At 36.2% G+C, this 57,671-nt stretch carries 52 protein-coding genes and 1 pseudogene (1 of these 53 cut by a window edge); 24 read left to right on the top strand and 29 right to left on the bottom strand.

The genetic code is table 11. The features are described 5' to 3' along the window. The 5 genes from CVD27_RS17680 to CVD27_RS17700 all read left to right on the top strand — a co-directional run. Nucleotides 1-503 carry the final stretch of a YheC/YheD family endospore coat-associated protein gene (locus tag CVD27_RS17680; RefSeq protein ID WP_101649212.1) on the top strand. It extends 862 nt beyond the left edge of the window, so 503 of the gene's 1,365 nt are visible here — the last part of the coding sequence; its start codon lies off the left edge, out of view; it ends in the stop codon at nt 501-503. Then, nucleotides 500-1,564 (top strand): YheC/YheD family endospore coat-associated protein, encoded by a 1,065-nt coding sequence (locus CVD27_RS17685; protein WP_101649213.1) that lies wholly within the window; start codon nt 500-502, stop codon nt 1,562-1,564. Before CVD27_RS17680 ends, CVD27_RS17685 begins: the two co-directional genes overlap by 4 nt. A gap of 89 nt (nt 1,565-1,653) precedes the next feature. Continuing rightward, nucleotides 1,654-1,839, top strand: coding sequence for a hypothetical protein (locus CVD27_RS17690; RefSeq protein WP_257984409.1), 186 nt, complete (start codon nt 1,654-1,656; stop codon nt 1,837-1,839). Between the two features lie 115 nt (nt 1,840-1,954). After that, nucleotides 1,955-2,857: a PucR family transcriptional regulator gene (locus tag CVD27_RS17695; RefSeq protein WP_101649214.1), complete on the top strand. Its 903-nt coding sequence runs from the start codon at nt 1,955-1,957 to the stop codon at nt 2,855-2,857. A gap of 107 nt (nt 2,858-2,964) precedes the next feature. Then, nucleotides 2,965-4,077, top strand: coding sequence for an ABC transporter ATP-binding protein (locus tag CVD27_RS17700; protein WP_101649215.1), 1,113 nt, complete (start codon nt 2,965-2,967; stop codon nt 4,075-4,077). Between the two features lie 40 nt (nt 4,078-4,117). Here the strand turns inward: CVD27_RS17700 and CVD27_RS17705 are convergent, their stop codons facing one another. Next, nucleotides 4,118-4,360, bottom strand: a complete 243-nt coding sequence (locus CVD27_RS17705) for a hypothetical protein (protein ID WP_101649216.1) — start codon at nt 4,358-4,360, stop codon at nt 4,118-4,120. Nucleotides 4,361-4,689: 329 nt separating this feature from the next. Here CVD27_RS17705 and CVD27_RS17710 point away from each other — a divergent pair, with 329 nt between their 5' ends. Continuing rightward, entirely contained in the window at nt 4,690-4,896 is a 207-nt protein-coding gene (locus CVD27_RS17710; RefSeq protein ID WP_098529737.1) for an alpha/beta-type small acid-soluble spore protein, read from the top strand. An 81-nt stretch (nt 4,897-4,977) separates the two neighbouring features. On the opposite strand, the gene fumC is transcribed toward CVD27_RS17710, so the two are convergent. From fumC to CVD27_RS17750, 8 genes are all read right to left on the bottom strand, one after another. Beyond that, on the bottom strand, nt 4,978-6,357 hold the full coding sequence (gene fumC / locus CVD27_RS17715; RefSeq protein WP_101649217.1) for a class II fumarate hydratase: 1,380 nt from the start codon (nt 6,355-6,357) through the stop codon (nt 4,978-4,980). Nucleotides 6,358-6,648: 291 nt separating this feature from the next. After that, a complete protein-coding gene (locus CVD27_RS17720) occupies nt 6,649-8,664 on the bottom strand; it encodes an ABC transporter ATP-binding protein (RefSeq protein ID WP_101649218.1) in 2,016 nt (671 codons plus the stop codon). Continuing rightward, nucleotides 8,661-10,418, bottom strand: a complete 1,758-nt coding sequence (locus CVD27_RS17725) for an ABC transporter ATP-binding protein (RefSeq protein ID WP_101649219.1) — start codon at nt 10,416-10,418, stop codon at nt 8,661-8,663. The genes CVD27_RS17720 and CVD27_RS17725 overlap by 4 nt, the downstream gene beginning before the upstream one ends. Nucleotides 10,419-10,872: 454 nt before the next feature. Next, nucleotides 10,873-12,933 (bottom strand): transglycosylase domain-containing protein, encoded by a 2,061-nt coding sequence (locus tag CVD27_RS17730; protein ID WP_101649220.1) that lies wholly within the window; start codon nt 12,931-12,933, stop codon nt 10,873-10,875. A gap of 105 nt (nt 12,934-13,038) precedes the next feature. Further along, nucleotides 13,039-13,494 carry a helix-turn-helix transcriptional regulator gene (locus CVD27_RS17735; protein WP_101649221.1) on the bottom strand — a complete coding sequence of 152 codons (456 nt, stop codon included), beginning with the start codon at nt 13,492-13,494 and terminating at the stop codon, nt 13,039-13,041. Between the two features lie 144 nt (nt 13,495-13,638). Beyond that, nucleotides 13,639-13,794, bottom strand: coding sequence for a FeoB-associated Cys-rich membrane protein (locus CVD27_RS17740; RefSeq protein WP_101649274.1), 156 nt, complete (start codon nt 13,792-13,794; stop codon nt 13,639-13,641). Between the two features lie 22 nt (nt 13,795-13,816). Further along, nucleotides 13,817-15,820 carry a ferrous iron transport protein B gene (gene feoB, locus CVD27_RS17745; protein ID WP_101649222.1) on the bottom strand — a complete coding sequence of 668 codons (2,004 nt, stop codon included), beginning with the start codon at nt 15,818-15,820 and terminating at the stop codon, nt 13,817-13,819. Continuing rightward, nucleotides 15,820-16,044 (bottom strand): FeoA family protein, encoded by a 225-nt coding sequence (locus CVD27_RS17750; RefSeq protein WP_024030721.1) that lies wholly within the window; start codon nt 16,042-16,044, stop codon nt 15,820-15,822. The genes feoB and CVD27_RS17750 overlap by 1 nt, the downstream gene beginning before the upstream one ends. Nucleotides 16,045-16,275: 231 nt before the next feature. Here CVD27_RS17750 and CVD27_RS17755 point away from each other — a divergent pair, with 231 nt between their 5' ends. The 5 genes from CVD27_RS17755 to CVD27_RS17775 all read left to right on the top strand — a co-directional run bounded on the left by CVD27_RS17755 (nt 16,276) and on the right by CVD27_RS17775 (nt 21,606). Continuing rightward, a complete protein-coding gene (locus CVD27_RS17755) occupies nt 16,276-17,430 on the top strand; it encodes a histidine kinase N-terminal domain-containing protein (protein ID WP_101649223.1) in 1,155 nt (384 codons plus the stop codon). A gap of 117 nt (nt 17,431-17,547) precedes the next feature. Further along, entirely contained in the window at nt 17,548-18,099 is a 552-nt protein-coding gene (locus CVD27_RS17760) for a GNAT family N-acetyltransferase (RefSeq protein ID WP_101649224.1), read from the top strand. 191 nt (nt 18,100-18,290) lie between these two features. Beyond that, nucleotides 18,291-19,601 (top strand): hemolysin family protein, encoded by a 1,311-nt coding sequence (locus CVD27_RS17765; RefSeq protein WP_101649225.1) that lies wholly within the window; start codon nt 18,291-18,293, stop codon nt 19,599-19,601. A gap of 188 nt (nt 19,602-19,789) precedes the next feature. Further along, nucleotides 19,790-20,191 carry a MerR family transcriptional regulator gene (locus CVD27_RS17770; RefSeq protein WP_257984414.1) on the top strand — a complete coding sequence of 134 codons (402 nt, stop codon included), beginning with the start codon at nt 19,790-19,792 and terminating at the stop codon, nt 20,189-20,191. A gap of 62 nt (nt 20,192-20,253) precedes the next feature. Then, nucleotides 20,254-21,606 carry a hemolysin family protein gene (locus tag CVD27_RS17775; RefSeq protein ID WP_101649227.1) on the top strand — a complete coding sequence of 451 codons (1,353 nt, stop codon included), beginning with the start codon at nt 20,254-20,256 and terminating at the stop codon, nt 21,604-21,606. Between the two features lie 84 nt (nt 21,607-21,690). On the opposite strand, the gene CVD27_RS17780 is transcribed toward CVD27_RS17775, so the two are convergent. Beyond that, entirely contained in the window at nt 21,691-21,987 is a 297-nt protein-coding gene (locus tag CVD27_RS17780) for a hypothetical protein (protein WP_101649228.1), read from the bottom strand. A gap of 289 nt (nt 21,988-22,276) precedes the next feature. Here CVD27_RS17780 and CVD27_RS17785 point away from each other — a divergent pair, with 289 nt between their 5' ends. After that, nucleotides 22,277-22,582, top strand: a complete 306-nt coding sequence (locus CVD27_RS17785; RefSeq protein WP_101649229.1) for a HesB/YadR/YfhF family protein — start codon at nt 22,277-22,279, stop codon at nt 22,580-22,582. Nucleotides 22,583-22,630: 48 nt separating this feature from the next. On the opposite strand, the gene CVD27_RS17790 is transcribed toward CVD27_RS17785, so the two are convergent. Continuing rightward, the gene (locus CVD27_RS17790) at nt 22,631-23,164 is read right to left on the bottom strand and encodes a hypothetical protein (protein ID WP_101649230.1); all 534 of its coding nucleotides are present in this window, start codon (nt 23,162-23,164) and stop codon (nt 22,631-22,633) included. 229 nt (nt 23,165-23,393) lie between these two features. Here CVD27_RS17790 and CVD27_RS17795 point away from each other — a divergent pair, with 229 nt between their 5' ends. The 3 genes from CVD27_RS17795 to CVD27_RS17805 all read left to right on the top strand — a co-directional run bounded on the left by CVD27_RS17795 (nt 23,394) and on the right by CVD27_RS17805 (nt 25,935). Further along, nucleotides 23,394-24,077, top strand: coding sequence for a DUF3939 domain-containing protein (locus CVD27_RS17795; protein WP_257984415.1), 684 nt, complete (start codon nt 23,394-23,396; stop codon nt 24,075-24,077). 104 nt (nt 24,078-24,181) lie between these two features. Then, entirely contained in the window at nt 24,182-25,438 is a 1,257-nt protein-coding gene (locus CVD27_RS17800) for a DUF445 domain-containing protein (RefSeq protein ID WP_101649232.1), read from the top strand. 131 nt (nt 25,439-25,569) lie between these two features. Further along, nucleotides 25,570-25,935 carry a cytochrome-c oxidase gene (locus tag CVD27_RS17805; protein ID WP_101649233.1) on the top strand — a complete coding sequence of 122 codons (366 nt, stop codon included), beginning with the start codon at nt 25,570-25,572 and terminating at the stop codon, nt 25,933-25,935. 137 nt (nt 25,936-26,072) lie between these two features. Here the strand turns inward: CVD27_RS17805 and CVD27_RS17810 are convergent, their stop codons facing one another. Beyond that, nucleotides 26,073-27,335 carry an MFS transporter gene (locus CVD27_RS17810; protein ID WP_101649234.1) on the bottom strand — a complete coding sequence of 421 codons (1,263 nt, stop codon included), beginning with the start codon at nt 27,333-27,335 and terminating at the stop codon, nt 26,073-26,075. 226 nt (nt 27,336-27,561) lie between these two features. After that, nucleotides 27,562-28,587 carry an ureidoglycolate dehydrogenase gene (gene allD / locus CVD27_RS17815; RefSeq protein WP_101649235.1) on the bottom strand — a complete coding sequence of 342 codons (1,026 nt, stop codon included), beginning with the start codon at nt 28,585-28,587 and terminating at the stop codon, nt 27,562-27,564. Nucleotides 28,588-28,880: 293 nt separating this feature from the next. Here allD and CVD27_RS17820 point away from each other — a divergent pair, with 293 nt between their 5' ends. Then, the gene (locus tag CVD27_RS17820) at nt 28,881-29,555 is read left to right on the top strand and encodes a GntR family transcriptional regulator (protein WP_101649275.1); all 675 of its coding nucleotides are present in this window, start codon (nt 28,881-28,883) and stop codon (nt 29,553-29,555) included. A 181-nt stretch (nt 29,556-29,736) separates the two neighbouring features. Here CVD27_RS17820 and CVD27_RS17825 read toward each other — a convergent pair whose 3' ends face one another. Further along, complete coding sequence (locus tag CVD27_RS17825) at nt 29,737-30,555, bottom strand: 5'-nucleotidase, lipoprotein e(P4) family (RefSeq protein ID WP_101649236.1); 819 nt, start codon at nt 30,553-30,555, stop codon at nt 29,737-29,739. Between the two features lie 143 nt (nt 30,556-30,698). Further along, nucleotides 30,699-32,099 carry an alanine permease AlaP gene (gene alaP, locus CVD27_RS17830; RefSeq protein ID WP_101649237.1) on the bottom strand — a complete coding sequence of 467 codons (1,401 nt, stop codon included), beginning with the start codon at nt 32,097-32,099 and terminating at the stop codon, nt 30,699-30,701. A gap of 306 nt (nt 32,100-32,405) precedes the next feature. Here alaP and CVD27_RS17835 point away from each other — a divergent pair, with 306 nt between their 5' ends. Both CVD27_RS17835 and ald read left to right on the top strand, forming a co-directional pair. Beyond that, nucleotides 32,406-33,638, top strand: a complete 1,233-nt coding sequence (locus CVD27_RS17835) for a PucR family transcriptional regulator (protein ID WP_101649238.1) — start codon at nt 32,406-32,408, stop codon at nt 33,636-33,638. A 135-nt stretch (nt 33,639-33,773) separates the two neighbouring features. Next, complete coding sequence (ald, locus tag CVD27_RS17840; protein ID WP_101649239.1) at nt 33,774-34,907, top strand: alanine dehydrogenase; 1,134 nt, start codon at nt 33,774-33,776, stop codon at nt 34,905-34,907. A gap of 257 nt (nt 34,908-35,164) precedes the next feature. On the opposite strand, the gene CVD27_RS17845 is transcribed toward ald, so the two are convergent. From CVD27_RS17845 to CVD27_RS17855, 3 genes are all read right to left on the bottom strand, one after another. Then, a complete protein-coding gene (locus CVD27_RS17845; protein WP_101649240.1) occupies nt 35,165-36,577 on the bottom strand; it encodes a SpoVR family protein in 1,413 nt (470 codons plus the stop codon). An 87-nt stretch (nt 36,578-36,664) separates the two neighbouring features. Next, nucleotides 36,665-36,982 carry a DUF3889 domain-containing protein gene (locus CVD27_RS17850; RefSeq protein WP_101649241.1) on the bottom strand — a complete coding sequence of 106 codons (318 nt, stop codon included), beginning with the start codon at nt 36,980-36,982 and terminating at the stop codon, nt 36,665-36,667. A gap of 61 nt (nt 36,983-37,043) precedes the next feature. After that, the gene (locus CVD27_RS17855; protein WP_101649242.1) at nt 37,044-38,027 is read right to left on the bottom strand and encodes a M14 family metallopeptidase; all 984 of its coding nucleotides are present in this window, start codon (nt 38,025-38,027) and stop codon (nt 37,044-37,046) included. Nucleotides 38,028-38,176: 149 nt separating this feature from the next. Between CVD27_RS17855 and CVD27_RS17860 the strand changes: the two genes are divergently transcribed. Beyond that, on the top strand, nt 38,177-38,431 hold the full coding sequence (locus CVD27_RS17860; protein ID WP_101649243.1) for a YhdB family protein: 255 nt from the start codon (nt 38,177-38,179) through the stop codon (nt 38,429-38,431). Between the two features lie 115 nt (nt 38,432-38,546). Here the strand turns inward: CVD27_RS17860 and CVD27_RS17865 are convergent, their stop codons facing one another. After that, nucleotides 38,547-40,289 (bottom strand): phospho-sugar mutase, encoded by a 1,743-nt coding sequence (locus CVD27_RS17865; RefSeq protein WP_101649244.1) that lies wholly within the window; start codon nt 40,287-40,289, stop codon nt 38,547-38,549. 186 nt (nt 40,290-40,475) lie between these two features. Beyond that, entirely contained in the window at nt 40,476-40,862 is a 387-nt protein-coding gene (locus CVD27_RS17870) for a YhcU family protein (RefSeq protein WP_101649245.1), read from the bottom strand. 121 nt (nt 40,863-40,983) lie between these two features. Between CVD27_RS17870 and CVD27_RS17875 the strand changes: the two genes are divergently transcribed. Then, nucleotides 40,984-41,907: an RluA family pseudouridine synthase gene (locus CVD27_RS17875; protein WP_180960336.1), complete on the top strand. Its 924-nt coding sequence runs from the start codon at nt 40,984-40,986 to the stop codon at nt 41,905-41,907. 49 nt (nt 41,908-41,956) lie between these two features. On the opposite strand, the gene CVD27_RS17880 is transcribed toward CVD27_RS17875, so the two are convergent. Then, nucleotides 41,957-42,211: a GlsB/YeaQ/YmgE family stress response membrane protein gene (locus tag CVD27_RS17880; RefSeq protein ID WP_101649246.1), complete on the bottom strand. Its 255-nt coding sequence runs from the start codon at nt 42,209-42,211 to the stop codon at nt 41,957-41,959. Between the two features lie 362 nt (nt 42,212-42,573). On the opposite strand from CVD27_RS17880, the gene CVD27_RS17885 reads away from it, so the two are divergent. The 3 genes from CVD27_RS17885 to CVD27_RS17895 all read left to right on the top strand — a co-directional run bounded on the left by CVD27_RS17885 (nt 42,574) and on the right by CVD27_RS17895 (nt 44,889). Next, nucleotides 42,574-43,188, top strand: a complete 615-nt coding sequence (locus CVD27_RS17885; RefSeq protein ID WP_101649247.1) for a DUF47 domain-containing protein — start codon at nt 42,574-42,576, stop codon at nt 43,186-43,188. 11 nt (nt 43,189-43,199) lie between these two features. Continuing rightward, on the top strand, nt 43,200-44,201 hold the full coding sequence (locus tag CVD27_RS17890; RefSeq protein WP_101649248.1) for an inorganic phosphate transporter: 1,002 nt from the start codon (nt 43,200-43,202) through the stop codon (nt 44,199-44,201). A gap of 112 nt (nt 44,202-44,313) precedes the next feature. Continuing rightward, nucleotides 44,314-44,889 carry a YitT family protein gene (locus CVD27_RS17895; protein ID WP_101649249.1) on the top strand — a complete coding sequence of 192 codons (576 nt, stop codon included), beginning with the start codon at nt 44,314-44,316 and terminating at the stop codon, nt 44,887-44,889. Nucleotides 44,890-44,929: 40 nt separating this feature from the next. Here CVD27_RS17895 and CVD27_RS17900 read toward each other — a convergent pair whose 3' ends face one another. The 8 genes and pseudogenes from CVD27_RS17900 to CVD27_RS17930 form a co-directional block, all read right to left on the bottom strand. After that, a complete protein-coding gene (locus CVD27_RS17900; RefSeq protein WP_101649250.1) occupies nt 44,930-48,166 on the bottom strand; it encodes a hypothetical protein in 3,237 nt (1,078 codons plus the stop codon). Further along, entirely contained in the window at nt 48,163-49,515 is a 1,353-nt protein-coding gene (locus CVD27_RS17905; RefSeq protein ID WP_101649277.1) for a glycosyltransferase family 2 protein, read from the bottom strand. The genes CVD27_RS17900 and CVD27_RS17905 overlap by 4 nt, the downstream gene beginning before the upstream one ends. 64 nt (nt 49,516-49,579) lie before the next feature. Beyond that, nucleotides 49,580-50,620 carry a HEAT repeat domain-containing protein gene (locus CVD27_RS17910; protein WP_101649251.1) on the bottom strand — a complete coding sequence of 347 codons (1,041 nt, stop codon included), beginning with the start codon at nt 50,618-50,620 and terminating at the stop codon, nt 49,580-49,582. Between the two features lies 1 nt (nt 50,621). After that, the gene (locus tag CVD27_RS29105; RefSeq protein ID WP_374703083.1) at nt 50,622-51,542 is read right to left on the bottom strand and encodes a GGDEF domain-containing response regulator; all 921 of its coding nucleotides are present in this window, start codon (nt 51,540-51,542) and stop codon (nt 50,622-50,624) included. An 87-nt stretch (nt 51,543-51,629) separates the two neighbouring features. Next, nucleotides 51,630-52,241, bottom strand: a pseudogene (locus CVD27_RS29110) (response regulator); the annotation flags it as partial. 226 nt (nt 52,242-52,467) lie between these two features. Next, nucleotides 52,468-53,271 carry a pyrroline-5-carboxylate reductase gene (gene proC, locus CVD27_RS17920; protein WP_101649253.1) on the bottom strand — a complete coding sequence of 268 codons (804 nt, stop codon included), beginning with the start codon at nt 53,269-53,271 and terminating at the stop codon, nt 52,468-52,470. A gap of 196 nt (nt 53,272-53,467) precedes the next feature. After that, on the bottom strand, nt 53,468-54,142 hold the full coding sequence (gene deoC / locus CVD27_RS17925) for a deoxyribose-phosphate aldolase (RefSeq protein ID WP_101649254.1): 675 nt from the start codon (nt 54,140-54,142) through the stop codon (nt 53,468-53,470). 135 nt (nt 54,143-54,277) lie between these two features. After that, complete coding sequence (locus CVD27_RS17930; RefSeq protein WP_180960337.1) at nt 54,278-55,216, bottom strand: sugar-binding transcriptional regulator; 939 nt, start codon at nt 55,214-55,216, stop codon at nt 54,278-54,280. 219 nt (nt 55,217-55,435) lie between these two features. Here CVD27_RS17930 and CVD27_RS17935 point away from each other — a divergent pair, with 219 nt between their 5' ends. Then, nucleotides 55,436-57,619: an MMPL family transporter gene (locus tag CVD27_RS17935; protein WP_257984410.1), complete on the top strand. Its 2,184-nt coding sequence runs from the start codon at nt 55,436-55,438 to the stop codon at nt 57,617-57,619. Nucleotides 57,620-57,671 lie beyond the last annotated feature (52 nt).

Genomic DNA, 57,671 nt, shown 5'->3' on the forward strand with positions numbered 1-57,671 from the left:
TTTCCTCCCTTTCACTAGACAGAATGCTGGTCCAGCAGGGTATTCATTTACTTAGAAAGGATCAGCGTTCGGTGGATTTCCGAGTTCATACCAACAAAGACGATTCCGGTCAGTGGCGTGTTACAGCGATTGCCGGAAAAATTGCCGGTCAAGGCAGTGTAACCACCCATGCTAGAAGCGGTGGTGATATTAAAACCATCAACGAAATTTTCTCAGAAGATGAAGCAAAAATTTACACCGAAAAATTAAGTCATGCTGTTCTTTTATTAAGTAAAGCACTTGATAAAAATATTGAAGGAATAATTGGTGAGATTGGTTTTGATTTAGGCATTGATCGAAACGGAGACGTCTGGCTTTTTGAAGCTAATTCAAAACCTGGCAGATCTATCTTTAGTCATCCGGAGCTAAAAGAATTTGATTTATTAACACGAAAATTATCCATAGCATTTGCCGTCTTTTTAACAGAGCAGTCGCTATTACATCCAGAGGAATTATTTAAATGAAAAACAATGTTATACCGTTGATTGGTATTGTAACTTCAAGCAAAACAGATGGATCCATCGCCGGAAATGGACCACTTTTTATAGAAATACAAAAAAGGCTTATTTCCCTCAATGGAATAAGCTTTGTCTTTCTACCGGAAGAAGTAAAAGAAGATTATATAAATGGGTATATCTTTTCACCAGAGGAAAATCGCTGGAAAAAAGGATGTTTCCCTTTCCCTCATCTTGTTTATAATCGAATCCCTTTCAGAAAAGCGGAGAAGGATGAAAAAAGTCAGAAGTTATTTTCAAAATTGAAGGAAAAAAAAATCCCCTTTTTTAACCCTTGCTTTATCGATAAATATGACCTTTACCAATTATTAAAAAACGATAGCATTCTTCAACATTATTTGCCTGAAACAATCCCAGTAGCGGAACCAGAGAATTTGTTACCCTTTCTAAAAAAGTTTGGAGGTATTTATCTAAAACCCACCCAATCTTCAAAGGGAAAAGGAATCGTTCGTATTAGAATAACCGATTCTTCTGAAATCCAATTAGAGGGTATTAAAATCCATGAAAACTTCCATTCCTTTGATCATTTTTGGAAGGAATGGAAGGAAGAATTACTTAAAAAATCATATTTAGCACAGGAGGAAATACGCCCGGCAAAATATAATGGCAGCCGTTTTGATTTTCGAATTTTAGCCCATGCGAATCGCGGGGAATATACTCTAACTGGAGTTGGAATTAGACTTTCCGAGGATCAGGATGTCACAACACATATCCCAGCAGGAGGGAAGTTTCTTCCCTATCAGCTCTTTCAATCAAACGAGCATGATGAATTTTTCCAAAAGATTATTTCTAATGTCGGAAATGCTCTCTCAAGTCGTTTCGGCTTCTTTGGTGAATTTACGATTGATGCAGGATTAAGTGAAACAGGTCGTTATTATATATACGAGGTGAATTCGAAACCAATGAGTTTTGATGAAGTTGATATCGAGGGGAAAAAAATCGAAAATCTGTGCCTTTTATTTCTTCAACATATAGAGATGAATGAAAACCCTCCCTTTCCCGCAAACTAGAGCAATAGCCTGTTTCCTTTTATCTCAAGGAATCTTCAGCGTGCTTGAATACCAACATGCTAACTTTTTGTGCAGAAAGGGTGAATGTTTTGAGTAAAGAAAATTTAACAAATAAAGAATCTGCATATGAAGGCAGAGATAAAGCCTATGTAGATGTAGACCGTATGATAAATGAAGGCTTGTCCGGTGGTTCGGTCCATTCCCGCCACGATGCCGCCAATATTGAAGAAGCACATGATCTTCCTAAAGAACAACCACCTGCTGAAATTGAATAAATGTTAAGTGGCTGTACGGTAAAAAGCTCGTACAGCCATTTCTCTTTTGTGCACAGCCACACAATTGGTATAATAATGGATAAAGCCTGAAAATTTTAATAACGGGGAAATCAACATGATAAAAAAATTATTGTCGTTCTATCAAAATTCCATCTTTTTTCCAAGCAAACCAAAAAGCCCATCAGAGCGTTTCTTCTATTTTTGCGATGAATCAGAGGATGCATGGGTAGCTATACCTAAAACCGAGCTTAATGAACGAGAAATAAACCTCCTTAAAACACTTTATACTTTGGTGGAATTTCCTAATTCAAATCTTCATCCGACTATAAAGGCATGGCATGATTTTTTATATTCAGGTGGTCCATTACCAAGCTACTCAACTGGAAATACATTAAGGATTATCCAGCTGAATTTTAACGGAGTTGAGGTAAATCAACCTGAGATAGAATCGGCCTTAAAAGGTTTTTTCTCTGAAGATGTGATTATTCTTTGGGAAGGTCGAACCAGGGGGATTGTGGTAGAGGAGAAGGATTCCATGTCCCTTTCAGAGGAAGAGATCGTTTCGATGTCAGAAACACTTGAAAGTGATTTTTATGTGAAAATTTCTTTTTATATTGGAAAACCATGCGTATTTTCACCGGAATTACCTAGCAAGTTCCATCAGGAAAAAGAATATTTTTCTTTTGCCCTCTCCCAAATGCACCAATCTAATACATTTACTTTTGAACGGGTGTTCCCAGCTTATTTAGCTTATTCCTTGCCGCAAGAATTAATTGCAATGGTCAGTCAAGAAATAATTGATCTTTTTAAAGAAGAACCTGAAATGTTTTCAACCATCAAAGTGTTTCTTGAAAACAATTTAAATGCTAGTATGACAGCTAAGAAATTATATATCCATCGAAATACATTACAGTATCGGATTGATAAATTTATTGAAAAAACCGGCATTGGCCTTAAAGATTTTTATGGAGCCTTCACTGTTTTTTTAGCTTGTCTGCTCTTTGAACAACAAAAATGACAAAATGCCCAAAAAAGCGTTTTCATTTTTTGTGCAACCTGTCCATATGTAAATGTTTTCATTCCCTGTAAACTAAAGATACAACTTATTCAGGGAGGAAGAGACAAATGGCTGAATTAAAATTAGATCATATTTATAAAATTTACGACAATAAAGTAACTGCGGTACAGGACTTCAACTTGCATATTGAAGATAAGGAATTTATCGTGTTTGTTGGACCATCTGGCTGTGGAAAGTCTACTACTCTACGAATGATTGCCGGACTTGAAGATATCTCAAAAGGTGACTTTTTCATCGATGGAAAAAGAGTTAACGATGTAGCTCCAAAAGATCGTGATATTGCGATGGTATTCCAAAACTACGCTCTTTATCCTCACATGACTGTATATGATAATATGGCATTTGGATTGAAATTACGTAAGTTTCCAAAAGATGAAATTGAACGCCGTGTAAAAGAAGCAGCAAAAATCCTTGGCTTAGAAGCCTACCTAACTCGTAAACCAAAAGCACTTTCAGGTGGTCAACGTCAGCGTGTTGCACTAGGCCGTGCGATTGTTCGTGACGCAAAGGTATTCTTAATGGACGAGCCATTATCAAACCTTGATGCTAAACTTCGTGTAGCGATGCGTGCAGAGATTGCAAAGCTTCACCGTCGTTTAGATACTACTACAATTTATGTTACTCACGACCAGACAGAAGCTATGACAATGGCAACACGTCTAGTTGTTATGAAAGATGGTGTAATTCAGCAAGTAGGTTCACCAAAAGAAGTATATGAAAAGCCAGAGAACGTCTTTGTTGGCGGCTTTATTGGTTCTCCTGCAATGAACTTCTTTAATGGAAAACTTCAAGATGGAAAATTCGTGATCGGTAATACATCGATTGCAGTTCCTGAAGGAAAAATGAAATTCTTACGTGAACAAGGTTATGTTGGAAAAGAAATAATCCTTGGTGTACGTCCAGAGGATATCCACGATGAGCCTGTATTTATTGAAGCATCTGCTGGAACAAAAATTAAAGCCAATATTGATGTTGCCGAGTTAACTGGTGCTGAATTAATGGTTTATTCTAGTCTCGGTGGTCAGGACTTCGTTGCTCGCCTAGATTCACGTGCGGATGTTCACCCTGGTGACACAGTAGACCTTGCTTTCGACCTAAATAAAGCTCATTTCTTTGATACAGATACTGAATCACGTATCAGAACTGTAAATGAAAGATAAATTTTTATAGAAGCATCGCCCCGTTATCTTAATAACGGGGTTATTCTTTTATAAAAATGACTTCGTCACTGTGACAAGCAGGACATCTGTATAGGTGTGGACATTTTTGCCCTGAATGGGTATCTGGATACCCATCCTCAAGTTTCATTAAATCAATTTCCATGTACGGACTATAATCATCATAAAAATCAATGAGCCGACCGCTTTCTAACATAGGTTCCCCACATTTCGTACACATTAAATAAACTTCCCTTAATCCATTACATACTGGGCATATGGCCAATAGAGTTCACCCTTTTATTAAGAAGATAATATTAGTTTGTGTTAAGTTAAAGTTCATATGTAATGGAAAAAACTAACATTAAAACTTTTTGAATAGAACTTTAAAAATTAATCATAATAAAGATTACAAAGCAACAATTACACCGATGGATGAAGCCAATCACAAGGGTAATATCCGGTGCAACTCCGGATCATCCAACCAAAATGAATCATCTCCAATTACTAATATTCTTTATCATAACCATGGATAATATGGGTTAGGCCAGGTGGCAATATTATGGTTCAATTCCATACTGACCCCAAAATTAATAAGAGGAGTGTTATTCAACTATGGCAAGTAACAACAACTCTAATCAACTTTTAGTACCAGGCGTCGAGCAAGCACTTAACCAAATGAAGTATGAAATCGCTCAAGAATTTGGCGTAAATCTTGGTGCTGATACTACTTCACGTGCAAACGGTTCTGTCGGAGGAGAAATTACAAAGCGTCTTGTAGCAATGGCAGAATCTCAACTTGGCGGCGGATTCCAACGCTAATTTTTAACCAACTTTTCTGTACAAATTAATAATATGGCCTAAGCCCCCTCCTATTAACGGTGGGGGCTTTCACTGTTGTAATTAAACCATTTTTTCAGGATTAATCCACTCTGAGAACTGTTCTTCCGTAAGGTAACCCGTTTTAAGTGCTGCTTCTTTTAGGGTACTATTTTCCTTAAAAGCAAGCTTTGCAATTTCCGCTGCTTTTTCATACCCGATATGCGGATTAAGTGCCGTTACTAACATTAATGAACGTTCTACGTTATTTGATATTTTTTCAACATTTGCCTCTATACCGATTGCACAGTTCTTATTAAAAGAATCAATCCCATCTGCAAGAAGCCTTATAGATTGAATTAGGTTATAAATGATGACTGGTTTAAAGACATTCAACTCGAAATTCCCTTGGCTGGCAGCAAAACCAATTGAGGCATCATTTCCAAAAATCTGACAAGCCACCATCGTCAAAGCTTCACTTTGTGTTGGATTGACTTTTCCCGGCATAATGGAACTTCCCGGTTCGTTTGCCGGGATACTAATCTCTCCTATTCCACTGCGAGGACCACTTGCAAGCCAGCGAATATCATTGGCAATTTTCATTAAATCAGCGGCTAATGCTTTTAATGCCCCATGGACATGAACAATTTCAGCATGACTTGTTAAGGCATGAAATTTATTATCTGAAGATTTAAAGGAAAAACCTGTTAAATTCTTAAGTTCCGCTGCTATCAGTTGACCGAATTGCGGATGAGCATTTATTCCTGTCCCTACCGCAGTTCCTCCTGCTGCTAAAATCAATAAATGCTCACTAGCTTCTTTAATTATTTGTTCATCTTTCTCAAGCATCGCCCTCCAGCCGCTAATTTCCTGGCCAAGAGTTAGAGGTGTTGCATCCTGTAAATGAGTTCTGCCGATCTTGACAATGCCAGCAAAAGCCTTCTCCTTTTCTTGTAGAGTATTTTTCAGTTCAAAAATTACTGGGATTAAACTTTTAGTAATTTTAATATAGGCCGCCATATGCATGGCTGTTGGGAAAGTATCATTCGAACTTTGAGACATATTTACATCATCATTTGGATGTATTCTTTCTGAGCTTCCCAAATCGATAAGTATTTGGTTTGCCCGATTTGCGATCACTTCATTGACATTCATATTGGATTGGGTACCGCTGCCGGTTTGCCAGACTAGTAATGGAAAATGATGATCGTAATCCCCATTATGTATCTCATTACATACATCTACGATTGTTCTCATTTTAACTTCATTAAGCTTTCCTAATTTGTAATTAACCATTGCAGCAGCTTTTTTAATAAACACCAAGCTATAGATAACTTCAATCGGCATCTTTTCCTCACCAATTTTAAAATTTTCTCTGCTCCTCTGTGTTTGAGCTCCCCAATATTTATCTGCAGGTACTCGAATCTCACCAAGAGTATCCTTCTCGACTCTAAATTTCTCCATAACTTTCCACCTCACATTTTCTACTACTTCAATATATATATCCATTGTTAACTAATATTAACATCCCATTGATTTGTTTTGAAAAAATAAAAAGACTGCAGACACCATGTCCGCAGTCTATGATTTAATGAGTGTATATCCGATAAAATAAGAAAGAATTAAAAAGCTGCCAATCGCTAATACAACCGAATATTCAGACATATACATCCCACCCTTTATTTTTGTCTTTAAAATAGCACAAAGGGTAAGTACAGTAAGTGATAAAAATTACACTTATGTGAAGTTGTTCGTCTATCCAGCCTGGTTGGTTCCTCCCTGCTGAAGTTGGTACATTTGATAGTATTTTCCTTTAGAACTCATCAATTCATCATGTGTGCCTTTTTCAACAATGACTCCTCGGTCCAATACAAGAATTTGGTCAGCATTTCGTATCGTTGATAATCGGTGAGCAATTATAAAAGTGGTTCTCCCATTTTTAAGGACATGCATTGCCTCTTGAATAATTGCTTCTGTTTCCGTATCAATACTCGAGGTGGCTTCATCAAGAATGAGAATAGCAGGATTAAAGGCAAGGGCGCGTGCAAAAGAGATTAATTGCCTTTGGCCACTGGAAAGAGTGCTTCCCTTTTCAATCACCGGCTCATCAAATCCCTCCTCAAGATTCTTAAACACTTTTTCAGCCCCGACATCCTTTAGCGCTTTCTCTACTCTTTCTCTCGTTATGGTTGGATCATTAAGGCTAACATTGGAGGCAATAGTGCCAGTGAACAAGTAAGGGTCCTGCAAAACAATCCCCATGTGGTTTCGCAGCGTTTGCCTTGGGATAGTTTTAATATCCTTACCATCAATCAAAATTTTCCCTTTCTGACAATCATAAAAACGGAAAAGTAAATTCATCACTGAACTTTTACCGGAACCCGTATGTCCAACTAACGCAATGGTTTGACCTTGTTCTGCTTCAAAATCAATATTTTTTAAGACGTATTCATCATCTTTATAACCAAAAGAGACATGCTCAAAAATGACATTTCCCTTAAAACGAGGTATCTGCTCTTTGCTGACATTTACTCCAGGCTCATCAAGTAATTTAAATACCCTCTCACCCGCTACAAGTGCCTGCTCCAAATTAGCCAATTGATTGACAATCCCTTGAACAGGCTGGAAAAGACGATTAATATAATCCACAAATGCATAGAGCATTCCAAGAGAAATCATATTGGCAGGGTTCAACGCTTGAACTCCAAAATACCAAATAAACGCTGTAAACGTGAGATTTCTTAAAATCCCAACTAAATTATGCGATGTTAGGGAATTTAAACTTAACAATTTATTTTGATAAGTAAAATGTTCATGGTTTAACTTTTCAAACTCTTTTTTTGTTGCGCCTTCTTGATTAAATGCCTGAATAATACTCATCCCTTGAATAGACTCATTCAACACCGCATTTATATCACTATTTCTTGACCTGATCATACGGTTATATTTAGATGCGTATTTTCGGTATATCAGTGTCCATACATAAAGGATTGGCAGCAATAATAAACAAATCGCTGCAAGTTTTACGTTTAAAATAAACAGTGCTGCATAAATTCCTGTTATATAAATAGTACTTGTAAAAAAAGTAGCCAGGACCGTTACATATAATTCTCGAATGGCCTCCGTATCATTAGTAATCCTTGCAACTACTTTCCCTGCAGGAAGGTTATCAAAATATTTAATGGGCAGGCATTGAATCTGCCGAAAAACCTCCTCTCGCATACTTTGAATGATGCGATTGGCTGATTTTTGCAGAAAAAACCTTTCCCCATATTGAAAAAATGCCGAAATTAGCAACAGCCCAAAATAAAGCAATAATAGTTTAAAGATGATTGGAATTTCCGGTTGATAAAAAGCTAATAATTGTGAACCAGATAGGACCTTTACCGGATACCCCTCCGTCCGTTTATCCTTTCGAATGTATAACTTACCTTCTTTTACCTTACGTTTTCCATCAAATTGAATCTCTTGGTTTATGAATACGAACCTCGCCCCCACTTGGAGAATTCTAATTGGTTTTCCCTTTTTTTCACTCTGCGAGATATATTTTTCTCTTTTATAAAACTTACCTTCATATTCAACGGCCCTTGAACTATTGTTTGTTTCATACCAGGTACCTTCGATTCCTAATATATGTTGATCAATGATATTTTTGGCAATAAATGGTCCAGCAAGATCCGTTACGACCGAAATCGTTAACATTAATAAGGCCGTAATAATGATTTTTTTATAAGTTAGTGCGTACTTTGTTAGTCTTTTTCCTGTAGTCATGGAGACACCCCTTCCCCTACTTGAGCTTCAAGCTGCTGGCGGACAAACTGTTCTTTATACCAACCCGCTCGGTTGAGCAGCTCTTCATGTGTCCCTTCCTCTATGATTTTTCCATCATCTAATACAATAATATGTTCGGCATGCTGTACGGCTGACATCCGGTGCGTGGTAATAATCGTAGTCTTATCCTTTCTGATGTCACGAATATTGTCTATGATTCTTTTTTCTGTTTTTGCGTCAACAGCAGATAAGGAATCGTCCAGAATTAGAAGTTCCGGATTTTTTATTAGTGCACGCGCGATTGATATACGCTGTTTTTGACCTCCTGACAAAGCAACTCCTTTTTCACCCACCAGCGTATTCAGTCCGTCAGGCAGCATGGCCAAATCCTTTCTGAATGCTGCTAGCTCAATCGCTGTCTCTAATTCTTCCACACTCGCATCCTTACTACCAAATAGAATATTTTCCTTTACACTTCTTGAGAAAAGTACATGATCTTGCGGAACATAGCCAATTCGCTCCCTTAGTTGATTGATCGATTGCTGCTCAATCGGAATACCTGATAAAGATACTTCACCCGAACTAATTGGATATTGCCTCAACAATTGTTTAATAAACGTGGTCTTTCCACTACCTGTTTTTCCTACAACCCCCAGCGTCTTTCCTTGCACTAAGGTGACATTGATATTGTGGAGGTTATTGATTTTGGAGGCTGGGTAACGAAAATTAACATTCTGGTAATCAATCCGCTCAAGAGTCGTAATCCCCTTTGGATATTTCGGCTCAGATACTTCTGCCTTGTAGCTAAGGGTCTCATTCACCCTGTCTAACGATGCATTTCCACGCTGCATGACATTGATTAGTTCACCAATGGCAAACATCGGCCAAATCAGCATTCCTAAATAAACATTAAAAGAGACGAGATTGCCTAGGGTGATGGTTTGATGGAAGACTAAGTAGGCACCGTAACCGAGTCCAATTAAATAACTGATTCCCACCAACACCTTTATAGTTGGATCAAATAGGGCATCAATCCTCGCGACCTTAAGATTCTTATGAAAAACATCCTCCGTTAACTCATGAAACCTGTGCATATCAGCTTCCTCCTGAACATAAGCCCGGATGACCCTTACACCTGCAACGGATTCAAGGACACGGTCATTCAGTTCACCAAAGGCATCTTGCGCCTCCAAAAAACGGGTATGAATTCGTTTTCCATAAATTTTCATCAAAATCGCCATCAGGGGCAGTGGAATAACGGATGCCAAGGTAAGTTTCCAGCTGATAAAAAGTCCCATAGTCAAGAGCAGCGTCAGCATCCATACACTTGAATCAACTAGAGTTAAGATACCGAAGCCCGCAGTATTAGAAATAGCTTTTAAATCATTGGTTGCACGTGCCATCAAGTCACCCGTACGATTTTTTTCATAAAAAGCAGGAGTCATTTTTAATAAATGTTTCATAAAACGGGACCTTAGTTTCCTTTCCACAAGGAAGGCTCCCCCAAATAATCGATACATCCAAGCATAGGTGATTCCGTAGGATGAAATCATAATCAAAACTAGGACTCCAAGAAAGATAAGAATTTTCCCTTTATTAATTACTCCGGCATGTATATCATCGATCGCCATTCCAATGACTTTTGGCGGTAATACATCTAAAATACCGACTAATATTAACAGTGTGATAGCGATTACATACCGACGCTGATTCTCTTTAAAAAACCAGCTTAACTTTCGTAATACCTCAAACAATACTTTCTACCCCCTTTGTACTAACCGCCTTCTGTCTCCCCTAATGTTTGTGCAAGTCGTACCTCCAAATTTATTAACATCTTCTGTTCCTCCTTAGTCTTTGAATTATATTAAAAAGAGGCATACCGCTGGTGTGCAGTATGCCTCCGTTTAAAAAAGGGGACAAAAAAACACAGGTTACGCTTTACTAAAGAACGCAACACTGTGTCTGTTTATAAACATTAAAACTGTTAGAGAAAAAGTTTCATAGGACAGGTTACATTCAAATATTTAGTTATAATACTTTGAGCGATATTTAAGTTTTTCATTTTGTAACCCTCCTTTTTTCCTAATATTTCTTCTTTTGTTAGGTTATCACCAGTTTTTCCAAAAGTCAATTCCCATTTTTCAGAATCCTTTAGTGTTTCGTAAAAAGGTACGGGATGTTTTCCTGTACCTCGCCTCGATAGTCTTCTTAATTTTGTCTTTTATTCCTCCACTGTTTATTCCACTTCTCTATTTGTTTATTCCATCTATCTTCCCACTTTTGAACTTCATTATTAAAATGCTCTTTAAATTGATTCTTTTCTTCTGCTTTTTTCCTTTGTTCTATTAATAAATCAATGTGTTTGACATGAAATTTCTGTCTAGCTGAACCTTTTAACGATTCCTTCATAACTTCTCGAAAGACAACAGCAGAGCCCGTCCTATTTGTTGGGATAATATAATGAGTAGCATCTGTTTTATCATAACCGATCCAAATCGCACCTACTAACTGAGGTGTAAATCCGACAAACCATTGATCCTTCAGTCCAGTTATCCCTTTGATGGGTACTTGAGTGGAGCCTGTTTTACCAGCTGTTTCTCTGCCGGGTATTTGCGCTGCTTTTCCCGTTCCTTTTTCCACTACACCTAGAAGCATGGTGGTCATTTGGTCAGTAACAGCTTTTGTGGTTACCATCACCTTTTCTTCTTTCCATTCAGCCACTACTTTTCCCTCTGAATTAACTATTTTTTTAATTACATGACCTTTTATTCTGTATCCTTTATTAGGAAAAACGGAAAATGCTTCAGCCATACTCAAAGGTGAAATTCCCCTATGCAAACCGCCGAGAGCCATGGATAAATTCTTATCTTTTTTGTCTAATGAGATACCAAATCGTTTAACAGAATCGACTCCCTTTTCAATTCCCAGCTCATTTAATAGCCAGACGGCCGAAACATTCTTTGATTCCTTTACCGCCTCATACATCGGCACTTCTCCTGTATACTTATGATCATAATTGCTTGGCTGATAATCCCCAAATTTCATTGGTTCATCCTTTAGCATATCAGTCATTTTCCAACCTTCTTCTAAGGCTGGTGTATAGACTGCAATTGGCTTAAATGCTGAGCCTGGCTGCGCTTTTAATTGCGACCCACGGTTGTAGCCTCTAAAGGTATGTTTCCCTCTCCCGCCAACAATGGACCTGACTCCGCCTGTTTTGGGATCGAGTAATACACCTCCGCTTTGAACCAGGCCGTTTGTGCCCTTAGGAAAAAGAGAGCTATTTAGATACGTTGTTTCCATTGCGGCTTGCATTTTTGGATCAAGTTCCGTATAAATGTGAAATCCGCCTGTTAATAATTCCTCCTGTGTAAGTCCATATTTCGAAACGGCCTCATCTAATACTTGATCAACATAGTAGGGGTATCTCCCTCGAAATGGATCGCCTCCCTTATCATTTAAAATAACCTTTTCTACTTTTGCCCTGTTATATTCGCTATCAGAAAGATAGCCTTGATTCTTCATTTCAGCCAAGACAAGATTTCTTCTATCCGTGGCCTTTTTCAAATGCTGATAAGGATTAAGGGCTGACGGTGCTTTAATTAACCCGGCTAGCAGGGCTGATTCACTAACTGATAACTCTTGAACCTCTTTAGCAAAATATTTGCTTGCCGCCTGTTTAATTCCATATGCGCCATTGCCAAAGTAAATTTGATTCACATACATTTGGAGAATTTCCTTTTTTGAATACTTGCGTTCAACTGCAATAGCTAAAAACACCTCTTGCATCTTTCTATTGAGGGTCTTTTCAGCTGTTAAGAGTGTATTTTTTGTTAATTGTTGCGTAATCGTACTGCCCCCTTCTACCAACCCGCCTGCCATTAGGTCACGAAATAGTGCCCTAGACGTTCCGATTAAATCGACCCCATTATGCTGATAAAATCGCTTATCTTCAATGGCAATAATAGCATTCTTCAAGGAATCTGGAACTACCTTTATTGGAACACCTTCAGTTTTATTCGCGGAAACCTTACTGGCAATTTTTCCACCCTTATCATAAAAAACGGTTGGCTTCGGCAGTTCATTCTTTAAGCCCGATATATCGGCATCCCTTGAGAAATATAAAAGAAGAGCAAAGAAAGCCAATACTATAACCAATATAAACAGCAGACTAACTTGAAGCACATGCCATTTTTTTAATTGTTTAAAGAATCCAATTGTTTTATCTGTTACTATCACAATGATGACATCCTTTTGCTTTGTTCTCATTATCAAGTATACTTTTTGATAATTTATTAGTTTTTATGACAGTATTTAAATAAAAAGCTTTATACAAAAAAAGATGGGAGCAAGACCCCATCTTTTTTGTTTGGATTATTCACTTTTAGCCAATTCTTTAAAGCGGTGTCTAGATAATTTCTCATCAAAGCTTGAAAAGATACGATAGTTTTGATCATCTAGAATTCGAAAATGCTTACTTAAAATATTTTGCTGCAGGATAAATCCATTCTTTTGAGATATTATCCTCCACCAAACTCTTCCACCAAGGGTTTTTGTTTTACGAAGATCAATTCCGTTTAGGGCAACTGTTTCTAATACCTCAAGGGGTTCATTTCCAAACAAGAATTGGACTGTTTCTGTTTCCCGAAAAAGGGCACAAATGGAGACAACGGTCGACCAGCCAGCTAAGACTCTCCCTTTTTCAATTTGTACAAGGGTTTTCTTCGAGACACCAATAATATCTGCCATCTTATCCTGTGTAAAACCTGCTTCTGTCCGAATCAGACGCAGCTTTTCAGAAACTTGCATAATAATTTCATCCCTGTTCACAGTAAGCCCTTCCTTCAATTTCTTCTAGTGTAATTTTACACAAGTTCAATGGACTATTCAAATTTCAAGAATAAAAAAACTGCTATATTTCACAATAGCAGTTTTGAGTACTTGATATTTGAAGATTGTCTAGCTCCAGGGCGCTTACGCATTTCGTGGTGGAATGTTGCACTGACTGGAACATGAATTTTTCAAATCACAGGCGGCACATTTTCCTTTTTTGGATCTATTAATGAATTTAACTAATGCCCAAGAAGCGTATCCAAAAATAGCCACACCGATTAATATACTCGCAATCATTTGTTCCACCCCTCTCAAGATATTAAACCAATCCAAACCATTTTCCACCTTGATAAATAATCAAGGATAACACATAGGCAATTACGAACGCATAAATCATTGAAAAAGCAGTCCATTTTTTTGAACCAGTTTCCTTATAAATGGTTGCCGTTGTAGCCAAACAAGGTATATACAATAAGATAAATACCATGAAGCTATAAGCTGAAAGCGGAGTGTAGTAATTAGCCAATAACCCTTGAAGGCTTGCATCATTTGGAACAAAATAAATAATATTCATTGTTGAAATAATTGCTTCTTTTGCCAAGAAGCCTGTTATTAAAGAAGCAGTTGCCTGCCATGTTCCAAACCCTATCGGATCAAAAATCGGTGCAATAACATTACCAATTGCAGCTAAAAAACTATCATCCATATTAACTTTTAAGCCATGCGGCCCTGCATAAGATAACAGCCAAATAAAAACGGAACCTGCAAAGATAAATGTTCCTGCCTTTCTAATAAAACCCTTTCCTTTATCCCATGTACTTCTCCATAATGATTGAAATTGTGGAAGTCTGTATGGAGGAAGTTCAATAACAAATAAAGATGTTTCTGATTTTAATAAGGTTTTAGAAAATAGCTTTGCTAAAGTTAAGGCCACCACAATTCCTAACACGTATAGACTTAGAACAACAAATGCTTTATGGGCTGCAAAGAAGGCTCCCACAAATAAGGCATAAACTGGTAAACGTGCCGAGCAGGACATTAATGGTGTTAAAAGTATGGTTAAGAGTCTCTCCCGTGGTGTTTCAATTGTTCTAGCAGCCATGATCCCTGGGACATTGCAGCCAAAGCCAATCATCATCGGTATAAACGCTTTTCCATTTAACCCTACTGATTCCATAATGCGGTCCATTACAAGGGCTACTCGAGCCATGTAACCGGAGTCCTCTAATAAAGAGATAAAGAAGAAAAGAATAAAGATTTGCGGTACAAACACAAGTACTCCGCCAACCCCTGCGACTAGCCCTTCGATAATTAAAGCATGAATAAAATCTGAAGCATGAATGGCGCTTAAGACGGCTTCAAACCCAGTAGTGACTGGTCCGGTTAAAAAGGCATCCAGAGCATCTGATAAGGGTGTCCCCAGCCAATCAAATGTCAGCATAAACATGAAATACATCAGTAAAAGAAAGATTGGCATCCCTAAGAATCGATTCGTTACAATGCTGTCAATTTTCTCAGAGAGTGGTATAACTGAGTTACTTTTGCTGGCTACTTCCGCAACAACCTTTTCTATCACTTCTTTCCTTTTTAAATAAATAAAATTGGAAAGTGATTTTCCATTCAATCGTGCTTGGAGTTTGTTTTCTAAGTTATTTACGATATCCTTTATACTCTGAGGATTCGCAATACTGTAAACATAGTTTTGAACATATTGATTTCCTTCAAGAAACTGTATGGCAAGAAATCTTGTAGAATGGGCTGTCTTACCTGAAATTTCCCCGGTTATTGCTAAAATTGCCTCTTCTGCCTCTTTGCCATAATAGACAAGGTGCTTGTTCGCAGGCTGAATGGATTTTGTAGAAATGACATCAACAAGCTTGTCACAACCTTTTCCGCTTCGAGCGACCACAGGGACAACAGGAACACCTAGAAGTTTTGCCAGCTTCTCTACATTAATATGAATCCCGCGTTTCTTCGCAACATCAATCATATTTAAGCCTATTAGAGCGGGTTTCTCAAACTCTAACAATTGAAGAGTCAAATGTAAATTACGTTCTAATTGTGAAGCATCTAAGATATTTAATAATCGATCAACAGATTCATTTAAAAAAAACGAAGTGACAACACCTTCATCCTTGGATAAGGGATTTAGTGTGTATACTCCAGGTAAATCTATTAATTGTCCAATATTATTCTTGAAAACTCCTACTTTCTTTTCAACTGTCACACCGCTCCAGTTACCAACATACTCATAGGAACCTGTTAGATTATTAAACAATGAAGTTTTCCCGGTATTAGGATTTCCGATTAGAGCGATTTCCATTATATTCTCTCCACTTCAATCTGAACTGCTTCTTTGCGTCGAATACCAACACATTGACCGCATGATTCGATCATAATTGGGCCCCCAAACGGCATGACACATTTTACACAAACCTCAGATCCCTCTGTAATTCCAAGATCAAGCAGTCGTCTTTGAACGAGGTGACCAACATGAGATATATCTATAATTTTCCCTTTATCTCCAGCTTTTAAAGATCCAAACATGTATATCACCCTATCTATGTTAATTGAGAATGATTATCTTTCTAATTGTATTTTAACACTTTTTTGAGTTAAGAAGCATAATAAATTTGACAAAAGTTCGAAAAAACATAGATAATTAACAACATTTACCAAGATAAAATATATATTTTCTTTCATTTAAAAAAGGATTTTTAAATTCATCATCGAATTAACATGATATTCAGTTTGGTTAAAACCATAGGAGGAAACAACATGTTTACGGGAGAACAAACGGACTTAATCGCCTTTTTTGCAAATAACAAAGAGCAATTAGTTCAAGAATGGGAGAATGCAATCATGATTTACCAAGGTGATCCCTTTAAAGGTAAAATTCGTGAAAATGGAGAAGCTCTTTTAAATGTCATTCTAACTATGCATAGTAAATCAAAAGAAGAATTATTAACTATTATTGAAAAAATCGCCATAGATATTTCAGAGGAACGAGTAATGGCAGACATTAACATTGGTGATTTTGTCTACAATGTCAATATTGGAAGAACTATATTATATAGTTTTTTAAGTAAAACGGGGCTTACTTGGTCCGAATTACAGAAGTCCATTAATGATATTAATTTTTGCTTCGATAAATTTTTATATTTTGCTGTATCCCATTACTCTGAAGCAAAAAATAAAATTATTGAAGAAAAGACAATGTTTATTGACTCAACCCATCAAGATCGCCTAACACTTCTCGGCCAAATGACCTCAAGCTTTATTCATGAATTTAGAAACCCACTAACATCTGTGCAAGGATTTATTCAATTACTTAAAGCTGATTATCCAAATATGAGATATTTAGACATTATCTCGAGTGAATTAGATCAGCTTAATTTTCGCATTTCACAGTTTTTGTTACTTTCAAAAAAAGAGCTGATCGGAAAAGAAAAGGTATTCTTCAAATTAAATTATCTTATAGATGAAGTCTTAAATTTTCTTTATCCAAGTATTTTGGACGGTAAAGTTAAAATTCAAAATAATTTAAGTGATGATTTTACCTTAAATGGTTATGCGGATGAAATCAGGCAGGTCTTTATTAATATCATATTTAATGCCATTGATGTTCTGAATCACCATGAAGTCCCAAATCCTACAATCGAAATACACAGTTCATTAGAAGATAATGAAACTATTAAAATCAGTATTTCGAATAATGGTCCTGTTATTCCAGTTGAAATGCATAAAACCATTTTTGAACCTTTTTTCACTACAAAAAAACTAGGAACTGGCCTTGGCTTGTTTGTATGTAAAGAAATTATTGAAAAACATAAAGGTGAATTAACCTGTGACTCGTCTCGCGATAAAACAACTTTCTCCATATATTTACCAGTAGCTTTAGAAGCTGATGAAGAGCAAGAGGAAAATCTATAGAAGAAACCTTTAATCCCACTTTATTAAAAAGGAGGGATTTTTTCTTTAATTTGATTTCCCCCTCAGGCCTATTATGCATATGATGTACCAAAAACTGATCATCAGGAGAATAGGCCTATGTTTACATTAAAAGTAGACCATGAAATCGAGCTTCAGTTATTTCAGCGGCATCAAGCATTCATGCTATTTCAACTTATAGAGGAAAATCGAGAACATTTACGGGAATGGATGCCATGGGTGGATAATATGACCACTCCCTTTCAAATTGAAACTATTATTCCCGTATGGCTTAACCAATTTGCTGAAAAAAGCGGCATGAATGTAGGAATTTTTTATCGTGGTGAGCTGGTTGGTTCCTTAGGATTGCATCAAATTGATTGGTACAACAGGATGGCAAGTATTGGTTACTATTTAGCCAAGAAAGCTGAAGGTCACGGAATTATTACCAGGTCAGTGAAAGCCCTGCTAAATTATTGTTTTTATCAATTAGGATTAAACAGAATTGAAATACGCTGCGGAGTAAAAAATGTTAAAAGCCGTGCCATTCCAGAGAGGCTAAGGTTTGTCAAAGAAGGTATCGCTCGGGATGGTGAACATTTAAATGGGCGTTTCCATGACCTTTTTATTTATAGCATGCTGGCACGGGAATGGAATCACCTAAACAGTTAAAATTAACATTGGCGGCCAAAGGCTGCTTTTTTGTTTTAATCCTTCCTTAGTTTGATAATAAAGAGCATTTTTTGAAATAATAAAGACAATTTTGAAGTTAGTTAAACTTAGAAAGTCGATTACTGGGAATAATGTTTACATAGAGTAAAAACTAAGTGAGGTGGCATACCTTACCTTTTGTAAGGTACTAAATGATTTGGATGAACGTTCTTATTATTGCATTCCTAGTTACCTTTACTGCATTTTTTGTTGCATCAGAATTCGCCATGGTAAAGGTACGGACGACCAGAATAGACCAATTAATTTTAGAAGGTAACCCAAAAGCTGAAGCAGCAAAAAAAGTAATTTCTAACTTAGACGGTTATTTATCAGCAACACAGGTAGGAATTACAATTACATCCTTAATCCTTGGCTGGTTAGGCGAACCTACAATCCGTACCGTATTACAACCAATTTTTGTGTGGATTCAAATACCACTATCATTAAAACAAATTATCTCATTTATTCTTGCATTTGCCATTATTACTTTTTTTAACGTAGTCATTGGTGAATTAGCACCAAAAACATTTGCAATTCAAAGATCAGAACAAATTATTATGCTTTTTGCAAAACCACTGATTCTGTTTTACAGGCTGATGTATCCTTTTATATGGATTCTTAACCGCTCCGCGCGGTTTGTTACAGGACTTTTCGGAATTAAACCAACTTCCGAGCAAGAGATTGTTTTGTCCGAAGAAGAATTGCGGATGATTCTATCCCAAAGCTATGAAAGCGGGGAAATTAATCATTCGGAGTACAGTTACATGAATAATATTTTTGAATTTGATGATCGAATCGCTAAGGAAATTATGGTTCCAAGAACGGAAGTAGTTACATTATCCAAAGATTCGGCAATGGAGGAAATTCTCGAAATTGTCCGTGAGGAAAAATATACACGCTACCCCCTGATTGACGGAGATAAAGATAATATCCTTGGGGTAGTGAATATTAAAGAAGTTCTAACCGATTGTATACAACAAAAATGTACAGGAGAACAACCCCTGCTTCCTTATGTAAAACCAGTTATTCATGTTATTGAAAGCATACCTATTCAGGAGTTATTGGTAAAATTACAGAAAAACCGCTCCCACATGGCTGTCCTATCAGATGAATATGGTGGGACGGCAGGAATTGTTACCGTTGAAGATATTCTTGAGGAAATTGTTGGTGAGATTCGTGATGAGTTTGATTTAGATGAACTTCCACTTATCCAGAAAAAAGGAGAAAATCATTTTATTTTGGATGGCAAAGTCCTAATTGGTGAGGTAAATGATCTCCTTGGAACCACACTTGAAGAGGAGGAAGTTGATACAATTGGAGGATGGTTTTTAACACAAAAGTTTGATGTTAAAAAGGGTGATACGATTGAAAAGGAAGGATTCACCTTTCAAATATTAGAAAACGAGGGTCATCATATCTTATATATTGAGGTAAGTAAGGCTAGTAACAGCGCTCCCGAGTAATGGAGCGCTTTTCATCATATTAAGTTTTTGTAATTTTTAGATTTTGATACTCATACTTACTGTGTTTCTCCATAAAATATGAGTATCAAGTACTATCTAAAGTAGAACGTTTGACTGTACGGTTTAAATTATTTATAATTATTATTAATTTTTAAATGTAGAGGTGGTAAGATGGGGCTGTCTATCGAATTGGAGAATTAGCAGAAATAGCGCATATGTCAAAACGAACAATTGACTACTATACGTCTATTGGCTTATTAGTGGCAGAACGTTCCAAAGCAAATTACCGTATATACTCTGACGAAGCATTGGATGATTTAAAATTTATTGAAGAATGTAAAAATCTGCACTTTCCATTAGACGAGATTAAAAGAAAACTAGAAATGCGCAAAGCAAAAAACCTTCGTGACTCAGAAGTTGAAAAACATGTTAGTGCTGTAACACAGCAAATGAAACAGCTGCATAACGACCTGTTTGATCTCATTCCTATCTTAGAAAAATTGGATGAGGAACAGAAAGAAATGCTGACTCTAAACTTAAGTCTGCTGCGAACAGCTCTCATGAAATCACTTTTAAGTGTTACGACTTAATTTTTTTTTAAAAACTGGGAGGTGACTCCTTACCCGTCTTACAACGGGATAAGGGAACTTATTTGGACATATTTAACTTGGTTATTATAGCCATTTTAATTGCCTTAACTGCATTTTTTGTAACTTCCGAATTTGCGATTGTTAAAATCAGGAGTTCAAGAATTGATCAGTTAATTGAAGAAGGAAATTCGAGGGCTATTTCCGCAAAAAAAGTGATATCAAACTTAGATGAATATCTATCTGCTTGTCAACTGGGTATAACCATAACTGCCTTGGGATTAGGTTGGATTGGGGAATCGACAATCGAGCATATGCTTAGCCCACTTTTCCTAAAATTGAACTTGCCTGAGAGCGCAACGCAAATATTTTCAGTTGGGATTGCATTTGCGACCATTACTTTCCTTCATGTTGTGGTTGGGGAGCTAGCACCTAAAACTCTTGCTATTCAAAAGGCAGAATTGATTACCTTAGTCATGTCACGACCCTTAATCTTATTTTATAAGATTATGTACCCTTTTATTTGGGTACTAAATGGGTCTGCACGGATTGTTTCTAGTCTTTTCGGGTTAAAGCCGGTATCGGAAAATGAAATTGCCCATTCGGAGGAAGAACTTCGAATTATCCTATCTGAAAGCTATAAAAGTGGCGAAATTAACCAATCAGAGTTTAAGTATGTAAATAAAATTTTTGAATTTGACAATCGGATTGCCAAGGAAATCATGGTACCTCGAACAGAGATGGTTTCCTTATCAAAGGACGATTCATTAGAAACCTTTCTTCAAGTCTTACGGGAAGAAAAATTTACAAGATATCCTGTCATTGATGGCGATAAAGATCATATTATTGGTTTAATCAATATCAAGGAAATCATGACTGATTTAATAGGCAATGAAAATCTTTCATCACAAACTATTGAAAACTTTACTCGGCCTATTATTAGAGTAATAGAAACGATTCCTATACATGATTTATTGGTTAAGATGCAAAAGGATCGTGTTCATATGGCGGTCTTAATGGATGAATATGGTGGAACATCGGGACTTGTTACGGTTGAGGATATCCTCGAGGAAATTGTTGGTGAAATTCGGGATGAATTTGATATGGATGAAATTTCAGAGATCCGCAAGATTAAGGAAAATCATTACATCATCGATTCAAAAGTTTTAGTGAGTGAAATTAATGATTTACTAGGCGTGGAAATTGATGATGAAGATGTCGATACAATTGGCGGTTGGATTCTTACCGAAAATTATGAGGCTAAAGAAGGCGACATCATCCTTCATGATTCATTTACCTTTAAAATTCTTGATATGGAAGAGCATCATATAAAGTATATTGAGGTAACTAAAAATGCAAGTAATGACGAAGCCAGCGCTCCACAAGTTTCAGTAACTAAATCAGAAGTCCTTTCATAGAGATGATAGACCGGTCCTACCGGTCTATTTTTATTTTTCATTAGAAAAATAAAAGACTGTACGGATAACAGTCTCAGGAATAAATTATATATTTTTTGAAATAATCATTTCTTCTTCTAACTTCGCTATTTTAACTAAATGTGAGTCAAGACGGCGATTTATTTGCTGAAGTTTATTATTATGAGTCTCCTCAATCCGCTGAAGTGAATCTTTAATATCGGATAGATCAATCTGGTTTACCTCTACCCTATGTTCGATACTGTCCATTTTTTCTAACCTCGAGAGCCTTTTTTCAATGGTTTCTAATGTCGCATTAAATGTTTGAATTAAATCTTTTAATTCCAGTTCGTTTTCTGTTAATTTTCCTAATTCCTTATCCATTGAACATCCTCCCTTCTTTGGTGTCTTTATTTTATCACGGTTTTCACTATTAATATGTTACAAAAACAGCACATTCGTAATCAATACAATTAAGTAATACTCTTCATTTCTTCGCAATGATTCCAAAAAATGAACATTTTTCTAATAAGCCTTTTACTGTGAATATTATCACATTCAATTCATTTCAAAAATTATATTCTTACATTATAAGGAGAGAGGATTTTATGTTTATTTAATGTTCATTTCTTTCTTATGGTCCATGATTAAATAAAAAGGTTGGTGGTTAGGGATGTTCATATCGATCGATGAAAAAGCGGCATCATGGTTCACAAAAGAATTTGAAGTTATTAAACCAATTAGTATTCGCCTATTTCCTCAATATGCAGGCTTTGGAGAAAAGAATAAAGGTTTTAGTCTAGCTTTTTCGGCTGAACAGCCTGCAAATGCCAGTTATACGCAAGAAATGAACGGAATTACCTTTTATGTAGAAGGAAATGATATTTGGTTTTTTGAAGACATCGAGACCTATTTATCATTTGACGAAGGAATAGCTGAAATTCAAATTACTTATAAGGAAGCCTCAATTATTCATTAATAAAAAGACCAGCCGTTTAGAAATTGGCTGGTCTTTTTAGTTATTCTATTAGTTTACTTGCTTTCCTAAGGTTGGCGGGAATAATTTTGCAGCCTCAAAAACTTTACCAAGTTTTTCTTCACCTTGAGCGAAAATATCATCACCTGCAGTTAGTGAAGGTTTATCTTTTTTCAAATCATCTGCTTTTGCTTGGTAAGATGCAGCATAATCCTTTAATGCCGCTTCAAGGTCAGCTTTTTGGTCTTTAAGTTCTGCTGGAACTTTGAGACTGTTCAATTCAGCTGCAACCGCAGCAGCAGATTCACTAGCCTTTGCTTTCTCCTCAGCAGTTGGCATTTCTTCAGGTGTTGCATCTTCCTTACTTGCCTTTGCTATATACGAATTTAAGTCAGCATCTTTTGCATTAATTTTATTGCCAATTTTCATATAAAATTTAACTAATTCCTTTTTTACATCCACTTTAGGCGCAGCAGCTTCTTTTGTTGCTTCCTTCTTTTCAGTTTTGGACTCATTATTTGAGGAGCAAGCGGCTAACCCAATGGCCATTGTTAAAGCCGATAAGGATAATAAAAATTTCTTCATTTGTTTTTCCCCCATATTTTCTCTTTTTAATACCTCGAATATTTTACACCATATTATGTGATGAGAAAAGAAAAAAAGGGTTCAAAAATAATAAAATCCATCCAAAAAATTTCACAATAAATCGAAACCTATGTTACATAATGATTTATTTGGTATAATTAAGATGACAAAAATTTCCTTTCACTCGATCCACACTTTTCACTGAAAGGGGTTGGACCTCTTGAAACATGTGAGAACTCAAATATTGGTCTTTGGCATTGCTGTCATCCTTAGTGTTTATGCTGGTTACAAATTAGGGAGTTTTCTTGTTAACCGATATGAAGTTTATCCAACCTTTACATTAATAGGGATCATTTTAGGCATCGGTTCTGGGGTACTAACAGTTTACTCCATACTTCAAAAGTATTTTAAAAATCCAGGTAAACAAAGAGCAGAGGAAAATAAGTCTGGTAATGAAATTGGGTCTAAAATAACCGATCCTACAATCGATGTTACACTTGAACAAGTCCGAAAGGCGGTAAGGGAATTTTCTGATACTCTACCTAAAGGAGTTTTCCGTACTATCCTAGTTCAAGATGATAATAGCATTGACTTTAAGCAGCTCGTTCCTCATCTTGGAGGGATTCCTACAAAAAATTACTATATGTCAAAAGAAACTTACGATTTATTTGAAGAAAGCGAAAAACATATACCAAGTGAAATGGATATCGTTCAAAAGGCAGTAGACCAATATGTGAAGGATCATAAAGAATACCCGATGTTGCAATTTGACCCTCAACATAGGGTGAATTATTATTTACTGCTCCAAGAACACTACTTAAAAAAAGTTCCTCTTACACAATTTTATATTACCAACCTTGATGGTTTAATTACACATATTAAACCACAGAATAAAAACTCCTCTCAACTCTGAGAGGAATTTTGCTCTTTTTGGGGGGTTTTTTTTGCTTTTCTTTCAACTATATTGAGATAATAGCACTAACTAATTAAATATATTTCAAAACGAGGGGTACAAAGATGGTAAAACAGAAAAATAAATCGCAGCATTTAGCGACTATTTCTCTTGCAATCATGGGAATTGGTTTTATTGCAACTATTCCATTACAGCATTCATTTTGGGGAAACATCCTCCAAGGTGGTTTTGAAGCAGGGCTTGTCGGTGGTTTAGCAGATTGGTTTGCCGTAACAGCTCTTTTTCGGCATCCGCTTGGTATTCCAATTCCACATACTGCATTGCTGCCAAAAAACCGGCATAGAATTACAGCTGGGATTATCAACATGCTAGAAAATGATTGGCTTACAAAGGAAAGTATTCGAAAAAAAATCAACACCATTGCTTTCACAAAGAAATTAGTAGAAATTGTTGAGACAGAAATTAATTCCACCTCTGTCCGAACCAACATCGTCACCTTTGTTCAACAACTGATTAAAAAAATAGAGGTAACAAAGTTAACACCCATAATTGAAAAGGAATTAAAATCTCAATTAAATGACTGGGAAATAAAAAAATACCTTCCTTTACTAATCGACCAAGTAACCGAACGAAAATATGACGAAAAAACCCTTGATTATATCCTAAAAGAGATCGATGAATGGGCTGGGAAGGATTCTACGAAGTATAAGCTGGGCGGAATGGCAGTAGATGCGGTGGAAAACATTAAAGCGGATGGATTTATGCAGTTTGCTTTGAAATCTTTTAGTAACCTGGTCAACGAAGAAAAATTAGGTAATATTATTCAAAATCTCATTCAAAAAGGTGTAGCCAGTTATCGCGACCCTTATAATGCTAATCGACAAACCTTACTGATTCATATTCGTAACAAACTCGAATCAATTAAAACGGACGAAAAAATCTATGAGGAGCTTTCAAACTTAAAATCATATGCCATTTCTCATTGGGATCTCCAAGATCAAATTAATGATTTATTAAAACAATTTCAGCAAAAAGTGATCGATTTTGTGGCAGAACCTGTCTTTTTACATGACTACTTACTTCCATTTATTCAAGACAGTTTAAATGAATTAAAAAACAACTCAGGAAAAATAGATACCATTGATACTTGGATTAAGTCAAAACTTTCGAACTTTGTTGATAAAAATCATTCCAAAATCGGAAAACTTGTCAAAGAGAATCTGGACAGACTTGACGATAAAACATTGATTAATATGGTAGAAACAAATGTTGGAAAAGACCTTCAATGGATACGAGTGAATGGAGCCGTATGCGGATTTTTAATAGGATTAATCTTAGTGGGTATTAGAGCTTTCTTTTAAATTTGCCTTAGTAATAAGGCTTTTTTTTTGCCATCTCTAAATTCAGTCCTTAAAACTAGTTCTTTTTCCTGATTCCTCTTCATATTATTTAGTACTATAGTCATCGTTTTTAAACAAAAGGGGGCAGGATAATGGCTGTTAAGCTTATTAAGATTTCTGTGGTCTATTTTGTTATTGGGGTACTTATCGGTATGTATATGTCGATGACGGAAGCTTTTGACTTTACACCTGTTCATGTTCATATTAATTTATTAGGATGGATGTCCATGGCACTTGCTGGCTTGATTTATGTTGGATTTCCAAAGGCAGCTGAAACCACACTTGCAAAAGTCCATTTTTGGCTTCATAACATTTCCCTCCCCATTATGATGATTGGGCTTGCTCTTCTGGTATCCGGCGTGGATAGTGCCGGACCTGCTGTTGCTGTTGGCGGCACCTTAATGGTATTAGGAATTATTGTATTTGCAATCAACATATTTAAAAATGTAAAACAATAATGTTTCTTTACCCACTAAAAACGGGTAGTTAACGTGTTTGTTAACTGCCATTTAACTGATTAAAGACCAAAAAAAAGAGGTGACTCAGAGCGATTAACGACTCTTTTAGTCACCTTTTATATTTTATAGTTTTATTTTCATACAGTCATTTTAATGTCTTTGCTTTCTTTATTATAAATGATAGGACGTACAAAACGAATAACTGCTAAGGAGGCAAAGACTGCTAAGCCGCCTGCCAACAAGAATGCACCTGTAAAAGAGCCAGATTTATCCACAATGTAACCCGTTAAAGCAGGTCCAATAATACCTGCAGTATTTGCTAAAAAGTGCATGAAACCTCCAACAGATCCTACACTTTTTTGTTCCACAACATCCTGGATAATGGCCCAGTAGATCGCTCCCGTTAAGTAAAGAAAGAACACTGAAAGCGCCACTAATGTAACCGCACTAACTGTAGTTGTGACAAGACCTGCTATCCCAATACAAACTGCTGATAGGAATAAACAGGATACCAGAACGACTTTTCGGGAGAATAATACACCATTTTGAGAGAACTTTTTGAAAACCCAATCCGAAACAAATCCGCCTGCAGCTAGCCCGATGAACCCAAGAACCCACGGAATAATCGTAACAACACTCATACTCTTGACATCCAAACCACGTGCCTCTACTAAGTAACTTGGAAACCAAGTTAAGAAGAAAAACAAAACATAGTTGTAGGCAAAAAAGGCAAATGCTGTAAACAGGACCGTTTTTTCTTTCAAATAAAAACTTAGTGGGTAGCTCTTTTCCAAACTTTGATTTATTTTTGCGACTGATACATTTCCTGCTGATTTTACCGGTTTTTCTTTAACAAATTTTAACCAGCAAATTGCCCAAATAAGCCCGATGAACATAATGAGGATAAATGAGATTTTCCAATTGTAGGAGATGGCGATAAACCCAACAATTGGTCCTGAAATAGCGCCACCAAGCGGTGTTCCACTATTAGCCAACCCTATAGCAGAGGCACGCTGTTCCATCGGGAACCAGTTATTAACCATTTTACTAATGGTCGTTGAAAGTGGACCCTCACCCATACCGAACAAAATACGAATAACAATCAAGCTTGTAAAACCAACTGCTAGTGCAACCGCTCCACTGAATAGTGACCAAACAATCATGGCAACGAAAAGTGTCATTTTTGCACCATATTTATCAGCTGCCATTCCCCCAATAAAGTTAAAAATAGCATATCCAATTGAAAAACTACTAAAAATAAGGCCCATCTGAGTCGCTGATAAAGATAAATCATGCGAAATAAAAGGAGCACCAATAGACAAGGCAGAACGATCCAAATAGTTAACAACGCCAGCTAGGAATAACAAAATGAGTACTGGTAATCTATTCTTGGCAAACATTAATAAACCCCCCGTTTATGCAAACGCTTAAATTAAGCGCTTACCTTTATTTGATCTAAAAGACTGATTCTCTGAAACTATCGATTTCCTTTCAATCTTGGAAATTCAAGTAAAAGAGTAGTATCCTCTTTTATGTATTAAAAACAACATGAAACTTAAAATGCTTGGCTTAATCTGTGAATCGTTTGTGTCAATTGTCCTTCCGTAACTGATGCAAATTGGAATATTACACCGTTTCCTTAATTTGACTTAAGTAGTCGTATACTGTTTGTGTAACAGGAACGCCATTAACAAGCCTCTCCTCTTCTCGTAGCTGCTCAGGTTCTCCTGGTACCATAACTTTACTGAACCCTTTAACTGGCGGTGTTTGATGAATTTCATCTATCATTTTGTCCATATTTTCTAAGAAGGCATCACTGTCTGTAAAAACAGCCGGGTTTATTACAAACATGAAATGACCTAGCTTGCGCTTTTTATTGTAATCACCATACATTGCAGCAATATGGGGACCAAAAGCGGATCCCGTTAAAATACCAGATAGTACATCCACTACCATTGCCAGACCATATCCTTTTGGACCCGCGAAAGGTAATAAAGCATTTACCTCGTTTGGATCAGTCGTTGCTGAACCGTTTACATCAACGCCCCAATCACTTGGTATAGATGTTCCTGCCTCTCTTGCATGAAGCACTTTACCGAACGCTACGTTACTTGTTGCCATATCCAATATAACTGGCTTATTTTTCTTGGCCGGGAAACCGAATGCTATTGGATTTGTACCAAAATAGGGTTTTGCACCCCCAAATGGGACTACGACTTTGTCCGTATGTGTTACTGCCATACCAACCAAACCTTGCTCTGCTGCTTGTTTAACAAAATAAGATAGCGCTCCGCAATGACTGCTGTTTATAACAGCAACTGTACCAATGCCATTCTTTTTAGCAAGATTGATAGCGTAATCCATTGCTTCCTTAGCGATAACATGCCCAAACCCATCATCTCCATCAAAAATAGCTGAAGAAGGACCTGTATTATTAATTGAGAATTCAGGATTTGGATTCAAGCCACCCTCTAAAAGACGTTTTACATAATGCTCTGTTCGTAATACACCGTGTGAACTTACACCTCTCAAATCAGCATGAACAAGTACGTCAGCAACGATTTTTGCGTGCTCCTCTACTAATCCACCTTTAACAAGCTTATTAATTACAAATTCTTTTAATTTTTCGTGATTTACAATTACATTTGTCATATCCATTCCTCCAGTTTTTTATAATGTTTTAAGGAAACGTTGTTAATTAAAACGCTTACTTTTTATCATAACATGTAACATTTCACATGTTACATGTTATGATATTAAAACAATTTTAATAATCAGTCAATTATTTTATTAAAACAATTTGTATAATTAGATTTTTATTGTGAATTATTTGCATAAGAAATTGACTTCATTTATCTAGTTACCCTATAATTTTATTAACTAAGTAACATGTTACATGTTAGATTTTAGAAGTAAGATAATATAGGAGGGTTACTTTGGCCGAAATGATTGAAACCTCTGCTCTTGCAACACAAATATATAAAGTACTTCGAAATGATATTATTAGTGGGCTTTTTGCGCCTGGAGATAAATTAGATATAATTGAATTAGCAAATAAATATGGAGTCAGTCGTTCACCCGTAAAAGAAGCGGTAAATCAACTAGTTCATGAAGGGTTAATTGAAATATTACCTAGGAAAGGAACTTACATAACTCAATTGCGCTTCAAGGATTGTATAGAAGCCCTTGATGCTCGATTTATGGTTGAAACATGGTCAGCAGAACAAGCTATTATGTATGTATCCGATAATGAAATAGACAATTGGAAGCAAATAATGGATAAAATGGATTCACTATTAATCGTACAGCCCTTTTCCTATGAATCATACAGTAAGCTAGATATGGAGTTTCATCAATTATTAGTGCAATGGGCTAGGAATCAAAAGGTTCAACACATTTATAATTCTATTAATCCTCTCATTTCACTAGCACGAGTTGGATACAGTGAAGTTTTTGAAAATAGCTTAAAAAGACACAAAGATCATCAAAATATGTTCGAAGCATTAAAAAATCGTGACCTCTCCTCCTTGATTGATGCATTGCAACAGCACAATCATTCCTTGAAAGAGGACCTTAAGTTACATTGGAACGAACAATTGTATGGACCAATTGATGAATGAATTTAACCTTACGCCCTTCCACTACTAGGGCGCTCTTTTTAATAACAGGCATATAAAGCAAAAATAGGCTGGCATAGAGTCCGGTTCAATACCGTATCCATACCAGCCAATTAACTGCCTTTCTGTGATAAAAAAACGGAGCCCGTTAACCTAAAATGGTGTCTTCTTTTTAAAAAGACCTTTACCGTCTATATATTTCTAAAAATTTCTTTCTAAGCTTGTCCTTTTCCTGGTTTGTTTTTTTATAATCGTAATGATAGATGGCGCCTTCCCAATCACCATACATTGGGTTAGGGAATACAATGAGCTTTCGGCCAAACTCATCCCTTCGTTTATCCACCTCCTGGGATCTTTCTGAAACCGTTAACCCCTCAAACCCGCTAAAATCTCCTAAATTATCACCAAAGTATAGAAGAATATGGTGAGTCTTTGAGACTTGAGTCCGACGTATTTCCTTCCCTTTTTCACCTGGCTGTTGTAAAAATACATGATCATTAGTCACCTGCGGAGCACCTACAGCATGTAAATTTTTCATAGTAGCTGCTTTTTGTGCTTCATTCCTGTTAGATATATAGTATATATCCACTCCTCTAGCATTTGCATATTGCAAAAATTCAATTGCACCTGGTAAAGCCTCTGCTTCTCCACGATTAAACCAATCATTCCAGTTAAAGGGAACTCCTTGGCCATGAAGGACAAACCAGGCCTGATGGGGGCTGTTATCAAGGATGGTTTCATCAATATCAAGGACAATGGCAGGTTTTAAACCTGTTGTGTTGGGACGTTCCTTTAACATCTCGTCTAATCTCATTTTCCCAATATTATAACCTTGATAATATAAGGCTTTGGCTTCGGCTGAATTTTGAAACCAAAGTACAGACATGGTATTTTGCTCATATAAGTTTACTGAAGGACGGCTTTCCGTCTCAGCCTTCACAGCTAAGGGTGTAAAAGTCAGCACAATAAATACAGATAAAAACCATCTAATCTTTTTCTTCAATCAAAATACCCTCCTTATACTTTTTTAACAATATTAGTATGTGAAGGAATGAAAGTTCCTAGCTATTACTGGAACATATTTTTGCAGCGATATAAAAAAAAGCAGCAAGTCCATTACAAAGACTTACTGCCCTTTATTGCTCTTTAAATTATCCTCTTCTTTACATTTGATTCTAGCATTTCACGCTTATGAAATCCTTTTAAATAATAAACAACTACTAAGAAGACGAGGAATAACGGCCCAATTACCAAGGCAATTCGCGTATCTGGGCTATAGGCCATTAAAGCAATAACAAACGCTAAAAATGCAAGAGAGAGATATGATGTAAACGGAAATAATGGCATTTTATATTTCAATGCCTTTACCTCCCCTTGATTCAAGGTTTTGCGATACCGTATTTGAGATAATAATATCACAGCCCAAGTCCAAATTGCCCCAAACGTCGCAATACTCGTAACCCAGGTAAATACCTTTGCAGGTACAATATAATTTAAAATAACCCCAATTAGCAAAGCACCGGCAGAGGCAAGTACCGCGATTCCTGGAACCCCGTTTTTCGTAACCTTTCCAAAGTTCCTAGGAGCCTCACCGTACTCAGCAAGGTTAAATAACATTCTGGCTGTACTGAAAATACCACTATTACAAGATGAAAGAGCTGCTGTTAAAACAACAAAGTTAATAATACCTGCAGCACCAGGAATTCCAATTTTTTCAAAGGTAAGAACAAATGGACTTCCTTTTGTCCCAATTTCTTCCCAAGGATAGATAGACATTATTACAAACAATGCCCCAACGTAAAATAGTAGAATACGCCAAAAGACTGTATCAATTGCTTTTGAAAGAGACTTTTCTGGATTTTTAACCTCTCCTGCCGTAACACCGATCATCTCAATTCCCAAATAGGCAAACATAACCATTTGCAGGGATAATAAGACACCTTTTATACCATTTGGAAAGAATCCTCCATGTTCCCATAAATTTTTAATACCTGTTGCAATGCCGCCATTTCCAAGCCCAAAAATAATCATCCCAGCACCGATGGCAATCATCGCAATAATTGTAATGATTTTAATTAAAGCAAACCAGAATTCTAATTCTCCATATGCCTTTACTGCAAGGAAGTTAATTGCCGCCATCATAACAAGTGCTGCCAATGCCCAAATCCATCTTGGAACAGTTGGAAACCAGTACTCCATATAAATTCCAATGGCTGTAATCTCTGCCATACAAGTAACTACCCATAAAAACCAATAATTCCAGCCTGTTATGTATCCGGCAAGTGGTCCTAGATAATCTCTGGCATATCTACTGAATGATCCTGCTACCGGCTTTTGGATCGCCATTTCTCCTAAAGCTCTCATAATGAAAAACATGATTAACCCGCTAAATGCATAACCAGCCAGTATCCCAGGACCGGCCATTTTTATTGCAGTCGCTGAACCTAGAAATAACCCTACCCCTATAGCTGCACCAAGAGACATTAGTGTTATATGTCTTTCCTCTAATCCGCGATGAAGTTCTTTGTCCTGAGTGTTTTTACTCATCCATAATCTCCCCCTGATAAAAAAACTTCTAACCCATTCATTTGTTCATAATAAGAAAATTAACAATTATACTACAAAGTAATATCATACTACTTCCAAACGATTATTGCGACAGTCTACCCTCCTATTTTTCATGTTGTCAGCGCTTACAAATTTAATTAAAATTATTTTGAACTATCTTTGACGTTATTTTAACATTTTTGTGAACAAACTTTTTTGTAGAATAACGAGAAAATTATCGTAACTTTTTGTAGAATTAAACTAAAGCTTAAATAATTTCTTAATAGAATTGTGGAGGTTTTCATTTTGAATACTAGACAACATGATCCGTTTAAAGCAGCTTTTGATAGTTTAGAAGAGCTCGCAGATCTAATAAGCCAAGTTTTAAATTGCCCGATTACTATTGAGGATGTCAACCATCGTCTTCTTGCTTATAGCACCCATGATGAACGGACTGACCCTGCAAGGATTTATACTATCATCGGACGAAGAGTACCTGAGAAGGTAATCAATCAATTATGGAAAGAGGGCACAATCCCAGCACTGCTTCAAACTCGTGATCCAATTCGAGTAAAAAATATAGAAGATATTGGGCTTAATAATAGAGTTGCTATTTCTATCTGGAAACAAGATGAAGTATTAGGTTTTATTTGGGCCATAGAAATTGATAAAACCTTAACTGAAGAGGATTTTGATCTGTTAAAAAAAGCTGCAGATTCCGCAAAAAATAAACTTTTACAGCTTCAAACAAGAAAAAACAAAAAAGAAGAGCACTCGCAAGAATTCTTTTGGAAACTTTTAACAGGCCATTTGAAGGGCGAAAAAGACATTTACGAACGGTTTCATGCATTAAAAATTTCGCCATCACCTTCCTTTGCCATTGCTGTTTTTCAATTTCCAGTGAACATAACAAACAAAATAGAACAAAACATCTCTTATCTGTTAAAAACCAGTCAATTAATGAAAATACTACTTTATACGATTGACTGTAATCAACTGATAGTATTAATCTCCGCTGGAAATATTAGAGAGCCTTTCAAAGAAATTAATCATTTTGTTCAAACCTTTGTCTCAACCATGAACGAGCGGTACAGTATAAAGGGAATTACCCCTGTATACAGCAGTATTTATGATGACTATCAAAAAATGAGTCAGGCATACAAAGAAACATTAGAAGTTTTGTCTATTAAAGAAAAGTTTCCATTAGAGACCCAAGAAATTTTCAATTATCAAAAGCTTGGTATTTTCCAACTTTTTGAATTAATTTCTAAAAAAAGAGAAAGTGAACCCTATGAAAACTATTCATTAAAAAAATTAAAAGAATATGACCAAAAACATAACAGTAATTTACTTGAAACATTAGAAGTCTTTTTAAATAAAGATAACAATATTAATGATGCAGCCAAAGAACTCAATGTCCACGCTAATACGTTAAATTATCGGTTAAAACGAATTTCTGAAATTGGTGATGTGAATTTTAAGGATCCAAATCAGAAGATGCTTCTGTATCTTGACTTAAAGCTTGAGAAATATAGCTAGATTTGAACATTTTGTGAAAAACTCCAAAAAGGATAAAAACTTTTCTCCTTTCTTAACAAAGAATTTCTTCGGTATACCTTCTATACTTTAGCCATAACCAAGAAAAACTTACGAGTTTTAGAGGAGGACTTCAAAATGTATATTGGTGTACCTAAAGAGATTAAAAATAATGAAAATCGTGTCGCACTTACTCCAGCTGGAGTTGTTACTTTAGTGAAAGCTGGTCATACTGTATTAATCGAAAAGGACGCTGGTATTGGAAGCGGTTTCTCTAATGATGATTATTCAAAAGCGGGCGCTGAAATCATTGAAGATGTTAAGAATGTTTGGGTAAAATCAGAAATGATTATGAAGGTTAAAGAGCCTTTAGAAAGTGAATATCAATATTTCCGCCCAGGGTTAATCTTATTTACTTATTTACACCTTGCTGCTGAGCAGGCTTTAGCTCAAGCTTTAAAGGATAAAGGCGTCATTGCCATTGCATATGAAACAGTAGCTGTTAACAGAACACTTCCACTTCTTACCCCAATGAGTGAAGTAGCGGGTCGTATGGCTGCGCAAATTGGAGCACAATTTTTACAAAAAAATAATGGCGGTCAAGGCATCCTTTTAGCTGGAGTACCAGGTGTTAACCGCGGAAAAGTAACCATTATAGGCGGTGGTATTGTTGGTACCAACGCAGCTAAAATGGCAATCGGTCTAGGGGCAGATGTGACCATTATCGATTTAAGTGCAGACCGTTTACGCCAATTAGATGATATCTTTGGAAATCAAGTGAAGACCTTAATGTCTAATCCTTACAATATTGCAGAAGCAGTAGCGGAAGCAGATCTTTTAATTGGAGCCGTATTAATTCCAGGTGCTAAGGCACCGAAGCTGGTAACAGAAGAAATGGTGAAGTCGATGAAGCCTGGTTCCGTCATTGTCGATGTTGCCATTGATCAAGGCGGAATTGTAGAAACCAGCGATCATGTTACAACACACGATAACCCTACTTTTGTAAAGCATGGTGTTGTTCACTATTCTGTTGCGAATATGCCAGGGGCTGTTCCAAGAACATCAACACTCGCTCTCACAAACGTTACAGTTCCATATGCATTAGAAATCGCAAATAAAGGGGTCATTAAAGCCCTATCTGAAAATGCTGCTTTGAAACTTGGTTTAAATACAGCTAATGGAGAAATTACTTATGAAGCTGTCGCAAGAGATCTTGGGTACCAGTATGTAACAGTAGAAGAAGCATTGGCAAAAGAACTTGCTTCTATCTAATCAATAAATATAAAATCTTATGCAAAAGGCAGCTATTTTAAAATAGCTGCCTTAGATTGTCGAGAAAGGTATTTTTCTGGGCAATTATTTATTTTTTCTAAATATAAATTGCTATTTTATTTTTTATTGAATGCCTCTGCTAACTGGCCTGTTGGTTTCCGCTCCGGCACGCCCGCGGAAAGCGAAGCGCCTGGAGCGCAAATCAACAGACTTGTCGCAAAGGCTTTCGTAAGTTTTTCAATAGCTGCCTCTTTAAATTATAAATATTTCCGATGAATCCCTTTACCATCATAGGAGAAAAGCATGCGTCTGTCCTCAATCATCGTTTCCATATGAACGGGTCTTCCCCATAGTTGATGAATATAAGGAAGTACCTTTTCAAGATACTTCACATCTAATTCTACTCCTTCATACCAATGCTTAAGGTAAAGTTCTCCGTTCTTTAAAAAATCTCCATCATTGACAGTAATATAAGGAAATCCTCCGTTTACCCGCATATTAACTAACTGATCACGAACATGTTCCCATTCTTTATCTACAATTTTGTAATCTCTCCCCTGTTTTTGGAAAAGATACATATCCTCTCTCATGACAAGATCTTTGTTTAAGTAATTACGAAGAAATGAAATATCAGATTCTACCTCTCGAACCTCAAACATCTTTTCCCGGCCCGAACCTGGATGAACTCCCCTCCGTCTCATCTCTTCTGTTGGATTATTATACCTTTCTTCAATATCCTCAAAGATTTTTATACCCAGGTAGTAAGGATTGATTCCGGTTTTGGATGGCTGTACAACACCGGCATTCAACTTTGCAAATTCAATCGCTTCGCCACTTGTTAAATCCATTTCCCGCAATATTCGCTGATGCCAAAAAGAAGCCCAGCCTTCGTTCATGATTTTCGTTTCAAGTTGCGGCCAAAAATAAAGCATTTCTTCCCGCATCATTGTTAAAATATCACGCTGCCAGTCCTCTAGTTCCCGACTATAGGATTCAATAAATAATAATATGTCTTTTTCCGGTTTTGGAGGAAACTTCTTTTTCTTCTGTGGTGTTGTTACTTTTTTATCCTTTTCATCTAGTCCCCATAAGTCATCATAGGGAGTTACACTCCTCTGCTCTTCATCATCATCGTCATCATCTGTTATGGACCACGATAGCTTTGGACGCATGAGTGAAGGATCAATGTGCTCGTCAATTGCCAATACTGCATCCAAGAACGTTTCTACTTCCTTTTTTCCATATTGAATTTCATATTTATGGATACGTTCAGCCGTTGCGGCCATGCTTTCGACCATATCCCGCTTAGTATTTTGGAATCGGACGTTATTTTTAAAAAAATCACAATGAGCCAATACGTGAGCAACAATTAACTTATTTTGAATTAGAGTGTTCGAATCAAGCAAAAACGCATAACAAGGGTTAGAGTTGATTACGAGTTCATAAATCTTACTAAGCCCCAAATCATAATGCAGTTTCATTTTGTGAAATTGCTTTCCGAAACTCCAATGGGAGAATCGAGTCGGCATTCCATAAGCACCAAAAGTATAAATAATTTCAGCTGGACAAATTTCATAACGCATAGGGTAAAAATCCAAACCAAAGCCTTTTGCTATTTCAGTAATTTCACTGATAGCATATTCTAGCTGCTTACGATCTTCAATGTTCATTCCTCACTCCCCCTTTTCCTCTTACCTCAATGTATGAAGAAAAAACGGGATTGATGAGAGAGATAGCCAAAAAACAATAGCAAGCCGCTATTGTTTTTGTGCTTCTACTGTTAAAGATAAAAGTTTATTATTAGTTAAATCATGGTTTACTCTAATGGTCACGAAAAAAAGTTGATTATTTTCCTGGACTTTAAATCTAAATCCATCTTCTACTTTAGTATTATCAATCTTCTTTCTGCCTAGATACTCATAGTCTCTAACAGGGTCATTAGGAAAGTCAGCTTTAACAACCGCCATGGCAATTCGCCCATATTTTTCATAATCAGCTTGTTGCGCATGTCCTAATTCCTGAAAATTGATAAACAGCGCTAACATTAACATAAATGAAACAAAATACTTTTTCATTAAATTACCTCCTTATTTTTCAGATAAAGGTAGTTTTCCCTTTGACAATCTCATTATTAAATTATCTGCTTATCTTTTTAGCCTCTTTCGCAAGAAGAAGTCCAACATATTTGTTCCGTTTCCATTCTTTTGGAAAGACCGAGAGAGGGGGGCTTGTTTCCCCGACTAAATGACTTATTTCAATGGTCATAGCAGGTTTATGATAGGTTGTAATAAACCAATCTGTAAATCCTCCGCCAATCGCCTCTGGATCGGGTTTAGCTAATTTATAACCAGTCTCCCTAGATACCTTCTTTGCAACCAGATAATCCCTCTTTAAATGTTTTCCATTTTTATAATTCCAAAAAATCTCCCGCCCTGCAGTATGATAAGCAACTGCAATAGACGGTTTTTTTTCTTTAATAAATTTAGTTAGAGCAATTACCTCATTTGACTCTAGAGGTTTTTTACCTTTATAAAACGCGTAGCTCGGATTAGACGGTTCAATGCTTAAGCTTTTCCAGCCTGCCGGGTATTGCCTATTTAAGTCTACTCCCAAAGCATTTGCTTTCCACCTTTTAAAGTTCTTTGATTCATCATTCATCACAAACAATTGTTGTCGATAAACAGCTGGATATGACTTCAGGTTACTTTGCTGAATGGAGACACCATCGGGATTTAACATAGGAATAAACCAGATAGAAACTTCATTCAGAATATTTGTTGACTTAAAACCTATTCTCTTGCTGCTTTTATAAGCTTCTGCATAAGTCTCAAGCATGTTCATTAAGAGCATACTTGTCAGCCACTCACGCCCATGATGAGCACCTATCAACACAATATTAGTTTTTCCCTTTCCTAGTTTAACTCCCCATATATCCTTTCCAAAATGGGTTTTTCCAATGGATGTGACTTCAGTTTGCACCTTGTATTGTTTATTGATTTTTTCTAAATCTTGTTGGAGACTTTCATAGGAGTAGGTTTGAGTAACATGAACAATTTTTGCTTCAACCGATGTATTTAAAAGTGTAAATAAACAAAAAAGAACCCCAATTAACCGCACCATAAATAGCACTCCATTTCTTAAAAAGACTTATTTTATTCAGGTAAATGTTGAAAACAGCGTAAACATCAGGTGTCCAACATTTTCTGTGAAAGTTATCCCGGAGAATGTCATACAATAAAGTCAACTCCTAATAAGGAGGAGGCAAACAAATGAATAAATTGGATTACGACCGAGCGTTATATTATACGCACCGATCTGAATGGGACAACTTGCTTATTTTAATGGTTCGAACAAAGGACCAATTTTTATCTAAAAAAATTGAACAATTCCTGCATGCCTATAATTTTGAACGTGACTACACCGTGATTGAAACAAAATTATATAATCTGCTTCGTTACATTGACCATGCTAATGAATCTCTAGATCCTGACACAAATGGCTTACCGATGTATAGTCTTTCCTGAAAAATTAAGTGGATACCAAATTTGTTGAGAAAAAAATTAACTACCGGGCAAAAGAATTCCACCAAAAAAAACGGCTTCCATTCCGGAAGCCGTTTTTATTTAAACAAATATTTAATTAAATGGTTTGAACCATTTTGACCTTCTTATCGACTAGATCCATAAAGTCTTTCTCAACATTTTGCAGCTTTTGTTTGCTTTCACCAAGACTTGTACTATTCACACCAAAATAGAATTTTACCTTTGGCTCTGTACCAGATGGACGTAAGCATACCCATGAACCATCCTCAAAGATATATTTTAATACATTTGATTTAGGTAAATGAATAACTTCCTCGCCATTTTGTGTTACTCGGATACTTGTCAAATAGTCCTCACTAGCTAGTGTCTTAAGTGAACCTAAGCTTGTCAATGGCTCATTACGGAATGAAGCCAGCAGGCGTTGAATCATCTCTGCCCCTTCTTTTCCTTTCAGCGTTAATGAACGAAGACCCTCTTGATAGAATCCGTATTTCTCAAACACACGAAGCATTCCTTCATATAGCGTTAAGCCCTGTTTTTTATAATATGCACAGACCTCTGTTGCAAGCAGCGCTGCTTGAACAGCATCCTTATCACGTGCAAAGTCTCTGATTAAGTAGCCATATGACTCTTCATAACCAAATAAGAAAGTATGCTCACCTGTTGTTTCATATTCCTTAATTTTTTCTGCAATAAATTTAAACCCAGTTAAAACATCAACTGTTTCCAAATTAAATGCTGAAGCAATTCTTCTTCCCAGCTCAGATGTAACTATGGTTTTTAAAACAACCCCATTTTGAGGCAGCGTTCCTTTTTCTTGTTTCTGAGAAAGAAGATAATCCACTAATAAGGCACCCGTTTGGTTACCTGTTAAAACAATGTATTCTCCTTCGTCATTTAAAACAGCAATCCCCAGACGGTCAGCATCAGGATCTGTTGCAATCAAAATATCCGCCCCGACCTTTTTACCATCGCGAATCGCTAATTCAAATGCCGCGTGCTCTTCAGGATTAGGACTCTTTACTGTTGAGAATTCTGGGTCAGGCAATTCTTGTTCTTTAACGACAGAAACATTTTTATAACCTAATGCCTCAAGTCCAGAACGGACTAGTTTATTGGCTGTCCCGTGTAAAGGGGTAAAGACAATTTTAATATCTGTTTCTTCCGCTAGGGTTGGATTCTCAGAAATTGTTTTTAAGTTTTCAATATAAACTTCATCAATTTTTGAACCAATTGTTTTAATTAAACCTGCAGTACGTAATTCTTGCTCACTTTTTACTTGGATTAGTAATTCATTTTCAATTTCATTTACCTTGGCAATTACAATATCCGCCGCTTCAGGTGGAAGCTGGCCGCCATCTGAACCGTAAACTTTATAACCATTATATTCTGGTGGATTATGGCTCGCGGTTACAACAATTCCAGAGAAAGCTTTTAAATATCTTAATGCAAATGAAAGTTCCGGGGTAGGCCGTAATTCATCAAATACGTATGTTTGGATTCCTTGCGAAGCAAGTGTTTTCGCAGCCTCCATTGCAAATTCTGGAGATTTATGACGTGAATCATAGGCAATCACGACACCGCGTTTTTTTGCTTCTTCACCCTGTTCTTCTATGTATGACGCTAAGCCTGCTGATGCCTTACGTACAGTATAAATATTCATACGATTTGTTCCGGCACCAATTTCTCCGCGCATTCCGCCTGTTCCAAACTCTAGATTCTTATAAAATATTTCTTCGAGTTGTTTTTCATTTCCCTTTAATGCCTCTAATTCATTTTTTAGCTCATTATCTAACTCTTTAAAATCCAGCCAGCCTTTCGCAATTGCTTTCCATTCCATAGATGTGTTCCCTCCTATTAATGTACATACAATATTTCTAAGTTTAATGTATTATTCCTCTAAAAATCACCTTATAAAAACCGACAATTTTTGCGAGTTAAAAGCTACTTATACTATAATACCTCAAAAATAATAACAATAAATAAAAAAGGCCTGTAAAAAATATTACAGGCTCTAGATTTCTGTTTATATAATTAATTCATTGTCTGCTTTTGTGTATATACTAAGCATCGGACTCTTCATAGTTTTACCTTCTATAAACTGTTCAAAATCAAATGGAAAGAACAACCCAAATTCTTTTAAAGTGTTCACATTTTTGTTAAAGACTATTTCGTATTGTTCGTCCAAAGGTGACGATTCTAAAATAGAAATAACGGTTTGAATGCTTGTCATGACTTGAAAAGCATCTTTTAATGTATTAAAATCCAAAGACGTATCTAAGACCTTTAATTCCTCAAATTTACTAATTTCTTCATCACTAAAATAAAGAGGAAAAATATTGGAGTACACATACCTCACCAGTTCATTAATTTCTTCTTCTTGACTTGGTGTCGAGGCAAAAACTATTTTCACTTATTAACCCACCTTTGCCATCGCTTATTTCTGTCGTAATATATAACATAAGAATAACATAATTCGTTGTGAATTTTGGGTGGTAATTATCACCACAGTTTGTTGTAAGAAGGAGAAAAAAATGACCATAACAAAACGTACAGGTGAATGGCTGCAAATGATTGTTCCAAGTGAGTGGGAAGGAATGACAATAGAAGATCTTTTTCGTAATGTATGGGAAGCACCAAAAAAATTAACCCATCATTTTCGGTCAGAAAACAAAGTTCTGCTTGAAGGGAATCGGGTTAAGTGGAACAGTCCACTTACTGCAGGGTCAAAGTTACTGTTTCATCTTTTCGAAGAAGAAACTTCTTTTGTAACTCCTACTTATCATGAGTTAAATATATTGTTTGAAGATGATCATATTTTAATTGTCAATAAACCGCCTTTTATGAATACACATCCAAATGATCCGGATAAAGAAACCGATTCGCTAATGAATGCTGCTGTTTTTTATCTATTAACAAATGGTGAATTAACGAATGTCCGGCATATCCATCGCTTAGATCGTGATACTTCTGGAGCGATTCTCTTTGCCAAACATGCTTTAGCAGGTGCCATTTTAGATAAAATGCTGGAGAAACGCCAAATAAAAAGAACGTATATTGCTGTAGTACACGGCTTATTTAAGCAGAGAAAAGGTGTGATAAATATGCCAATTGGGCGTGACCGACACCATGCTACTCGACGCAGAGTTTCCCCAACCGGACAAACGGCGGTAACCCATTTTCAAGTTTTAGGAGAAAATAGGCAAAAAAAGTTTTCCATTGTTAAATGCTGGCTAGATACTGGGAGAACCCATCAAATAAGAGTCCATTTCAGCCATGCTGGTCATCCCTTGGTTGGTGATACTTTATATGGCGGGGAGCCAATTATTAACAGACAGGCTTTACATGCCGCAAAGCTGGAGTTTATCCATCCATTCACCCATGAATCCATTATATGTCACGCCCCCTTCATGGATTTGCCAGAAATTTTTCAGTCGATTGATGTTAAAAAAATATGAAAAGGATGCCCCCACTTAGGGAGACATCCTTTCATTTACCATATATTCTTTAGTCAGCTTTTCTAAAGGCACGCATAATAAAGCTTAACAGAAGAACTAAAACAGCTGCACCAATAATAGCAGGTATTATGGCAAAATCAGCCACGTTTGGCCCCCAGTCACCTAATACTGCTGTTCCTAACCATGCGCCAACAAAACCTGCAATGATATTACCAATAATGCCGCCCGGAATATTTCTTCCGACAATTAGACCGGCTAGCCAGCCGATAATTCCACCTACAATTAATGACCAAATGAAACTCATTTAGAACACTCCTTTTTAGTATTCTTCATTTCACTTTTTTGCTTATTTCCCAGACAGTAATGAACATCTTTAATGACTGCCTGTACCTATAAAGTACCCAATTTTTATTTTTATACTCAACAAAAAATAATTAATGGACTTTACCCTTAAAAGTTTACCAAATACACATACAAAAAATGATATCAGGGTAAAAGAATAACAAAAGAATTCAGTTTAAGGGCAGTAATGAGAATTCAGAAAATTCTAATGTTAAGTTTTTGTAAATTTAACGTAAAATCTTTCTCATTTCGACATATTTTAGATAAAATGATTTGGGTGCAATATACATCAAACAATTCTTTATTATTGGAGGAATTAATTAAATGGCTAAAAAGGTAGATAAGTTTTCAGCATTATTAAGTAATATAGCATCAAATCTGGATGAAAGTGTGGATTTCTTTACTGAGTATAAATTAAAAAATATTAGTGATTTAAAAATCTTTTCTGAAAAAATGAAAGAATTTGAATCTAAGGGTGATACTTTCGTTCACGAAGTTATTAAGGAACTAAACGATGCCTTCATCACTCCAATCGAACGCGAAGATATTCTCAGCCTTGCTATGAGTATGGATGATGTACTAGATGGACTTGAAGCATGTGCTGCCCTATTTGAAATGTATTCCATTACACAAGCTGATGAGTTTATGTTGAAATTTGTCGAAGCTATTCAAGGCAGTGTTCACGAAATTCAAAAAGCGGTTGAATTATTATCTAATAAGAAGCTGTCACAAATTAGAGAACATGCAATTAAGATTAAAGATTTTGAATCAAAATGCGATAATATCTTACGTCAATCAATTAAACATTTATTTACTGTTGAAAAGGATCCTATCCGTATAATTCAATATAAAGAAATTTACGAAGACCTTGAGGATATTGCCGACTACTGTCAGACTGTAGCAAATACCCTTGAATCCATTATCATGAAAAATGCATAAGGAGCAAAATAATGAGTCTTGTACTAATTTTAACCATCTTAATTGTCATAGGTGCCCTTGCATTTGATTTTATTAATGGTTTCCATGATACTGCAAATGCGATTGCCACCTCGGTTTCAACCAAAGCGCTAAAACCAAGACAAGCGATTCTCTTAGCAGCAGTCATGAACTTTATTGGTGCCTTAACCTTTACTGGAGTAGCAAAAACCGTTTCAAAGGATATTGTTGACCCGTTTACGTTACATAACGGTTCAGTTGTTATTTTAGCTGCCCTCATTGCCGCTATTTTTTGGAATTTACTGACTTGGTATTACGGAATCCCGAGCAGCTCTTCTCATGCCATTATCGGATCAATTGCCGGTGCTGCAATTGCAGCTGAAGGTTTTAATTCTTTAAACTATACTGGTTTCATAAAAATCATTCAGGCTCTTATCCTTTCACCGATTTTAGCTTTTGTTGTTGGTTATGTTGTCTATAGCATTTTTAAAGTGGTGTTTAAAAATTTCAACTTAGCTAAAACAAACCGGAATTTCCGTTATATTCAGATTGCAACAGCCGCGTTACAATCATACTCCCATGGTACAAATGATGCTCAAAAATCAATGGGGATTATCACCTTGGCACTTGTGTCTAGTAAGTACCTTTCTCCAGATGCAGGTATTCCGTTTTGGGTACAAGCTTCCTGTGCTCTTGCAATGGGATTAGGTACCTCCATTGGTGGGTGGAAAATCATAAAGACCGTGGGTGGAAAGATTATGAAAATCCGTCCAATCAATGGGGTTGCTGCGGACTTAACGGGTGCCGCGATTATTTTCGGCGCTACCTACATTCATTTACCTGTTAGTACCACTCATGTTATTTCCTCCGGTATTCTTGGGGTAGGTGCTTCCCATCGTTTAAAAGGGGTTAAATGGGGTACTGCACAACGGATGTTAATTACTTGGGTCATTACCCTTCCAATCACAGCCACGCTAGCTGCTATCAGCTTCTATATCTTAAACTTATTCTTTTAAAGCCAGAGAATTATTTCTCTGGTTTTTATTTTTTCTTCCATTTTCATACTTCTAAATATCTTTTTGTTTCATATTTTTAGATATAAGGACAAGTCCCTGAGGTGAGCGTATCTTGAAGGAAAAAATAATTGCAATGCTGATAGGATCATTATTACTAAGCCTTGGTATTAATGGGTTTTTAGTCCCTTACCATTTATTAGATGGCGGTGTCATAGGATTAGGATTAATCATTCATTATTTTTATGGACTGCCAACTGGACTCAGTATCATTTTCCTAAGTCTTCCTTTATATGTGTTAGCCTGGTTTTTTGAGAGACGCTATTTCTTTTATAGTCTGCATGGGTTAATTATTTCTTCATTTTGCATCGATTTGTTTTCCTTTATCAACGGAAAGATCCAAATTGGAATCCTACCCAGCACAATTATCGGGGGTATTCTTGTCGGTGTCGGTATTGGTCTTATGCTCCGATATGAAACAAGTACGGGTGGTACAGATTTATTAGCCCAGCTATTAACCAAATTTACATCCATTAATATTGGAATAATTATTTTTTTAATTGATGGTTTAATTATTACTAGCGGTATTCAAGTCGTTGGGCTCGAAAAGTTTTTTTATTCACTTCTCACTATTGTATGTGTAGGCTTAATGACCACCGTTACAGTTTCCAAAAAGCCTTTAACATATTAAAGCCACCGGAGGCAAATGGCCCGGTGGCTTTAGGGTACTATTATTCTTTAATCTTAATGGACCCATAAATTTTTTGCATGAGTTCATAAGAGGTCTTCAATCGTTCATAAAATTGTGGCTGTTCCCATGTTTTCCAGTTGTATAAAAAAGTATCCTTTTGTTGAATCTCACCATTAACAGGCTTAGGAATAGATTGTTGGATACTTCCTTTCTCTGTTGTCACAACGGCAGCCCTGATACCATTAGTTACCGCACTGCTTGACAACCCTCTTTTCCAAATATCTCCCATTACTTCTTTTAAACTAGGATCTTTGACATTGAGTAATTGCCACGGAATTCTTCCTTCAATCACCTTTTTATCACTGCTCATACTTATATCTGTTAAGGAATTAAAATCCCTGCTGGATGGATTGGCATTACCATACTTTAAAACCCCAGTTTCATAATCCTGAAACGGAAGGACTTCCTTTGTAGATGGGATGGTTTGTTGCTTATTTAATGCCAAACGAATGGGGTTAAACACCCCATTATCCTTTTGGGAAGCATCTGGTTGATCTGGTATCATTTTTAAAAGATGCCCATATTGGTAATAAAATGTATCATAGTAACTATCAACCAATATTCGAGAATCTTTTACACCTTGCAGTTTTATCAGAAAGTCAACTCCGTAGTTCGTTTTAACTTTGGCTTGTGGATTAAGGGGAATGGATGTTTGTCCTTGATTATCAATGGTATCAAGCATTAGGAATGTACCATCGTTTTTAAAATTTACCGGGCGATTATATTTTAGTAAGAAATACAAATAGCCGCTGTCTGAAGTGAAACGGACTTCCTTCAAAATTTGTTCACCAGCCGATTGGTAATCTTTTTTAATACCAGCAATATCCCAATCTTCTGCAGCCCCATCTACTATGATGGCTGTTTCCTTTTTCCCTGGTTCAAACCCCAGTAAACCAAAATGCTGTTCATTTGTTTGTTGGTTATTCCAATATGGACGGCGGTCCGGGTTATCAAAATCCATCGTATTCCACGTTCGTTTAAACCATTCATCCTGCCATGTAAAGATAAGCCCGCCAGCATAGTTCTCTGAAACAATGGATTGATATAATTTTCGATCAATTTTGCCTTGTTCCTCTTCTGAATGAAAGCCTTGATCCATACCAAAAGGATTTTTGTGAGTTAGCCCTCTAGAAGAAGGTACACCAAATTCCGCTACTAAGATTGGCATATGATGTGCTTCTCTTAGTTCATGAAGGTAACCAGCATAACTGTTTTTCTTCCCACTGGCATCTGTATAATTTAAATACTTCTTTTCTATATTTAGAAAATCTGGATAGTATGGATAGATGTGATAAGATGCAAATAAACCGGCTTTAAAGACCCCTTCTGCCATTACATGATTAGGATCAACTGAAACCATATCCTCTGTTTCCAAGGGTTCAGATGGATGTTTTAACAAATCTGTTGTTACCCAATTAGTAAAGCTCATAGAATGCTGCCAATTGTATTGCTTTGTCTCATACCCCGCAGCATAATCCATTAGCTCTGCCAGCCAAATTTCAAACGGCCTGGCATTCTTAGTTTGAAAATATTTACCCTCAAATTGAGCCATTCCTGAATGCTTGATATTGGTGTTCTCAACCATTGAAGGGTCCCACTCTGTACCAACAATTGTACCAATTACATACTTTGAAATATCATATTTATAAATACCTGAAGCATGTCCCGGCCGTTTGGCTAAATTTGCTTTTCCGTGAATAATATCAATCATATTTTTTATTTCTAGTTTTGCGTCTTCCACATTGTCATTGGAAAACGCATCTTGAGTCTTGATTAGATTTTCTTCATTAACCCATGTACCATGAAACAGATAGAGAGGCTTTTTAGCAATTTGGTTATACTCGTAAAAGGCTTCATAAAACTGGGGAGGATGAAGAGTATAAACCCTAATGGCATTGGCATTCATTGCTCCAATTTCTTGGAACCATCGGAAGTACTCTTCTTTAGTAATTGCTGTTTCCCCTGGAAAATAGCCAGGTTTTCCAATTCCCATATTTACTCCCTTAATTAAGAAGTTCTCCCACTTTCCATTCTTTTGGATTTGGATATGGGAATTATCTGTTTTACTATTCGTCTTAATCCCATTATTTTCAACTAACTCCACGTTCTCTTGAGGGATAACATGTTTTAAACCATCTTTCAGTATATCTTTCATCATGGGAACATAGGCTGACCAATAAAAGGAATGATTGGATCCGAATGTCTTTTTCCATTGATCAAATCCTTTTGTCTGATAAATTCCTGGTACATCTGCTTCATCAGCATAGTCACCTGAAAAATAGTAAGAGGTGTATTTAGCATTTTGATGATATATGACAGCCGGAAACTGATTGGGGATTCCAAAGCTTTTTAATTTTTCGCTAGCCTTTTTAGAAACAGGCAGTTGATAATTAGCTAAAACCTCTTGATTATTTTTGGCCTGAATAATATCAAACCAATACTGATAAGTTGCATCAATCTTCTGCGAGAAATGTTTCCTGCCTTGACTTGTTAAAGAAAAATGGAGTCCAGAATCCTTCATATCTTCTTTTCCAATTATCACCACATAATTATTTTTACTAACAAATACAAAACCTTCTCCACTGAAATTCCATTTTTCGTGCTGCTTTTGATAACTCTGTCTAACCCATTCAGGTACTTCATTGTTATTTAAATCTGAAAAGTATCTGCCAATCCAGCCCGACCACTCGACATTCAGCAAATTAGAAATTTCTTCTTTGGCAGGTTCTGAAGTTGGACTGGCAAATGTATTAAATTCTGCGATTAAAGTTTTCGGTTTTGATTGGATAATTGCTTTTTTTAATTGATTGACTTCTCCTAATGTAAGCCCTCCATAAATTTTTGAAGACTTATTTCCACTAGGATTTTCCCCATAAAATTCCTTCTTATAGACACCATATTGGTCTGTCAGATAGAAAACATCATATTTTGATAAATCCTTAGGCAATGGGACTATTGTGTATTTTTGATTACTTTTTGGCTCAAACCCCTTATAATCATTTTCTTCAGAATAGGGTTGTCCGTTTTTAAAATACTTAGCATTATTTAAAACCCAAACCAATCCCTTATGCTCCCGATAAGATGAATTAGGTACTGTTTTATCCATAATAAGTACATTCAAATTCTTTTCTGGCTGTAGTTTCCATAACCAAAATGGACTTGTCACTAAAGCTAGAAAAATCATGGCATAGAAAAATAAGTAGATTGATTTTTTCATTTAGATACACCTTTTCTTTTCATTTCTCCCCAGCTTGTCTCTCCTTTTATAATTTGCCAAACCCCTTCACATCGCCAAAAAACAGTCATAGGCCGATACCAAATCGTTTCTGTTAAAGAATAGAGAAAGAGCTTAAAAATATCGGTTACTTTTGGATATTTAGTTAAACTCCACTCTTCTAAAAGAACGGCAGCCATTGAAAAAATCGAACCATACAAACAAGAAAGTAAAAAAAGTAAAATGGAAAATTCGATGTAGGTTCCCCCTAGGAGCAAACATAAAATCATAAAAATATAACCGGATAGTTCAATAATCGGACCAAAGAACTCAACAATCCAAAAATAAGGAAAAGCTAGTAATCCAATGGATCCATACTTTGGATTAAAGGTTAATTTACGATGTGTCCATAAACTTTCAAATAAGCCTCTATGCCATCGTCTCCGCTGTCTCCGCAAAAATGTCATATCTTCAGGCACTTCTGTCCAACAGACAGGATCCGGAACGTATACGATTTTCTTTTTAAGTCCCTTCTCCTTCATGAGGCGGTGCATTCGTACCACAAGTTCCATATCTTCACCAACCGTATCGGTTCGATAACCGCCTGCGGCAATGACCCAATACTTTGAAAAAACACCAAAGGCACCAGAAATAATAAGGAGAAGATTATGTTTACTCAAGCCAATTCTCCCCATTAAAAATGCTCTTAAATATTCAATAATCTGCATAACAACCAATGGCTTATCTGACAGCCCCACACGTTGGATATGACCATTTTGTATTTCACAGCCATTGGCAATCCTCACACTTCCTCCTGAAGCAATCACTTCCTCATTTGAGTCAACAATTGGCTTCATCACCTTCAAAAAGGCATCTTCCTCTAAAACCGAATCACCATCAAGAGAGCAAAAATAAGGGTAATGAGAAAAGTTCAATCCAACATTAAGGGCATCTGCTTTCCCTCCATTTTCTTTATCAATTAAAAAAAGATTAGAAAGAAGGGAGGATTGATAAATTTTTTTGATTGGTTTAGCATTTACTTGGATTCTGACCACTTTTTTTATTTCCTTCATATCATAAAAATTAATCATTTTTTGCAAAGTGTTATCCTTTGAACCATCGTTGACTACAATCACTTCAAAAGTTGGATAGTTTATACTTAATAATGAACGGACGCTCTGAATAATGCCCACCTCTTCGTTGTAGGCAGGTACTATGATTGAAACCGGTTTTGTATAAATTTCGTCCAAATAATCTTCATAAGCCTGAATTCGATCAAGCTGATATTCTTTTCTAAGTTGAAAACAAGAGATAATGAGAATGGCTGAATAAAAAATGATAACAATTACCATATACACAGCAATAAACCAGCCAAAGGCTGAAACAATATCTCCCCAAACTATAACTGGCAACTCTTTATCCCCCTTTATGCAGCCATTCCCAGGCCATATCTTTTGCAAATGTGTCTGTTGATGATTCTAATACATTCCGTAAGATTTCTTTCCCATAAGCAAATTGACTGATGGCTTGTCCTGCCTGTGAGCGAACCCACCAAGTTTGGTCATGGAGAAGCTCAATTAACCTTGGTATTGCTTTTTCTTCCTTTAATAAACCGATCAGTTTGGCCGCAACCATTCGTTCTTCCCATTTATCCGAATAGAGAAGTTCTAAGTATGGAGCACTATTTTTTACATATCCAATTTCCGCCAATGCCTTTAACGCCCTTAACCTTACTTCACCTAAATAGCTTGAAAAAATCTTCTCGAGAAAAAAAATATAGCTAACCTCTCTTTTACTTGCAATAACATCAATAATTGCTTTTTGAAGTGGCAATCCTCCAGTATGAAAATGGAGAACATATTGATCAAATTTTTTCTGCTCTAAAGGAATCAAAATATGACGGTAATCAAATTCAGAGAGTTGTTCTTGATATTTAGTTATTAAGAGGTCGAATAACCCCTTAAATTGAAATAAAGCTAGTGTTCGAAGGATATGAACCAGTTCTTGATGTGAAAGTCGATTTCTGTTTAATAACCTAAAAACATCTTCTGATAAATTTTTTATATTAAAATCTTCAATATGATAAAGCGTATTCATTCTAGTACTCCATTTGCGGCTTTGAAGCTGTTTTTGATAATAATCAGTTAAATACATAGAAGCTAACTTCGATAAATGTTCTTTTTCCTCGGCCCCTTCAATGACCTTGGTATATCTGCTCAAGAGCTGTTCTATTGCCTTTTGTTGTAGGCTGTTTTCAGGAGTCAGCTGCCTCGAAAAAACACCCTCAATTAACATAGAAGTAATTAGAGGATTATAAATTTCACGGTATTGTTCTATTTTTTTATTCTTTTCAATCTCAAATGTTTTCCTTATCGTCAGATATCCCAATAAAATGAAAAGTATTCCTACAAGAGATAGGGTTAGAATGGAAAGAAACAGCAGCTCACTTGTAAACAAATTATTTCATCCTTTTAATTAACGTTTGTATTCTAGCCTGCAGCTCCTTAATGCTAAAGGGCTTTGTTACATAATCATCTGCTCCAAGTGCCAAAGCCTTTTCAATATCTGCCTCACTTCTTCTTCCGGTCAGCATAAGAACATGAATATTATGGCTATATTTTATTTTTTGGACTTTTTGTAAGACTTCAATGCCATCCATCACAGGCATAACACCATCAATGATTAAAAAATGTTCTCCTTTTTGCTCTAATCTATTAGAATTAAAAAACTGAACTCCATCGCCAAATTCCGCTAAGTTTATATCAAATGTTGAAAAATCCATAACGTTTAGAATCCGAATTAACATCGTTCGAATAATTGGGTCATCATCAATGATCGAAACAAATAACTTCCTTTTTGGTAATTCAACTTTGGAGTTATTTGCATTTTCCACTCGTGCTCTGCCGTTTGTTTTTGCTGCATATAAGGCTTGTTCGGCCGCCATAATAGCAGTTTCCAGAGAAACTTCTTGGTGGTGAATCGTATAAATTCCTGCTGAAAAAGTAACTAAATGATTCTCTTCTTCTATATGGAATGGGATACTTGTAAACTTTGTTAACAATCGTGAAACAATTTCAGCAACTTCTATTTGATGGGCATTCTCGAAAATAATGACAAACTTATCTCCCCCATATCTAAAAACAGTATCTGAACTTCTTGTGTGTTCTTTCAAAAAGGAGGCAAATGCAGCAAGAATTTTATCTCCATGAATGTGGCCTAATGAATCGTTAATCCTTTTAAAATGATCAAGATCTAAGATAGCAATACTGAATTGTTGTTTATTCCGTTTAATATCCCTTAGGCAGCGATTATATACATCGAGTAAAAACTTACGATTATATAGTTGTGTTAGCTCATCCACTAATACAAGTTGATCCAATACTTTCTTTCTCTTTAAATGACGGGAAATGCGAACAGATAATTCTTCTAAATCAATAGGTTTTTCAATGAAATCTTCGGCTCCCAATTTGTACGCCTTTAATCTTGTCTCCTTTTCATTCATCAGACTAATTATGATTTTTGGAACAAAATGTCGGTGCGTATGCTTCTCAATATCCTCCAATAACTTAATTCCATTGATTCCTGATAAGTTCGTATCAATAATCACACAGTCTGGATTTAAGTCGTAATATTGAGAAATGGCCTTTTTAGGATCTGTATTGGCCGCCACCACCCACCCGTTTTGTTCTAGGTGATTTTTGAGAAGAATGAGCATCGAAATATCATCATCAATAATTTGAATGACCGGTACTCTTTCATCATTTCGACGCTCTTTATGTTGCAGGGCCTCCTTCTCAGAAAAGGTTTCATACTTATCTATCAGGCTGATTAATTCATTTAAAAACTTACGGAGCTCTGCTTTTTCCCATATTCGTTCATCTTCCACTTTAATTTGTTCCAAAAGAAGGGCAGAAAGCTGGTGAAGACCCACTAACTGTAAAGTCCCTGCACTGCCGTGCAGGGAATCCAAAAAACGTAAAACTTCTGAATAGCTGATAGCATTATCTGTTTCGAACCACATGGATAGTTGATTTTTTATCTTCTGTATAAGTAAATTTTTATATTTATTTAAGTCCATTAACTTCTGCACCTCAATCGATCGAAGAGTAAATGAATACTGATTCTAACTACTCTGCTATAAGTTTGTGTCTATCTTGAGTGTATTATTAATTAATAATAAATACTACGAAAAAAGTCGAATAAAGGCGAAAAAATTTTAAAAGTGTCACAAATTCTAGTAAATAAAGAAATAGACATAAATAAAAAAGAAGAACTCCCTTTTGAAGTCCCTCTTATAATTAGTCCTATCCTAGATTTTTAGCCTTGTCCGAACAGCTCTCCATTGCAGATATAACTGCCCCCCGGAACTGCTCTCTTTCTAGTGTTACAACTGCTTCAATAGTAGCGCCCCCAGGCGTACAAACTTGATCTTTCAGTTCTCCGGGATGCATACCTGTTTCTAAAACCATTTTTGCAGCTCCAAGAACCGCTTGTGCTGCCAACCGATAAGATTTATCTCTTGGGATGCCCTGCCGTACTCCTCCATCTGCCATTGCTTCTATTAACATATACACATACGCTGGTGAAGAACCACTGATTGACGGAACAGCATCCATTAACTTTTCATCCAACCGCTCAGTTTGACCAAAGCATTGAAATAATCGTTCGACCGCTAACAGCTCTTCTTCATTAATATGTATATTGGGACAGAGTACACTCATGCCTTCTCCCACTAAAGAAGGGGTATTAGGCATGGTTCGAACAGCTTTAACGGGGAAGCCAAATAAGGTTTCAATTTCCTCTAATGATATACCTGCCGCAATCGTTACAATGATGACTCTTTGCTTTAGATCATTTTTTATTTGTTCGATAAGTTTTGCATGTTGGTCAGGTTTTACTGCTAAAATTAGAATATCAGCAAATCTTGCGACATCCTTGTTTTGTAATGTGGTAAGTATCCCGTACTTTTCAGATACAGTATGTATAGTCTCTTCAGTAACCGCACTTGCCATAATGTTTTCTCTAGTTATTCCATTCGCCTTTACCAATCCGGCAATCATGGCTTGAGCCATCTTCCCTGCCCCAATAAAACCAATCTTTTTTGTCATGATATTCATCCCTTAATATTTCATATTATTAAAATAAAAAAGAGAAGATATTCCAAAGAAATAGCTTCTCGTAATATTTTGGCTCTGTTAATTTGGCTGTTGATTTCCGCTACAGGCGCTCGCTTTCCGCTCCAATCAACAAAGTATAAAAAACAACAATATCGGTTAATAGAGCCAATAGTTATATTGTAAATTATTAATAGTTGTTATTTGAACGCTCCCCTTTTGCAATGGAAACACCAGAACTTGCTCCAATGCGGGTAGCTCCTGCTTCTACCATGGCTAAGGCATCTTCACGGCTTCTAACTCCACCTGAAGCCTTGACACCTACATTAGGCCCTACTGTTTGACGCATTAAACGAATATCTTCTACTGTGGCTCCACCTGTAGAGAATCCTGTTGAAGTTTTTACAAAATCAGCCCCTGCTTTAACAGCAAGCTCACACGCTCGAACCTTTTCTTCATTTGTAAGTAAACACGTTTCAATAATTACTTTTACAAGAGCTTTACCTTTTGCAGATTCAACTACGGCCCTGATATCTTGTTCAACTAATTTATCATTTTGATCCTTTAGTGCAGCAATATTAATAACCATATCAATTTCATTAGCACCATTTTCAATTGCATTTTTTGTTTCAAATGCCTTGGTTTCAGAAGTGGATGCACCTAATGGAAATCCAATTACCGTACATACCTTTACTTCAGGAGTATCAGCAAGCAGGTCAGCTGCTGTTTTAACCCATGTCGGATTTACACAAACTGATGCGAATAAATACTCTTTTGCCTCATTGATAATTTTAATAATTTCTTCACGGCTTGCATCCGCTTTTAGTAATGTATGATCAATCATCCTGATAATATTTTCAGTCATTATAAAGTCCCCCTTAACGATTTAGTTATACCATTTCCATTCTTTTATGACCTCATAACTATAACAAATTAGATGAACATTTGTAAATGAATATGTGAACAAACGTAAACACTTGATTATTTTCCTTAATTCCTGCTATTTATCAAGCAGGAATTTAGCAGTAAATTGATCGGTAATTAATACATTTGCATATTTCCCAATTAAAGCTCCATAAATACCATCTATTTTCTTGGGACCTCCAGCGACCACGATGGAGTATTCCTTTTTTCTTAACTCATCAAGATTAACGCCCAAGGTTCTTTCATTCAAACTTTCATTACAAATCTGGCCGTCCTTATCAAAGAACCGCGAACAAATATCTCCGACTGCCTTGCCATTAAGTGATTCCATATCATTTTCTGTAAAATAACCTAATTGAAATAATAAAGAGTCTGTATTAATTGAACCAATTGTAAACATGGCAATATTAGCCTGCTTACCCATTTCTAATGTTTTCCGAATATGCCGATCTGCCTCCATTGCCTGTTTAACAACCATATGGTCTACAATTGCCGGCAAGGGGAGATTTAGGGGAGTGGTATGATATGCTTTACCGAAAAGATAAAGAATTTCGGAAGAATAGTTATTCGTTTCTGCATGACTTATCCCGCCTTTAAGTTGGACAACTTTTACGTTTCTCACAAATTTTTGTTTTAATTCTATTGCCACATGATATAAAGTGGTTCCCCATGTTACCCCAATAATATCGTCATCTTTTAAAATACTATCAAGATAGTCAGCAGCCTTCTCACCCAGATAGTTTTTTATAATATGGTCTTCATACTGAGGAATAGAAGTTACAACCGCCTTTTTTAATTGAAACTTTTTTTCTAGTTGAACGGCTAAATTTTCAACATCTTCAGTTGGATCCATTATCTTTATTTGAACAATGCCTTCACTTTTAGCCTGCTGCAACAAACGTGATACTGTCGGACGAGACACCCCTAATACCTTGGCAATTTCATTTTGGTTATAATCCAATAAATAATATAGCTTAGCAGCTTCAATGACTTTACTAAGTTTATCCTTTTCCAAAAGTATCACCTTAAAATTTTTTATTAATTTTCTATAATTATACCAAATTTCCTACGAGTAATTCATTTTATTTTACATTTGTAATTTTTAATTTGAACATTTTTTCAAATAAATCTAAAACGCATTTCAGTTATGTTAAAGGAAAATTTTACTAGGTAAAACAAGGACAGCAATCTAGTGCCTTAAGTACATAATAAGGAAATAGTTCCTTTTAAGGAGGTGAATATCTTGGGGAGATTAGGGAGCAGCATATACGATAAACGAAAATGGATACTGCTCATTTGGATTTTTGCTATTCTTATTTTTGGTTTTTTTGCCCTTAAATTACCCACAGTTTTAAGCGGAAATGGGTTCGAGTACAAAGGAGAATACAATCAAACAAGAAAAATCCTTGAAAAAGATTTTGGTGACCCTAAATCTTCTATTATCCTTGTTTTTGAAAAAGATAAAACAATCAGTGAAAAGGAATTTAAGGAGTTTATTCAAGACATCTTTAATAAGTTAAATAACTTTGACTCCGCCAAAGATATAATGTCTCCGTTTGACAAAGAAGGAATGTTAAAAAATAAATATGCCTATGGGATGCTTACTTTTGACAAAAAGGCAGAGAGCCTCGGTAAAGAAATTACAAACTTGAAAAAGGTGCTTAGAAATAAACATGGGTTAAAGGTCACCATGACAGGGGAGCCCATTATCGTACAGGACTTAAACGTGGCCAGTCAAGAGGATTTAGCGAAGGCGGAAATGATTGGTCTCCCAATTGCATTAGTCGTACTCGTTCTGGCATTTGGCGGGCTTATTGCTGCTTCGCTTCCAATTGTTATTGGAGTCGTTTCCATCCTAATCACTATGGGTACTGTTTACTTCTTTAGTTATCATTTCGATTTAACAATCTTTATTCTAAATATTGTCCCAATGATTGGTCTTGCCTTAAGTATTGATTTTGCTTTATTGTTCATAAACCGCTACAAAGAAGAGTTGCAGTCCAAATCCATTCAAGAGGCACTAAATATTACCATAAATACGGCTGGACGATCGATTATCTTTTCCGGACTTTGTGTGTTTATTGGATTATCAGGCCTTTGGTTTATTAAAATTGACATTTTTCAAAATGTGGCCCTAGGTGGAATGCTAGTTGTCCTAATTGCTGCTATTTCAGCCCTTACTTTGTTGCCGGCATTACTTGGACTATTAGGAAAAAACATTAATAAACTTAGTGTAATCCCGGTTACGGAACGGGAAAATACTGTATGGCACCAATTGGCAAAAGCTGTGATGAATCACCCGATTATCATGGCCGCACTGGCACTTGCCATACTTTTAGCTGGTTTAATACCAGTAAGGCAAATGGTATTAGCCATCCCTGGTACAGATTCCTTACCAGCCAGGTATCCATCAAGGTTAGCCTTAGAAACTTTTCAAGAGCAATTTATTGCTAAAGAAAAACGAGACGAGAAAAAGGTTACTTTTGTATTAAAAACAAAAGGGCCTGTAATCCAGTATAGTAACTTTAAAAAAATAAGTCCCATTATTCATGACCTTGAGAAGGATCATCTTGTTCATACTGTTATTTCCCCATTTTCCGCAACAGGAATAAGGAATGAAAATCAGCTGTACCAATTTCTACAGCATGGTAATGCTGCCCAGCTTACTCCTTTAAAAGAATACTTTTTCCGAGATAATAAAATGCTTATTGAGGTTTATTTGAATACTGGAGAACATTCAGCGAAAGCAAGACAATGGGTAAAGAATTGGTCACAGAAAAAGCTTGGAATACAGCTCTTTATTGGCGGCCCAATCAAATTTGAGCAAGAAATTTTTGATGAGATTTATCATAAGGCTCCGTATGGACTTTTATTAATTGTCTTATCGACATTTGTTATACTAATGACTGCATTCCGTTCTATATTAATTCCGCTTAAAGCTATCTTAATGAATGTGTTAAGCCTAGGCTGCACCTTCGGAATAGTTGTTTGGATTTTTCAACAGGGACATTTAGGGACAGCTCCTGTAGATATTGCCTTAATTTTACCTGTTTTTGTTTTTACTCTTGTATTCGGCCTCTCCATGGACTATGAGGTTTTCCTCATTTCAAGGATACAGGAATTTTATCTTCAATCCGGTGATAATACCTTAGCAACCATTTCCGGGTTAACCTATACTAGTAAAATTATTACCTCTGCTGCTGCCATAATGATTGTAGTAACTGGGGCATTTGCTTTTACGGGGGTAATGCCGGTTAAGCAGTTAGGGGTAGGTATAGCAATCGCCATTTTTATCGATGCAACCATTGTAAGAATGGTTCTAGTTCCTGCCCTCATGAAGCTATTGGGTGATTGGAATTGGTGGTTATTCGGCTATCATTTTAAACGTCAACAGAATCCCAAACGAAAGCCAGCCTAATTAAATGGGCTCGGATAAATAAGAAAGAAAAAAACATACTAAGGTTACCTTA

The sequence above is a fragment of the Neobacillus cucumis genome (assembly GCF_002860255.1).
Lineage (GTDB): Bacteria > Bacillota > Bacilli > Bacillales > Cytobacillaceae > Neobacillus > Neobacillus cucumis_A.

Bases quoted from the DNA above. Each gene is read 5' to 3' on its own strand.
- CVD27_RS17685 (WP_101649213.1), top strand. From the start codon at position 500: ATGAAAAACAATGTTATACCGTTGATTGGTATTGTAACTTCAAGCAAA.
- CVD27_RS17695 (WP_101649214.1), top strand. From the start codon at position 1,955: ATGATAAAAAAATTATTGTCGTTCTATCAAAATTCCATCTTTTTTCCA.
- CVD27_RS17700 (WP_101649215.1), top strand. From the start codon at position 2,965: ATGGCTGAATTAAAATTAGATCATATTTATAAAATTTACGACAATAAA.
- CVD27_RS17710 (WP_098529737.1), top strand. From the start codon at position 4,690: ATGGCAAGTAACAACAACTCTAATCAACTTTTAGTACCAGGCGTCGAG.
- fumC (WP_101649217.1), bottom strand. From the start codon at position 6,357: ATGGAGAAATTTAGAGTCGAGAAGGATACTCTTGGTGAGATTCGAGTA.
- CVD27_RS17720 (WP_101649218.1), bottom strand. From the start codon at position 8,664: ATGACTACAGGAAAAAGACTAACAAAGTACGCACTAACTTATAAAAAA.
- CVD27_RS17730 (WP_101649220.1), bottom strand. From the start codon at position 12,933: ATGAGAACAAAGCAAAAGGATGTCATCATTGTGATAGTAACAGATAAA.
- CVD27_RS17740 (WP_101649274.1), bottom strand. From the start codon at position 13,794: ATGATTGCGAGTATATTAATCGGTGTGGCTATTTTTGGATACGCTTCT.
- feoB (WP_101649222.1), bottom strand. From the start codon at position 15,820: ATGGAAATCGCTCTAATCGGAAATCCTAATACCGGGAAAACTTCATTG.
- CVD27_RS17750 (WP_024030721.1), bottom strand. From the start codon at position 16,044: ATGTTTGGATCTTTAAAAGCTGGAGATAAAGGGAAAATTATAGATATA.
- CVD27_RS17755 (WP_101649223.1), top strand. From the start codon at position 16,276: ATGTTTACGGGAGAACAAACGGACTTAATCGCCTTTTTTGCAAATAAC.
- CVD27_RS17760 (WP_101649224.1), top strand. From the start codon at position 17,548: ATGTTTACATTAAAAGTAGACCATGAAATCGAGCTTCAGTTATTTCAG.
- CVD27_RS17765 (WP_101649225.1), top strand. From the start codon at position 18,291: ATGATTTGGATGAACGTTCTTATTATTGCATTCCTAGTTACCTTTACT.
- CVD27_RS17780 (WP_101649228.1), bottom strand. From the start codon at position 21,987: ATGGATAAGGAATTAGGAAAATTAACAGAAAACGAACTGGAATTAAAA.
- CVD27_RS17785 (WP_101649229.1), top strand. From the start codon at position 22,277: ATGTTCATATCGATCGATGAAAAAGCGGCATCATGGTTCACAAAAGAA.
- CVD27_RS17790 (WP_101649230.1), bottom strand. From the start codon at position 23,164: ATGAAGAAATTTTTATTATCCTTATCGGCTTTAACAATGGCCATTGGG.
- CVD27_RS17800 (WP_101649232.1), top strand. From the start codon at position 24,182: ATGGTAAAACAGAAAAATAAATCGCAGCATTTAGCGACTATTTCTCTT.
- CVD27_RS17805 (WP_101649233.1), top strand. From the start codon at position 25,570: ATGGCTGTTAAGCTTATTAAGATTTCTGTGGTCTATTTTGTTATTGGG.
- CVD27_RS17810 (WP_101649234.1), bottom strand. From the start codon at position 27,335: ATGTTTGCCAAGAATAGATTACCAGTACTCATTTTGTTATTCCTAGCT.
- allD (WP_101649235.1), bottom strand. From the start codon at position 28,587: ATGACAAATGTAATTGTAAATCACGAAAAATTAAAAGAATTTGTAATT.
- CVD27_RS17820 (WP_101649275.1), top strand. From the start codon at position 28,881: ATGATTGAAACCTCTGCTCTTGCAACACAAATATATAAAGTACTTCGA.
- alaP (WP_101649237.1), bottom strand. From the start codon at position 32,099: ATGAGTAAAAACACTCAGGACAAAGAACTTCATCGCGGATTAGAGGAA.
- ald (WP_101649239.1), top strand. From the start codon at position 33,774: ATGTATATTGGTGTACCTAAAGAGATTAAAAATAATGAAAATCGTGTC.
- CVD27_RS17845 (WP_101649240.1), bottom strand. From the start codon at position 36,577: ATGAACATTGAAGATCGTAAGCAGCTAGAATATGCTATCAGTGAAATT.
- CVD27_RS17850 (WP_101649241.1), bottom strand. From the start codon at position 36,982: ATGAAAAAGTATTTTGTTTCATTTATGTTAATGTTAGCGCTGTTTATC.
- CVD27_RS17855 (WP_101649242.1), bottom strand. From the start codon at position 38,027: ATGGTGCGGTTAATTGGGGTTCTTTTTTGTTTATTTACACTTTTAAAT.
- CVD27_RS17860 (WP_101649243.1), top strand. From the start codon at position 38,177: ATGAATAAATTGGATTACGACCGAGCGTTATATTATACGCACCGATCT.
- CVD27_RS17865 (WP_101649244.1), bottom strand. From the start codon at position 40,289: ATGGAATGGAAAGCAATTGCGAAAGGCTGGCTGGATTTTAAAGAGTTA.
- CVD27_RS17875 (WP_180960336.1), top strand. From the start codon at position 40,984: ATGACCATAACAAAACGTACAGGTGAATGGCTGCAAATGATTGTTCCA.
- CVD27_RS17880 (WP_101649246.1), bottom strand. From the start codon at position 42,211: ATGAGTTTCATTTGGTCATTAATTGTAGGTGGAATTATCGGCTGGCTA.
- CVD27_RS17885 (WP_101649247.1), top strand. From the start codon at position 42,574: ATGGCTAAAAAGGTAGATAAGTTTTCAGCATTATTAAGTAATATAGCA.
- CVD27_RS17890 (WP_101649248.1), top strand. From the start codon at position 43,200: ATGAGTCTTGTACTAATTTTAACCATCTTAATTGTCATAGGTGCCCTT.
- CVD27_RS17900 (WP_101649250.1), bottom strand. From the start codon at position 48,166: ATGAAAAAATCAATCTACTTATTTTTCTATGCCATGATTTTTCTAGCT.
- CVD27_RS17905 (WP_101649277.1), bottom strand. From the start codon at position 49,515: ATGGTAATTGTTATCATTTTTTATTCAGCCATTCTCATTATCTCTTGT.
- proC (WP_101649253.1), bottom strand. From the start codon at position 53,271: ATGACAAAAAAGATTGGTTTTATTGGGGCAGGGAAGATGGCTCAAGCC.
- deoC (WP_101649254.1), bottom strand. From the start codon at position 54,142: ATGACTGAAAATATTATCAGGATGATTGATCATACATTACTAAAAGCG.